Here is a 57,671-nt window from a genome sequence, read left to right as displayed (position 1 = left end):
AAGTAGCGAAATCTCGCTACTTTTTTTGTTGATTTTTGATAAATATTTTAAATTTTGGGAATGATGAAGGAGAATTTTTTACACGAAAGTATTTTACTTATGTAATTCACACATGTAAAATGATGTGTAAAGACACCTGTGTGAGGAGGACTTCTTGTGGGCAAGGTAAAAGAAATTTCGAAGCGAAAGCTACTTGGCATAGCGGGGCTTGGATGGCTATTTGATGCAATGGATGTTGGAATGCTTTCATTTGTAATGGTGGCACTCCAAAAAGATTGGGGATTAAGTACGCAAGAAATGGGATGGATAGGTAGTATTAATTCAATTGGTATGGCAGTAGGAGCGCTCCTTTTTGGGATACTATCGGATAAAATAGGCCGAAAATCAGTCTTTATTATTACATTATTACTATTTTCTATCGGTAGTGGTTTAACTGCTTTAACGACGACACTCGCGATGTTCCTCGTTTTAAGATTTTTAATTGGTATGGGGCTTGGCGGTGAGCTTCCGGTTGCCTCTACACTAGTATCAGAGAGTGTTGAAGCACATGAACGAGGTAAAATAGTTGTGCTATTAGAAAGTTTTTGGGCAGGTGGCTGGCTAATTGCAGCTCTTATCTCATATTTCGTTATTCCGAAATATGGTTGGGAAGTTGCGATGGTGTTGAGTGCGGTTCCGGCACTATATGCTTTATATTTAAGATGGAATTTACCAGATTCTCCGAGATTTGAAAAGGTCGAAAAAAGACCGTCTGTTATCGAAAATATAAAGTCAGTTTGGTCTGGAGAATATCGTAAAGCTACAATTATGTTATGGATTTTATGGTTTTGTGTTGTCTTTTCCTATTATGGAATGTTCCTTTGGTTACCTAGTGTAATGGTATTAAAAGGATTTAGTTTAATAAAAAGTTTCCAGTACGTACTTATTATGACATTAGCTCAACTTCCAGGGTATTTCACAGCCGCTTGGTTTATTGAACGTCTTGGGCGAAAGTTTGTTTTAGTTACGTATTTAATCGGTACAGCGTGCAGTGCCTACTTGTTTGGAGTTGCAGATTCATTAACAGTTTTAATCGTGGCAGGCATGTTACTATCCTTCTTTAATTTAGGTGCCTGGGGGGCATTATACGCTTATACACCTGAACAGTATCCGACAGCTATTCGTGGTACAGGTGCAGGAATGGCGGCCGCATTTGGCCGTATTGGTGGTATTATTGGCCCGTTATTAGTAGGCTATTTAGTTGCTGCACAAGCTTCACTTTCGCTAATATTTACGATCTTCTGTGGATCAATTTTAATTGGAGCACTTGCTGTAGTTATACTTGGGCAAGAAACAAAGCAAAGAGAATTAGCGTAAAAGGAAAGGGGGGACCGAGGTGGTTTCCTTTTTTCTGTTTTTTTAGATAAATAATGGTATAGTAAGAAAAAGGGATTGTTTCTTATTAAAGAGAATGTATACAACAGGACATACGGACAAAGGAATTAGGTGGTTGGATAAATGAAAATTTTACTTATCATGGAAGAGGCAGAAGAGCGAAGGAAATTAGTTGAGAACTTTACTGAGAATATTCGAAATATAGAATGTTTTGAAGCGAATACAGGAGCAGAATCTTTGTTAATAATGAAAAAACATACACCAGATTTTGTTTTTTTAAGTTCGCAATTAATAGATGGTACTGGTTTTGAATATGCGAGTTTATTACGAGAAGTAAATTGCTATACGAAATTTATTTTTATGGGTGAGGATATAGAAGAATCCATTACAGCATTTCGTTTTCAAGCATTTTATTATTTATTACGACCATTTCGTGAAGAAGATTTACAATTTCTTTTATATAGAATGGGTAAAGAGCAAGGAGAGAGAGCAAAGAGTTATTTGCGAAAACTACCGATAGAAGGTCAAGAGGGAATTAGATATGTTTTCCCAGAAGATATTGTATATGTGAGTAAAAATAAGGAGAATAAGACGGTTTCAATTTATACAACAAATAATCAGTATATTTCAACATATACACTTCAGGAATTGGAAAATAAACTAAATGTATATGATTTTTTACGTGTGCATAAAAGCTATTTAATTAATATGTCATATGTACAAGAACTGAAACCATATTATAACGGCACGTATAATTTATATTTAGACAGGTATGATGAGCAACCGATTCCAGTCAGCCGTAATTATGTAAAGCGCCTTCGAAATAAAATTGAATTATAGTAGGTAATGAGAGTATTTTAACATGATAAACTAAAAATCCTTCATGATAAGGAGGATTCAACTTAAATATTCAGAAAATTTAGTACAATCTCCACTAAGAAGTAGTATTGGGGGGATTGTATGTGAAGACGTTGAAGTCGATTTTACTTTGGGGGGTTATTACGGCAGTAGGAGCAGGTGCTTTTGGTGTAATAGCTTTATCACAAGGTGAAACTATTAATGCTGTGTGGCTCTTAGTAGCTGCAGTATGTGTGTATGCAGTTGCTTATCGATTTTATAGTAGATTTATAGCGAGAAAGGTTTTTGATTTAGATAATAATCGGCAAACGCCAGCCCATACATTGAATGATGGAAAAGATTATGTTCCGACAAATAAGTGGGTATTATTCGGGCATCACTTTGCAGCAATTGCTGGGGCAGGGCCTTTAGTAGGACCTATTTTGGCAGCACAGATGGGATATTTACCAGGGACAATTTGGATTATTGTCGGGGTAGTGGTCGCTGGAGCTGTACAAGATTTTGTAATTTTATTTGCTTCGATGAGACGTAATGGTAAATCGTTAGGTGAAATGATTAAAGATGAGATAGGCCCTGTGACTGGGCTCATTGCCATGATTGGTATTCTAGGCATTATGATTATTTTATTAGCAGTATTAGCATTAGTTGTAGTAAAGGCACTTATCGGAAGCCCTTGGGGAATGTTTACGATAGCGGCAACGATTCCTATCGCTATTTTAATGGGAGTATACATGCGCTACATTAGACCTGGCCGGGTTGGTGAAGGATCGGTAATTGGTATTATTCTACTTATTCTATCTCTTATTGGAGGTCAGTATGTAGCTGAAAACCCAACGCTTGCAAGTATGTTTACGTTTAGTGGTGAAACAATTGCTATTATGCTCATCGTATATGGATTTATTGCATCGGCATTACCAGTTTGGATGCTTTTGGCACCGCGTGATTATTTAAGTACATTTTTAAAAGTAGGGACAATTGTTGGATTGGCAATCGGTATTTTAATTGTAGCACCAGATTTACAAATGCCAGCAGTTTCAAAATTTATCGATGGAACAGGCCCTGTTTTCTCAGGTAACTTATTCCCGTTCTTATTTATTACGATTGCCTGTGGGGCGGTGTCTGGATTCCATGCGCTTGTTTCATCTGGTACGACGCCAAAAATGATTGAGCAAGAGGGGCATGCACAGCCAATCGGTTATGGAGCAATGTTGATGGAGTCGTTTGTAGCAGCAATGGCTATGATTGCGGCTTGTGTATTAACACCAGGAACTTATTTTGCAATTAACAGTCCGGCAGCACTTATCGGTACGGATGTATCTCAGGCGGCCCAAGTTATTTCTTCATGGGGATTTGCTATTACACCAAATGAATTAAAAGATCTTGCTGTAAACGTTGGAGAACAAACGATTTTATCACGTACAGGTGGCGCACCAACGTTAGCGATAGGTATGGCATATATTTTCTCACAAGTAATAGGTGGGACCGCAATGATGGCATTTTGGTATCATTTTGCCATTCTTTTTGAAGCACTATTTATTTTAACAACGATTGATGCAGGAACGCGTGTCGGTCGCTTTATGATTCAAGATATTTTAGGACATGTATATAAGCCGTTTGCGAAAACAGATTCTACATTAGCGAATGTAATAGCTACAACGTTATGTGTATTAGGCTGGGGATATTTCTTATACCAAGGAGTAATAGATCCACTTGGTGGAATTAATACATTATGGCCATTGTTCGGTATTGCAAACCAAATGTTAGCGGGTATTGCATTATTACTTGGGACGACAATTTTATTCAAAATGGGGAAAAAGGTGTATGTTTGGGTGACGCTTATCCCGACTGTCGGATTGTTAATTGTAACAATGACAGCTGGTTATCAAAAGCTATTTCATGAAAATCCCAAAATAGGATTTCTATCTCATGCAAAGGTGTTTCAGGGAGCATTAGATGAGGGGAAAGTGTTAGCTCCAGCTAAAAATGTCGCTCAAATGAAACAAATTATTTTCAATGATTATATCGATGCCGCACTTTGTGGGATTTTTATGATAGTTGTAATCGCCGTATTAATTTCTGCAATTCGAATTTGGATTCAAGTATTAAGAAATAAGCCGATGCCGTTAAAAGAGGCACCATATATTCCTAGGGATGAAAGTGAGTCGAGGAATTATGCTTAAAAAACTACGGCAAGTATGGGGTAAAAGGAAACAGTTTATTAGTTTACTTGTAGGGGTACCAAGTTATGAAGCATATGTGGAGCATATGAAAAAGCATCATCCAGAAGAAGAGATTGTATGTCAGAAGCAATTTTTCGCTGAGGCGCAAGAAGCTAGATTTAATGCGAAAGGCGGCAAGATATCACGTTGTTGTTAATAAAAAAGGGACGAATCTTCGTCCTTTTTTATTTTTTGCTGTTTCACGTGGAACAGCAAAAATAAATAAAAAGCTTTGGGAATTATAGGGAGTTCGTATACAATAAAGTAAGGAAAGGGATAGACGAAAAAGTAGGGAGATTATTTTATGTTAAGGGATTTATTTGTAAACACAACAATCATTCTTTCCTTTATCTTTATTGGAGGTCAGCTTTTAAGAGATAGTCCGTTAAAAGAAGGATTCTCTTTCTGGCAGAAATGTGTAGTAGGTATTTTTACTGGAATATTAGGTATATTACTAATGCATTTTGGTGTACATATTGAAGATATTATGTTGGATCTACGCTATCTAGCTGTTATTTTAGCAATTATAGTTGGAGGCCCGATAGCTAGTAGTATAACAGTTATTATGATTTTAATTACAAGGATAGTTTTTACCGAGTACTCTTTAGCCTCTGAATTGGCTTGCTATACAATTGTATTAAGTGGAATTGGTGTTATCTTTATTGCAAGAATGCAAATTTCCATTATGTTAAAGTTGATATGGTTACACGTATACTGCCTTTCTATTTTAGTAGTACCGATGTATATATTATTTAACGATATATCTGTAGTTGTACTGTATTTAATTTCAAGTATTACTACAGGCTACATAACATTCGTAAGTGCAAACTATGTTTTACAATCCAATGAGCTATTTCAAACGATGAAGCAATACGCAACGATAGACGCATTGACAGGTTTAGGAAACGTAAGGCAGTTTGATCTAGAGATGAATCATCATATTGGTAATAAACACATGGAAAATGATTCACTTTGTTTACTACTTATAGATATTGATCACTTTAAGTATGTAAATGATACGTATGGGCATCCTGCAGGAGACGAAGTGTTAAAACAAATAGGGTGTATTTTAAGAGGAATTTCAACATTTCCGGATTTGGTTTTTCGAAAGGGTGGAGAGGAATTTGCACTTTTGATACCGCAGAGGGGACTATCTTATGGTATTCATCTTGGGGAACAAATCCGTATAGCTGTTGAAAAACATTCATTTCAATTGTTAGATGGAACGAAAATAAAAATCACAGTGTCGGTAGGGATTTCAGAGTATAAAGGATCACAGGAACAGCTTATTCAAGCGGCTGATGACGCGTTATATTACTCAAAAAGAAATGGTAGAAATCAGGTCAATTCTGCATCTTAAAGGTAAGATGACCAGAAGATGTAAAGTTTATTAAAAAAAACACCCACAGAGGCAACGTATTAGCTCTGCGGGTGTTTTTATTTATACGCTAGACAAGCTCTTTCGGTGCAACGAATTTACGATATGCACCATGATGAGTTGGTCCTACGTATTCGTTAATCTTGAATGAGTAACGAATAGCAGCTGTGATAAATTCTTTAGCAGTTTTTACTGCTTCTTTCACAGATTTTCCTTTTGCAAGTTCTGCTGTAATTGCAGCAGAATATGTACAACCAGCGCCGTGTGTGTTTGTAGTATCAATTTTTTCTGATTCTAGAAGATCGAATGTTTCTCCGTCATATAGGACGTCGATTGCAGTTTCTGTACCTAGTTTACTACCGCCTTTAATTAGGACGTATTTAGCACCTAAAGCGTGGATTTTCTTCGCTGCTTCTTTCATGTCCTCAAGAGAATTAATTTTCACGCCGCTTAATTGGTAAGCCTCAAATAAGTTTGGTGTTACAACTAATGCTTTTGGAACTAAAACGTCACGTAAGCAATCATTCGTTTCAGGATGTAATGCTTCATCTGCGCCTTTACATACCATAACAGGATCAACTACTACGTTTTTGAAATTATGCTTTTCAATTGTTTCTGCAACCATTTCAATAATTTCTACTGATCCAAGCATACCCGTTTTTAAAGCATCTACGCCAACACCTTCAATTGTTGTTTCTAATTGTGGTTTTAATGTAGAAGCTGGGATTGGGAATACGTTATGTGCCCAACCGTTATGTGGATCCATCGTTACGATCGTCGTAAGAGATGTCATTCCATATACGCCAAGTTCTTGGAATGTTTTTAAATCTGCTTGTATACCAGCACCGCCACTTGTATCAGAACCAGCGATAGTAAGTGCTTTATTTAATGTCATTATGAAATCCCCCTCAAGTGATATAATGAAAACTATGTTTTCACCATTATATCAATGTTACGAATAAGTACAAAGTGAAAAGTAGATGATTTACTTTAGAGGCGATTTAAAATCTTGTATGTAGGAGATTGAGCATGTTTCGAGATAATCGTACAAATGAATTAGTTATATTAAAAGAAATTGCAGAAACACTAAATACATCAAATGATACATATCATGTATTGCAAGCGGTGCTAGAAAAATTGCTAAGTGTAACAGGTTTGACGACAGGATGGATCTTTCTTGCGGATGAAAATGGGAAGTATACGAAGTTGATCGATTACCAGTTACCAGAGGCACTGACATATGAAAACAAACGCCCGATGTGTGAAGGTGAATGTTGGTGTTTACGTGGATTTGTAGATGGGAAATTAGAACGAGCTGTTAACATTATTGAATGTAAAAGAATTAATAATGCAATTGAATACAATTGGGGAGATACAGAAGGAATTCTTCATCATGCTACAGTTCCTTTAAAAGCAGGAGGAGAAAAGTTTGGCTTATTAAATGTAGCGAGTCCAGGTAAAACACATTTTTCAGAAGAAGAATTAGTATTGCTCCAATCCGTTGCTTTCCAAATTGGGACGGCTTTAAAACGAACGAAATTATATGAAAATGAAAAACGAAGAGCACATTATTATGTGAAATTGGAACGTTTTATTCAAGATTTAAAAACAATTCATAGGTTTAATGTATTACCTGAAAAAGTTGTAAATCACGTAGGTGAAGTATTTCAATGGAATCAAGTGGCGTTTTTTATTAGAGAAGAAAAAGAATTATCTTTGCGAGCGTCTTTTAGTCAGGAAGAGTTACAAGAAGATGTAAAAGAAGCGGCAAAGAAGGCGCTAGTAAAAGGTGAATCGGTTCTTTTAAAACGTCAAATTGGTCATAATGTACATCTAAATGGAGCTGTTATTGCTACACCAATACATATTCAAAGCCATGTATTTGGTGTTTTATGTGTAAGTTTAAATAATGGAGAATTTGATGTGAATACAATAGATGTAATCCAAGCGCTATCGAATCATATTTCGTTAATAATAGAGAATTTAAGATTAAACGAGCAGCGTCGTGAACTTGTACGAATGGAAGAAAGAAATCGATTAGCAAGAGATTTACATGATTCTGTTTCACAGAAATTATTTTCATTAACCTTTATGACAAAAGGTGCTGAGGCAGTTTTAAAAGGTCAAAACGAAAAAGTGGATCGATCTTTGCATGACATGCGTGAACTAGCGCAAGGGGCATTAAAAGAAATGAGGACATTAATTTGGCAGCTTCGTCCGGCAGGATTAGAAAAAGGATTATTACCTGCTCTAAAGCAGTACGGTGAAAACTTAGGATTGAAAATTAGGGAGCAAGTTACCGGTGTTCGTGACTTACCTCGTGTGGTAGAAGAGGCATTATGGCGCATTGGACAAGAAGCGTTAAACAATGTAAGTAAGCATGCAGGTGTAAAAGAAGCGACGGTTTATTTTACAGTGACTGAGAAAAATGTATCATTAGAAATAGTTGATCAAGGAAATGGCTTTGTAGAAAAAGATATAAAAGAGAAAAAATCACTCGGTATGACTACGATGCGTGAAAGAGTAGAATTAGTTAGTGGAACAATTAAAGTTGTAAGTAGCAAGAGACGAACGAGCGTAAAAGTAAATGTACCATTATGATGTGAAAATGAGGGAAGTTTGTGAAAATAAAAGTATTGTTAGTTGATGATCATACAGTTGTTTTAAAAGGGTTAGCATTTTTCTTGAGTACACAGGAAGATTTAGAGTTAGTTGGAGAAGCAAATAATGGGAAAGAAGCATTAGTGAAAGTAGGAGAAACAAATCCTGATGTTGTACTAATGGATTTATATATGCCCGAAATGGACGGTGTTGAAGCGACAGCGTGTATTAAAAAAGAATATCCGGATGTGAAAGTAATTGTATTAACTAGCTTTTCTGATCAGGCGCATGTGTTACCAGCATTAAGGTCTGGAGCAAGTGGTTATATTTTAAAAGATGTAGAACCGGATCAACTTGTTGAAGCTATTAGAAGCGCATATAAAGGTAATATTCAATTACATCCCGATATTGCGAGCACCCTTATCTCTCAAACATTGCCTCAAGAAGAGAGGGCAGAGGAACATTTCGTTCATGTAGATGTATTGACAGCAAGAGAAAACGAAGTGTTACAACTATTAGCAAAAGGGATGAGCAATAAAGAAATTGCCTCTGTTTTAGTTATTACAGAAAAAACGGTTAAAGCACATGTAAGTAGTATTTTGAGTAAATTAAACTTATCTGATCGCACGCAGGCAGCATTATATGCAGTGAAAAATGGGATTGTATAAGACGAAAGTCGTAAGACCTAGTTCGCCTTTAGGAGGTGGACTTTTTTTATGGAAAAATACGTCTATGTGAGGACGAAATTGTCTTGATATAAAGATAAAATATGTTTGTAAGCAACAAAACAACAATTACAAGGGATACCTTTTTTAAAAACATATAACAACGTAAGAGTGAGTATTAGGAGGAAGAAATAATGGCAACAGTTTTATTCGTAAAAGCAAACAATCGTCCAGCGGAACAAGCAGTTAGTGTGAAATTATATGAGGCATTTTTAGCAAACTATAAAGAAGCACATCCAAATGATACAGTAGTAGAACTTGATTTATATAAAGAAGAATTACCATATGTAGGCGTAGACATGATTAATGGTACATTCAAAGCAGGTAAAGGATTTGATTTAACGGAAGAGGAAGCAAAGGCCGTAGCAGTTGCTGATAAGTACTTAAATCAATTTTTAGAAGCTGATAAAGTTGTTTTCGGTTTCCCATTATGGAACTTAACGATTCCAGCAGTATTGCACACGTATATTGATTATTTAAACCGTGCTGGTAAAACGTTTAAATATACACCAGAAGGTCCAGTTGGACTTATTGGAGATAAAAAAATCGCATTATTAAACGCACGCGGTGGTGTATATTCTGAAGGTCCAGCGGCTGAAGTAGAAATGGCCGTTAAATATGTAGCAAGTATGATGGGCTTCTTCGGTGCAACAAACATGGAAACAGTGGTTATTGAAGGACATAACCAATTCCCAGATAAAGCAGAAGAAATCATTACTGCGGGTCTTGAAGAAGCAGCTAAAGTAGCAAGCAAATTTTAATTGAAATTATAATCGCCACTCAAAGAAACAGCATTAACATAAACGTTAATGCTGTTTCTTTATATTTTTAACTCATCAGCAAGTTTTTCTAATTGACTTCGATCTTGTATATAATATGTTCGGCCTTCTTTTTTTAAATAATTTTGCTGGCAAAACTGGTTTAATACGTATAAAAGGTGACGATAACTGACGTTTAAGTATTCTGAGGCTTCGGTATGTTTTTCGGTATAGCAATTATTTTGTTCTGTTAATAGAATAAACGTCGCTAATCGATTTTCGAACGGATAACTATTGTTTTTTGCATAACTTTCTGTTCGGGCAATTGTTTTTTCGCCAATGAATTTGCATAGTTTCTGTAAAAAGGTAGCATCTTGCAATAAAAGATGCTGACAATCTTTAAGAGGAAGTGCTAAGCAAATACAATCATCGATTACCTCAACTGCTTTAGTAAAGGATTCTACACCAATTAATCCTAATTCTCCAATGAACGAAGGTGCTTGAATAAAGTTAATTAATGAAACCTTTCCGTTTTTGTGACTCATATATATTTTTGCTTTCCCAGAAATTAAATAATAAAGATAAGGGAAATCAACCCCTTCAGTACATATCTTTTCTTTCTTTTGAAAGGAATGTAGCTCAGCATACGGTAAGACATCAAAAGAAAAAAGAGTGTGGAGATTGTAAGTTTGCATGTAATGAGAAATTTCTTCATTGTTTTTGCTGACTTTCATATTTTCACCTCATATTTAGTATGAGATATCTCCTATTATTTTTACAAGAAAGAATGATACGGTTTACTTAAATTTGTTTTTGTAGAAAAGAGAGTGTGAGGGGTTTATGAAAAAATATAAAACATTGTTGTTTGATGTAGATGATACACTGTTAGATTTCCAGAAGACGGAGAAAGTGGCATTACGTATGCTTTTTGAGGAGAAAGGGATTCCTCTAACTAGTGAGGTTGAAGCGCGTTATAAAAAAGTTAATAAAGGTCTTTGGGATGTTTTTGAAAAAGGCGAAATCAACCGCGATGAAGTTGTAAATACACGTTTTTCCATTTTATTCAAAGAGTACGGGGAAGAAGTAGATGGGATATTATTCGAAAATAATTACCGTAGCTACTTAGAAGAAGGAAATCAACTCATACAAGGTGCATTTGAATTTATAAATCAAATTCAAAATGAGTATGATTTATATATAGTGACAAACGGCGTTTCTAAGACGCAAGATAAACGTTTACGTAATGCAGGGTTACATTCATTGTTTAAAGGTATTTTTGTTTCTGAAGATACAGGTTTTCAAAAGCCGATGAAAGAGTATTTTGATTATGTTTTTGAACGGATTCCTAACTTTGCTTCTGAAGAAGGGCTTATTATTGGGGATTCATTAAGCGCCGATATTAAAGGTGGATATGTAGCGGGAATTGATACTTGTTGGTTTAATCCAGAAAAGAAATTAAATGATAGCGAGATTGTGCCAACATATGAAGTGCATAGTTTTGAAGATTTATACGCCCGATTGGTGAAGGCTAATAATCAGTGGGGGATGAACAAAACCCCTACTGATTAAAGTTTCACTTTATTAATTTGTAGTTTCGTTCTGTTTAGGAAGCGGAAATGCATTACCAATCGCTGCTGCCCCGAGCATTGGTAATAGTAAATTAAGCGGGAAAAACATAAGTAATAGCAAAGTTATAGCTATTGGCTTTCGTAACGCATAGCTCGAAATCGCTGTCGTTACGATGGCCACAGATGCTACTGGATCTATAGGAAGAATAGAAGCTATAGCGTATCCAATACTTGACCCTGAAAATATAATTGGGAAAATATGTCCACCACGCCACCCCGTATTTAAACAAACGGCAGTAATGCATAGCTTTAAAACTCCTGAAAGAAGTAGTATCCAAAAGGATAAATGCCCCCATTCAACAACTAATTCTTTTAATTGATGTTCCCCTGAAAATAATGTGTACGGAAGAAAAGTGCCTACAATTCCTAATAAAATACCACCGATAATTCCAAGTGTAATTTTGTACTTTGTAAAAGGATGAATTAACTTCTCTAATATGAATTCTAATTTGAAATAAAAGAAACCAATTATAGCACCAATACTAGCAAGCGGGAGAAATGCGATCCATTCATTGAAAGAAAGTGAACCTTCTCCAAAATCAACAATAAAGGATCCTCGATTATCGAGTTTACTCAGTAGTAAATAAACAGAAAAACCTGCAAAAGTAGTAGTTAAGTATACTATTGCTTTTTTTCCTTTAGAAAATTCGTTAATTTGCTCACTCTCATTTTCATTTGGGGCCAAGTAACCGAATAATGGTGCATTAAAAATGACACTTAAAGTAGCACCAATTCCAACCTCTGTTAGTTCATTCATTCCCTTTAAAGCAAATTTAAAGCGATCACCAACCCATGTGCAAAGTCCGCCAATAATTCCAACAAGTGCGGCTTCTGGACCGAGACTAGCCCCAAATATTAAGACAATAATCGCAGTTAAAGTAGCTTGATGGACAAAACGGTATTCAATCCTACCTGTTTTTTTATATTCATCCATAACCTCTGGCATAAGACGTGGATATGTACCAAAGTATTTTTGTGATAAACCAACAAGAATCCCGCCGATTGTGGTTACGCAAAGGGTGTAATAAGGGGGGGAAGAGAAAACGCTAGGTAAATAACCCCAAATAAAATGGATCCCGATATTTATCGTAACTAAAAATAGCCAGACTGTAGCGCCTACTATGGATCCTAGAAGAATGCCATATAAGACGATTATATAATGCATGTCTTTTGTATTTGTCATGTTATACCTCCGTTATGCAAGTTTTAGTAGGAAAAGGTTGCAGATGTTAGTGTGAAATGGATTGAATATGTATAGTATCTTTTTGAGAGGATTGCTTATTCAACATGTAGGGCGATTTTTTGAATTTATAGTTTAAGTTACTTATTTAATTTTATAGATTGATTTGAGTTTTTTAAAGGTCTTTTTTGAAATAGAATGGAATATATTTCTTTTGTTGCTTTCTATAAAACTGTTAACGTTTATTTTAGAACATTCGGAAAAATCGATTGACATTAGGAAATTATTGCTATAAAATCAACGGTAATTGCATAGTCTTATCAAGAAAAGGTGGAGGGACAGGCCCGATGAAACCTTGGCAACAGCCGTATAACGGAATTGTGCCAAATCCTGCAGGTAATAATCCTGAGAGATAAGAAAGAGCCTTTAGAGCGTGTTTTCAAACTGCTCCTTTCTTATTTTCAGGAAAGGGGCAGTTTTTTATTTTGTATAAAAGAAAGGAGAATGAGAGATGGGAGAATCATGGGGAAAAGGAACGATTTGTGTGCAAGGTGGCTATACACCAAAGAATGGTGAACCACGTGTTTTGCCGCTTTATCAAAGTACAACGTATAAATACGATACGTCGGATGATTTAGCAGCACTATTTAATTTAGAGGCAGAAGGATATATATATACGCGTATTGGCAATCCTACTCTAGCTGCATTCGAGCAGAAGTTATCAGATTTAGAAGGCGGTGTAGGAGCGGTTGCAACAGCTTCTGGGCAGGCAGCCATTATGCTAGCAGTTTTAAATATTTGTAGTAGTGGAGATCATCTTCTTTGTTCTTCAACAGTTTACGGGGGGACGTTTAATTTATTTGGAGTAAGTTTACGTAAGCTTGGCATTGATGTTACGTTCTTTAATCCAAATTTAGCAGCAGATGAAATTGTGGCACTTGCTAATGATAAGACGAAACTCATCTATGCAGAATCGTTAGGAAATCCAGCAATGAACGTTTTAAATTTCAAAGAATTTTCAGATGCAGCCAAGGAGCTGGAAGTACCTTTTATCGTTGATAACACATTAGCGACTCCTTATTTATGCCAAGCGTTCGAACATGGAGCAAATATTATTGTTCATTCTACGACGAAATATATTGATGGGCATGCAAGCTCTTTAGGTGGCATTGTAATTGACGGAGGAAATTTTGATTGGACAAAAGGGAAATATCCTGAGCTTGTTGAACCAGATCCAAGTTATCACGGCGTAAGCTATGTTCAAAACTTCGGGGCAGCAGCTTATATTGTGAAAGCACGTGTTCAGCTGTTAAGAGACTATGGAAATTGTATGAGCCCATTCAATGCGTATATTAGCAATATTGGCTTAGAAACACTGCATTTACGAATGGAGCGTCATAGCGAAAATGCTCTCGCAGTTGCCAAGTGGCTTGCTAACCATGAACGTATTGAATGGGTGAATTATCCGGGGTTAGATAGTAATGAAAATTACTCGTTAGCACAAAAGTATTTGAAAAAAGGTGCTAGTGGAGTTTTAACTTTCGGTATTAAAGGTGGATTAGAAGCAGCAAAAGAATTTATCGCAAATGTAAAACTAGCGACTCTCGTAACGCATGTAGCTGATGCAAGAACTTGTGTTATACATCCTGCTAGTACGACGCATAGACAATTAAGTGCTGAAGATCAGCGTTTAGCTGGTGTTACATCTGATTTAATTCGTTTATCGGTTGGTATAGAAGATGTTTCTGATATTATTGCAGATTTAGAAGCGGCATTAGTCGGAGGCAAACAACATGCCGATCATAATTGATAAAGACTTACCAGCTCGTAAAGTATTGCAAAAAGAAAATATTTTTGTAATGACGAAGGAACGAGCAGAAACACAAGATATTCGGGCATTGAAAATTGCTATATTAAATTTAATGCCAACGAAGCAAGACACAGAGGCACAATTACTTCGATTAATTGGAAATACACCGTTGCAATTAGATGTTCATTTGCTTCATATGGAATCACATCTGTCTCGTAATGTAGCGCAGGACCATTTAACAAGCTTTTATAAAACGTTTCGTGATATTGAAAATGAAAAATTTGATGGGCTCATTATTACAGGAGCACCAGTTGAAACTCTTTCTTTTGAAGAAGTAGATTATTGGGAAGAGCTTAAACGTATTATGGAGTATTCAAAAACGAATGTAACATCCACGCTTCATATTTGCTGGGGGGCACAGGCTGGTTTGTATCATCATTACGGCGTTCCGAAGTATCCCCTTAAGGAAAAAATGTTCGGCGTATTTGAACATGAAGTCTGTGAGCAACATGTGAAACTGTTACAGGGGTTTGATGAGTTGTTTTTTGCCCCGCATTCCCGTCATACAGAAGTACGAGAGAGTGATATTAGAGGGGTGAAAGAATTAACGTTGTTAGCAAACTCTGAAGAAGCTGGTGTTCACCTTGTTATTGGGCAAGAAGGAAGGCAAGTTTTCGCCCTCGGACATAGTGAATATAGTTGTGAGACGTTAAAACAAGAATATGAACGAGATCGTGACAAAGGGTTAAATATTGACGTGCCAAAAAATTATTTTAAACATAATAATCCAGATGAAAAGCCGCTTGTTAGGTGGAGGAGTCATGGGAATTTATTATTCTCTAATTGGTTGAATTATTACGTGTATCAAGAAACCCCTTATGTATTGTAAAAAAAGATTGTGTAACACGTGGCAACGTTTTCTTTGTAAGGATTACTCTTTATTTTTCCGAATGTTCAAAATACATTGTTTTTCAGATTTTTCACTCATATAATTTCATCTAAACACAATTTTTGAGGGGTGGACAGTATTATGAAAGAAATTCAGGTTGGTCTATTAGGTCTTGGGACAGTTGGTAGCGGTGTAGTTCGTATTATTACAGATCATCAAGAGCGACTTATACACCAAGTAGGTTGTCCAGTGAAGGTAACGAAAGTATTGGTGCAAAACATTGAGAAAGAGAGAGAGGTAGAGGTACCTTCTACTCTATTAACACAAAATGCAAATGAAATTTTAGATAATCCAAATATTGATGTTGTCATCGAAGTGATGGGTGGCATTGATGATGCAAAGGCATATATTTTACAAGCTTTACAAAGTGGGAAGCACGTTGTGACTGCAAATAAAGATTTAATGGCGTTACACGGAGCGGAACTATTAGCAGTAGCAAAGGATAATAAGGCTGATTTGTTTTATGAAGCAAGTGTAGCTGGAGGAATCCCGATTTTGCGAAGCATCGTAGAAGGACTTTCTTCAGATCTTATTACGAAAGTAATGGGAATTGTAAATGGAACGACAAATTTTATTTTGACGAAAATGTCAGATGAAGGGAGAGCATATAACGACGTGTTAAAAGAAGCCCAACAACTTGGATTTGCAGAAGCAGATCCAACATCAGATGTAGAAGGTTTAGACGCGGCAAGAAAAATGACGATTTTAGCTACTCTCGGTTTCTCTACAAACGTAGAGCTTGGAGATGTGAAAGTAAAAGGAATTACTTCTATTACAGAAGAAGATATTGAATATAGTAAGAGCTTAGGCTATACAATTAAATTAATTGGTCTTGCAAAGAGAGATGGCGAAAAATTAGAGGTTACAGTTGAACCGACTTTACTTCCCAATACACATCCCCTTGCGGCAGTGCAAAATGAATATAATGCTGTGTATGTGTACGGTGAAGCGGTAGGAGAAACGATGTTTTATGGGCCGGGAGCAGGAAGCTTACCGACAGCAACAGCGGTTGTTTCGGATTTGGTTGCTGTGATGCAAAATATTAGACTAGGGGTAACAGGAAATAGTGCTGTAGTCCCGCAATATCAAAAAGTATTAAAAGAGCCAGACGAAATTGTCGTGAAAAAGTTTTTAAGACTGCATGTAAAAGATGAAATTGGTGTATTTGCAAAAATTACTTCATTGTTCTCTGAGCGCGGAGTTAGCTTTGAGAAAATTATTCAAATGCCGCTTGAAGAGAAAGGAAAGGCTGAAATTGTGATTGTAACGCATCGTGCGTCTCTTGCTGATTATGATTATATTCTACATACGTTGCAAGGGTATGAAGAAATAGATTGTTTGAAAGCGAACTATCGAATTGAAGGGGATGCTAAGTAGTATCTCTTACCATAAAACAGAAAGAGCCTATTAAGCGGCTTGCTTAATAGGCTCTTTTTTATTTAAAATCTGCGTACCAACTTGAATAAATGCTTGGATAATCCAGCCTGTTGTAAAGGATAAGATGATTGTTCCAAAATAGATAGGTCCATCTAATAAGAAGCTTAATGTTAAAAATAGAAAAGCCAATGAAATCTCTGTTTTTCTAAACGTCCATTTTCTCTTCTCAGCAACTGTTAAAACGAAAGCTTCTTGAGGTGCTGCGCAAAGGTTTGTTGAGACATAAAGGCCAATGCCAGCTCCGACAAATAGATTTCCACAAATAAGTGTTATATATTTTGGAAGAGAGAGGAGAGCGTCCATAATAATTGTAATGGAACCAATCCAGTCAACAAAAAGAGAAATAAGAATCATCGTTACAATTGTGCCAATTGTAATTTGTTTTTTATTCCAAAAGAGTACGATAAGTGTAAAAGCAAAGTTAATCATGAAAATCCAAAAACCAATACTTATCCCGAAATTTTGATATAGTGCAATAAAGAAGGAATCGTAAGGGCTAAGTCCAAAGGAAGTAATTGTCGTCATCATATTAATACCGATGGCGAGAATGAGTAAACCGCCAATGAAAAATATATATTCTAATTTAAATCGAAGCATAGTTGTATATCCTTTCTAAATGTATTTGCTAGGAAAGGATATATTGTGGAAAGCTTACCAGGTCAAGGGAGAATTTTTGTAAGAAGGGGAAAATGAGATGACAAATATAAGAAAGATTGCTGAACTTGCTGGAGTATCTGTTTCAACTGTTTCACGTGTACTAAATAATCATCCGTACGTAAATGAACAGAAACGAAAAGAAATTTTAGCGATTATAGAGGAATTGAATTATACGCAAAATGTGAACGCGATTCATTTAGTGAAAGGAAAAACGAATGTAATTGGCGTTTTATTGCCACACGTAAATGATCAATATTATAGTGCTATTATTGAGGGGATATCAAAAGAAACAGCAAAGAATAATTATAATATGATGCTTTGCCAGACAAATTACAGCGAAGAAAGAGAACTAGAAATTTTGCATATGTTAAAAATGAAAAAGCTTGATGGGGTTATTATATGTTCCCGTGCAAATAGTAAGGAGAAACTTGAAGAATATACGAAATTCGGCCCGATTGTTATGTGTGAAGAAATAGATTCGAAATGCATTTCAAGTGTGCATATTGATTACTACAAAGTATTTTCGCATGGGATGAAAAGCTTAATAGATGTCGGTCATACACGTATTGGATATTGCATTGGAAGGAGTAATAGCATTAATAGCCAAAGACGAAAAAAGGCGTATGCAGATTCGCTTCAACAGAGTACCGTAACACCGTTAGAGAGTTGGAAATTTGAAGGGTGTTTTACGGTGGAAGATGGACGTAACGTAATTAGAGAATGGGCTCGTATGTCTGTAAAACCAACGGCGTTTCTTGTATCTTGTAATCATATTGCAGCGGGAATGGTAACAGAAGCAAAAAAACAAGGAATTCGAATTCCAGAAGATATGACGATTATCGGATGTGACGATCAAGAGGTAGCAGATATATTAGGTATAACAACAATTTCCCATCCTAGTAAAAATGTCGGGATAAAAGCGTTTGAATTATTATATGAAAAGATTAATGCAGAGAAATTAGATGTGAAACATATAGAGTTATTACCAAAGTTAGTAAATAGAGAAACGACGTGATAGAGAAGGTGTGAAAATCGCTTTTCAAAATTTCGTTTGGTATAATTATGGACAATCTAAGAGGGCTAAAAGGGGTTTTGATATGAGATCAAAAGTAGTAAAAGTAATCCTACTCATTACAATTGCATCTTTTTGTTTATTTGCATATGGCTTTGTTTCAGGTGTAAATGATGTATTAAATCCGAAAGCTTCAAGTTTAATTAAGAAAACGGATGTAGTAGCAAAAGAGAAAAAGAAAAAGGGAACATTGCAAGTCGTTAGTTTAGGTGATTCGTTAACGCGCGGCGTTGGTGATAAAGAAGGAATTGGCTATATTGGACGAATGAAAGAAGATTTACAAAAAGATTATAAGCAAAAGGTTGCACTAACTAACTTGGCAGTGAGTGGTGCGAAAATGCCCGATTTATTAAAACAAATTGAAAGCAACGGTGCTCAATATTCAATTAAGCAAGCAGATGTGATCGTTTTAACGATTGGCGGAAATGATTTATTTCCAGGCTGGGAATCGCTTGGAAAGATAGATTTAGAAACATACCGTCCTGATACGGAAACGTTCCAAAATGAAGCTAAGAAAATTATAGACGAAATTCGTAAGTTAAATACAGATAGCCCTATTTTTTGGCTAGGTTTATATAATCCTTTTGAAGATGTAGAAGATTTAAAAGGGTCTTCAAACATTGTTGTGGATTGGAACGCTTCTTTAGAGAAGTTAGCTTTAAATGATAAAAATGTATATATTACACCGACATTTGATTTATTCCAAAACCGCGGAAAGGATTTATTATACTCAGATCATTTTCACCCGAATGAAGTAGGGTACACATATATGGCAGAACGATTAGTTCAAAATGTTGTGAGTAAGTTAAAACTAGAACAAGGAGGGGTAAAATGACGACGATACTTTCCGTACGAGACGTGAAGAAGGTTATTGGAAAGAAGGCAATTGTAGAGAATATTTCTTTCGATGTAAAACAAGGGGAAGTGTTCGGTTTCCTAGGACCGAATGGTGCCGGAAAAACGACTACCATTCGAATGTTAGTTGGATTGATTAAAGAAACAGAAGGTACGATTTCTATCGGTGGTTATTCTATTAAGGAAAATTTCAGAGAAGCGATGCGTCAAATTGGGAGTATCGTTGAAAACCCGGAACTGTATACATATTTAACAGGCTGGGAAAATTTAAAGCAATTTGCTCGTATGCTAGGTGGTATATCAGATGAACGTATTATTGAAATTGCTCAAATGGTTCATTTGGATGAAAGAATTCACGATAAGGTAAAAACGTACTCACTCGGCATGAAACAGCGCCTTGGAATTGCGCAGGCGCTTCTTGGAAATCCGAAATTGCTCATATTAGATGAGCCAACAAATGGTTTAGACCCAGCTGGCATTAGAGAACTTAGGGAATTTATACATAAGCTTGTGAAAGAAGAAAACATGAGTGTGTTTATTTCAAGTCATTTGCTAAGTGAAGTACAAATGATATGTGATCGAGTCGCTATTATTCATAAAGGAAAAATGATAACAGTTGCCAAGGTTGAAGAGTTAATTAAAACAGCAAGTGATCGTGTAGAGTGGATTGTTACACCAATTTCTAAGGCGAAAGGTATGTTAGAAGAGGATGAGGAAGTAAGAGAAGTGAGTATAGAAGGTGGGCGCTTACTATGCCGCATGGATATTGCATCTATAAGTAGATGGAATAAACGCTTTGTAGAAAATGGGATAGATGTGCACAGCGTTAAGGAGCTTGTATTTACGCTAGAAGATTTATTTATTGAACTCACAAGGGGTGAGCAGCATGCGTGAATTTGCGAATCTAGTTTTAAATGAATCGGAGAAAATTTATCGTAAGAAACGTATTTTTGTTGTCATGCTTATTTTAGCAATTTTAATTCCACTTTTCGTGTATGCGCAGTATCGTGAAATAGAAACGACACAAAAAAGGCTCGGTACAACGGATTGGAAAGTTTCATTACAACAACAAATTGTTGATTCTCAGAACCGTTTGAACAACTCTAGATTACCAGAAGAATGGCGTGATTGGTTAAAGGTAAGAGTGGAGCAACAACAATATTATTTAGATCATGATATTAACCCGATGGCGCCGGGCGCACCGACTTTTGTAAGAGCGTTTATTGAACAAGGAATTACATTGTTTATTCCACTTCTCGTAATGATTGTCGCTATTGATATTGTTTCAGGAGAACGAAGCGATGGGACGATGAAGATGTTACTTACGCGGCCGATTCGGCGCTGGAAAATACTCCTTAGTAAATACGTAACGATGTTATTTTTCATTTCGCTCATACTGCTTCTTGTAGGCTTGTTTGCTTACATATTATCAGGGCTTGTATTTGGGTACTCGGGATGGAATTTACCTGTTTTAACTGGATTTGTCATTGATAAGGAAACGTTAAATACGAACTTTGTGCACCTTATTCCGCAGTGGCAATACATCTTAATGGCGTATGGCCTGGCCTGGTTTGTTGCTATCGTTGTCGGAACTATATCGTTTATGGTTTCTGTTTTAATTCGCAATACACCAGCTGGTATGGGTGTTATGTTAGCTGCATTAATTGCAGGTGGTATTTTAAGTTCATTTGCAACGTCTTGGGAAGGCGCAAAATATATTTTTAGTGTGAACCTATCATTAACGGATTATTTATCAGGAAAATTACCTGCATTACAAGGTTTATCGATGGGATTTTCTTTGATGAATTTAACTGTTTGGGCAGTTGTTTCCCTTATTATTTCGTTCGTAGTATTTATAAAACAGGATATGTTGAATTAATTAGACAGGAAGTGACAGTATGGAAAATGTTTTAAAAAATGATTGGGGGCCGTTATTGGCACCAGAATTTGAGAAAGAATATTATCGCAAATTGGCTAATTTTTTGAAAGAAGAATACAGTACACATGTTGTTTATCCAAAGATAGAAGATATTTTTAACGCTCTAGAGTATACAAGTTATGAAAATACAAAGGTCGTTATTTTAGGACAAGATCCATACCATGGACCGGATCAAGCGCATGGTTTAAGCTTTTCTGTGCAACCCGGTATTAAAACGCCACCGTCGTTGTTAAATATGTATAAAGAACTTCGAGATGAATATGGGTATGGCATTCCAAATAACGGTTATTTAGTAAAGTGGGCAGAGCAAGGAGTTTTATTATTAAATACTGTATTAACAGTTCGGCAAGGTGAAGCAAATTCTCATAAAGGAAAAGGATGGGAGCATTTCACTGATCGTGTAATTGAGCTATTAAATGAACGTGAAAAACCAGTTATTTTCATATTGTGGGGACGCCATGCACAGGCGAAGAAGAAGTTAATTACGAATCCAAATCATCATATTATCGAATCTGTACATCCAAGCCCATTGTCAGCAAGACGTGGTTTCTTTGGAAGTAAGCCGTACTCTAAAGTAAATACGATTTTAGCTAATATGGATGAGAGAGAAATTGATTGGGAAATTCCAAATTTGTAAAGTGAAACTTTAATCAGTGGGGGTTTTGTTCACCCCCTACTGATTATCAGCCCTCACCAATCGGGGTAAATAGAAAAGGTAGTTAACAGTCGTTAACTACCTTTTTATTATCATTGTTGCTCGTTCTTTAATTTTGCATCTAGTACAAAAGTACCAAATGGGATAACTGATGAAACGAATGCCCCAAGTGCCCATAAAATTGATTTACGGTGTACGATTGTTACTTGAATGACTGCAAAGATGAATAGAATAAATAGAACACCATGAGCCATGCCTGTAATTTTAACAGCTGTTGCAAATCCTGCGAAGTATTTCAATGGCATTGCTACAAATAATAGTAATAGGAAAGAAATCCCCTCAACTAGTCCAATTGCTCTTAATCGTCCGATTGGTGTAGATAACATGTAAAGTAGCCTCCTTTAACGTATGCTTGTTTATAGTAAATTTGTATTCTTTTTCAAAATAAAATAGTCTATTTTGTTTCATTATATACAAAAAGAAAGTTTACACTACGAGAATAGTGCAAAGTTCAAAATATAGTCACAAAAGCACGAGAATTTAAATAAAAACCTATTTGAAGTGTTTGACTTCAAATAGGTTTTATGAATGAAAATATTAAACAAGTACTTCTGTTTTTAAAACGAATTTCTCTACAACTTTTGCAACGCCATCGTTCATATTTGTATCTGTTACATAGTTTGCAATTTCTTTAATATCATCTGGCGCATTACCCATTGCAACACCAAGACCTGCGAATTCAATCATCGCTTGGTCGTTATAGCTGTCGCCCATTGCGATAACTTCTTCGCGTTTAATACCAAGTTTTTGGATGAGTTGGTTTAGGCTTGTTCCTTTTGTAACCCCATATTCAGTAAATTCTAAGAAGAATGGTTTTGAACGCATCACGCTTAATTGGCCTTCTAGTTGTTTTTGTAGTTTCTTTTCTACTTCAACAAGGCGTTCAGCTTCTTTGTTCATTAATACTTTTACTACAGGCTCTGTTACAGCGGCTTTAAAATCATCTACTACAACGATTGGCATACCAGTAATGTCGCCCTCAATTTCAGTATACGGATTATTTTCTTCTGTTACGATATCATCGCCAATGTAAGTATGAATCCATACATCTTCAGTTTTACTAATTTCAAATAGGTTGTGAACGATTTCAGGAGATAGCGTGCTACTAAAGATTTCTTCATTTGTTTTACAGTTAATAATTTTTGCTCCGTTAAAGGATAGAATGAAGCTACCATATTCTTCTAATTGAAGTTCTTTTGCAACATTGCGCATACCAAACGTTGGGCGCCCAGAAGCAAGTACAACTTTAACGCCGCGCTCCTGTGCTGTCATTAAAGCTTCTTTCGTACGAGGTGAAATTGTATGGTCATCGCGTAATAAAGTATCATCTAAATCTAAAACAATCATTTTATAAGTCATATAGAAAATTCCTTTCTTTAATTGAAATCAAAATACATGTTCATGAAGATGTTGAGGAATAATAGTAAGACATCAAACCTCTTTGAAAAGAAGTAGATAAATTATTATGAGTGTGTTGCTCATAATATTGGTTAATAATCATTGGGGATGAATAAAACCCCAATGATTAAAGTTTGATTTTATCGTAACAACTCTAAAGGTAGAGTGCAATAATGGAAGTTTTCCAATTTACGATAGTTGTTTTGCTGTGGAACGAGAAAATAGTATTTCTAGCAAGATTGCCATTACAGATCCAAGAACGAGACCGTTACTTAAAAAAGATGCTAGAAATGGTGGAAGTGTGGAATATGCTCCTGCTGGAACAAACATAACCCCGACTCCTGTAAAGATGGAAAGACCGGCTACTTTAAATAATCGTTCTTTATCCTGGACAGTTTCGTATTCTCGAAAGGCGAGGCCAATCATGCTTGCGAATACAGGATAAATAGCGGCATAACCAACTGCAACTGGGATTGCTGCAAAGAATGAAGTGATTTTTGGGAATATACTAACGGCAATAATAAAGCTTGATCCTAATATAAATGGAAGGCGTTTATAAATATTAGTCGTTGCAATAAATCCTGCTGATCCAGAAATGGCAACAGGTCCAATAGCTGAAAATAGACCGCCTAGCAATTGATTTATTCCCGTTATAATGCCAGCTTGTTTAAATCGATCTGGAGCTGCATCTGTTTCGTACTTAGAAACAACCTTTTGTACAACACGAATACTTGCTAACATATTTGTTAGAAGTAATAGTGTAACGAAAATGACTGTGATTGCCATGTTCCATTCAACGCGAGGCATTCCGAAAACGAATAGAGATGGAAGACGGATTATGTCTGTTACAGGTGTTACAGGATTAGATAATCCGAAGCATGCAAATAAAATCCAGCCGCAGACAATACTGAAGAGAACGGAATATTGTCCAATAATAGGTAGCTTCATAATGAAAAAGGATAGTAAAATAACAATGAGTGAAAGAATAAATACTTTTGGTTGTACTTCTGTATGTTGTCCATCAAGACCAAACATTCCTTTTAAGAAGGAGCCACTGAGTTGCGTGACAAGAAGAAATAAATATGTTCCAATAACTGTCGGTGTAAAGTAGCGAACTAGTTTATCAATGAGTCCAAAAACGCTAAGAATAATGCAAATAATACCGCTTAATAAGAAAGCATATTGAAGAACTTTAAGTGTCTCATTGCTTGATCCAAATAATATGACGCCTAAACTTGCGTAAAGGGAGAAAATTCCCCACCAAAGGCCAGCAGGACCTTCTTGAATAGGAAGTTTATGCCCAAATATAGCTTGCAAGAGACCAGCAAAGCCTAGAACAAATAATGTTCTTTGTACGAATGCGATAGCTTCAGCGCCATCAAGACCATAACTAGTTGCGACACTAATTGGTACAATAAGGCTTCCCGCTAAAATAAATAGTGCCCATTGTAAGGCGGAAAGAAATGTCTTCATTATATCAACCTCTTTCATAGATTCCGTATCTAGTATATACGTATTTTATTTCCACTGGCAAAGATTGTAGATAGAGAAAAGAGTTGAAACACGATATGAATGCACGTAAGCAATTATGGATAGCTGTTGTATGTATGACCTTTGTTGTAATTTTAGGAACACTAGGATTTATGACAATTGAAGAGATTAGTTTGTTTCAAGCATTTTGGATGACGATGATTACTGTATTGACTGTTGGATACGGAGATGCCGTTCCTGTAACGCAAGCAGGGAAAGTATTTGCGCTCCTTATTATTCCTGTTGGTGTTGGTATTGTTACATATGCAATTGGAGTAGTGGCAGCTATAATTATTGAAGGGAATTTATTTCATGCAGTGCGGAGGAAGAAGATGGATAAACAAATAGCACAGTTACAAAATCACATTATAGTATGTGGTTGCGGTAGAGTGGGGCTTCAAGTTGTACATGAATTGCAAGAAAAGAAAATTCCATTTGTTGTTGTCGATAAAGATGAAAGCATATTAGAGAAGGAAAAGCTTTTGTATATACATGGAGATGCGACGGAGGATCAAGTTTTACATCATGCTGGAATTTCAAAAGCGGCTGGTTTAGTTGCTATTGTTGCAAATGATGCTGAAAATGTATTTATTACATTAACGGCAAGAGGATTAAACGATGCAATTAAAATTGTAGCAAGAGCGGAAAAGCAAGAAACCGAAGATAAATTAAGGCGTGCTGGTGCAAATAAGGTTATTAATCCATCTAGTATGGCAGGAATTCATATTGCAAAAGGTATTGCGAATCCGCTAACAGTTCATTATATTGATACAGTACTGTATGGAATAGAGCAATCATTTGTAATTGAAGAAATTTCAGTCGGAAACGATTCTATCTTAGTCAATAAATCGTTACTAGAGAGTGATGTGAGAAATCAATTTGATGTAACAATTTTAGCGATTTTGAGAAGTGGGGATATTATACATAATCCGACGGGGCAGGAAAAATTGCAAGAACATGATATGATAATAGTATTTGGTTCAGTAGAGAAGCTGGGGCAATTTGAGAAAGAACTACAAAGTACGAGGTGATAAGGAATGCAAATATCGAGCGATAAGATTTTAAATAAAATGGCGAATGAAATTGCAAAGGCAAAAAGTAGTGAAGGACAAAAATCAAAAGATCATTTATTAGTTGTGCGTGCTTTATGCGATTTACTATTAGATGAACAGGTTGAATCTTCTACGTATAGAGAGCCGCAAATTCAATCGCAAGTAATTGGATCGCAGCCTATAACAACAGTCCAACCAGTCCAACCAGTTATACCGGTTTCTGGAGAACCTGTGTATATAAAAGAAGAAGGTGCAAATGGTAATTCTTTATTTGATTTTTAAGGATTAAATCGTTTGGCTTATATGAAAAAATTGCTTATGATAAAAGTAAAAAAGGGGAATTAAGATGAAAATTTTCTTTTTACTAGGTTGTATTGCAGCGGGGCTATCTGTTGCGTTAGGAGCCTTTGGGGCACATGGTTTAGAAAATAAAATTTCTGCGAAAATGTTAGAAGTTTGGAAAACAGGCGTTACATATCAAATGTTTCATGCAGGTGGACTATTCGTAGTTGCTCTATTGATGGATAAGATTCAATCATCACTTTTAACTACTGCTGGTTGGCTTATGGTAGCTGGGATTATTATGTTCTCAGGTAGTCTTTACGCACTAAGTACGACAGGTATTAAGTTCTTTGGTCCAATTACACCTCTTGGTGGTGTAGCGTTTATTGTGGCGTGGATTTTAGTAGGAACTGCAGTAGTAAAAGGGTTATAAAAAAACAAAAGCTGGCATTTGCCAGCTTTTTTTTATGGTCTCGGAGCATAAGTTGCTTGTTGACTAGGTAAATACGTAATCTCTTCTGGGAATTCTACATAATCTAAGTAGATCATTAATAGTAAAAAACGTTTCCCTGATTGTGGTTCACTAATAACGATATGATCACGTCCGGCCGCTTCGATAATCCCTGTATAAGATTGTGTACCGAGCGAGCTACCACGCTCATAAGTCATTACAACTGTAGCTTGCTTTCCTTTATTTAAGCGAAGAATGTTTTCAATGTATGATTGCTCGAGCGGTAACATCCCTTGAGAAACTGCAAGTTGAGCCTGAGCAGCTTGTTGTTGCATTGCTTGCTGTTGTTGCTGTTGCTGCGCGGTCATTTGTTGCGGTTGTACGTAAGTGCCTGATGGTTGATAAAAACCTGTTCCATAGTACGGGTTTTGTTGCTGTGCCATTCAAAAATCCCTCCTCATTTTCATTCCCTAATATACGCTTGGACAGTCTCCGGCAGATGGCTGGAAGAAGCAGTGCTTTTTAAAGCGACCAGAATTTTGTTGGTCATACCAAGTTGGCGGACAAGGACCTTCAGGCCTAAAAAACCATAAGGCAAAGTTAGCGGGCCAAAAACGTTGTCCTTGAATGGTCCGTCTTGCTAATGCGATATCTTGCTCCCTCGCTCGCTGATAAAAATATCCTTTTTGAGTTGCCTCAAAACCACCAGGATTTTGATAAACCATTTGACGTAAATTACGTATCTTTTTAAAATCTAAACAATTTCCACGGACACGATTTACCCCAACGTTTCCGACCATTAGCATTCCTTGTTGCCCTTCTCCTTCGGCTTCAGCACGCATCAGTCTAGCTAATAACTTTACATCTTCTTCGTTATAAGCAATAACACCCATTATGTGTCACCTCTCTTTGTGGAATACCTTTTGGAAAGAGGTTTATCCCGCATTAATGGGCAGTAAGGCTCCCACCTTAAAATTTGGCTGGAGCAAAGAAGGTGGGTGGGAGATCAAACTGCCCCTAAACGCCCGATTGGTGAAGGCTAATAATCAGTGGGGGATGAACAAAACCCCCACTGATTAAAGTTTCACTTTATCTCTAGATGAAGTGTGGAACAATTACTAGTTCATACGTATGAGGAAAAGGACTCAGATATGACAACCAAACGAAGTTTTACATTGAGAGAGAAAAATAAAAAAGCTAGCGTGTGCTAGCTTTTTATCATTAAAATATTTTGGACCATAAGTTTGAGAAGAAATCACCAACGGAACGCATTGTTAATACGAACCAATTTGCTTTTTCTACTTCTTCTGTCGTTTTTGCAGCAATCTTCATGCTCTTATTTCCATCTAAGAAACCATATTTATCAGTTGATTCTAAAACGATGGAACCCACCTTTGTATCTTTCTTAATAGGAGCAATTAAATGTCCATCTTCAGCGAGTGACTTATCTGCTTCAGTAGAAATTTTGTAAGGTGATTTGTCACCCTTTTTCGCAATTACTGTTATTTCTTTTTCAGGTGCAACAGTTACTTGATCTGCTTTCCCTTTTACTACAGAGATTGTATTATTTTTATCAATTTTCAGCTTTTGTTTTTCGAAGCTATTAAATCCATATTCAATTAATGCACGAGATTCTGTGAAACGCTCGTCCATTGATTTTGTCTTAATAATAACGGAAATAAGACGTAAATCACCACGTTTTGCTGTAATAGTGAATCCATATCCAGCTGTATCAGAACTTCCTGTTTTCAAACCATCTGATCCTTCATAAGCGAAAGCAGCACCTGGTAGCATCCAGTTCCAGTTTTCCATACGAATTGGCTTCGGATGATTATCCGGGAAGTTTCTAAATCTTTGTTTTGTATCCTCTAGCATTTCTGGATACTTTGTAATTATTATTTTTGAAAGAATACCCATATCGCGAGCTGACATGGAGTTTTCTCCATTCGGATCAGTTCCTTCAGGGTGTTTTCCTTTTAAATCAGCGTTATTTAACCCAGTAGCGTTTACAAATTTATATTTCTTTAACCCTAGTTTTTTTGCATGGTCATTTGCAAGATTTAAGAAGTTTTTTTCGCTTCCTGCAAGAAGTTCTGCTAAAGCAATACTAGATCCATTCGCAGAGAAGATAACGATAGAATGATATAATTCTTTTACAGTATATTGACGTCCTTTTTCAAATGGTACGTTAGAGAATTCGTTATTACGAGAGACTTCATAAGCATAATCAGAAATATTTACTTTTGTATCCCAAGTAATTTTCCCTTCTTTAATTGCCTCTAAAACAGCATAAACAACAATTAATTTTGACATACTAGCGATAGCTAGTAATTCATCTGGATTTTGCTCATGCAGTATTTTTCCTGTATCTGCATCAAATAGAAGTGCAGCGGCTGCCTCAATATGTATTTTTTCTTCCGCATGGGATGTTGTTACTACTAAGGAAGAAATTGACAATAAAAGCAATAGTAAAATAGACAAGATTTTCTTCATATAGATTATCACCTTCGCATCGGTATTTAGCATATAGCTCGTATCATTTTAGCATAACTTTATATATAAAAAGGTTACAATTTTACAAGAAATTTGAAAAGAATTTGTCGATTTTTGTTCAAATTTGCGGAGAAAAGAAGTTTTTTGAGGAGAAATATAGAGGATAATAAAAAAAGGAACGAAATTCGTTCCTTTTTCACTATTTATATGTGTAAAAATTTCTCTACTTTTTCGTTCGGTAAAATGTTTCCTACGAAAAATGTTCCGAATTCACCGTAACGAGCACTTACTTCATCGAAGCGCATTTCATATATAAGTTTCTTAAATTGAAGAACATCATCAGCGAATAATGTTACGCCCCACTCGAAATCGTCGAATCCGACTGATCCTGAAATAACTTGGCGTACTTTACCTGCGTACTGTCGGCCAATTTTACTATGACTGTACATCATTTTTTTACGTTCTTCCATAGGAAGCATGTACCAGTTGTCATCACCTTGGCGACGCTTGTCCATTGGATAGAAGCAAATATGATTTGCTTTTGGTAATTCAGGATATAAGCGAGCTAAAATTTGTGGGTTTTGGTATGGATCTTCATCAGCTGGAAGATAGTTGCTTAGTTCAACAACAGATACGTAAGAATATGCAGGAACCATATATTCAGCTAATGTTGTTTTATTTAGTTCTGTTTCAATTTCATTTAATTCTTCCATTGTTGGACGTAAAATCATAAGCATAATATCAGCCTTTTGACCAACAACTGTATACATTGCGTGACTACCTTTTTTTGCAGTAGCTACTTCGTTCCATTTTTCAACGACATTTAAAAATTCAGACACAGCTTGTCCGCGTTCGTCGCTAGATAATGTTTTCCATGCAGCCCAATCAATAGAACGTAAATCATGTAGACAATACCAGCCATCTAACGTTGTTGTTGCTTCACTCATTCTATTCACCTCAGTTAATGATAGTTTTACACGTTAACTATAGCATATATAGTTTTAAAATCATCTATATAAAGTTTCGGCACATAAAATTGTCACATTTATATTTATTAGAAAACGGGAGAAAATAAGGCTTAAGTAGGACATAATTTTCGGCTGAATTTTATGAAAATATAATCATTTTCATTTTATCTATTTTTTGGGAGCTATAAGTTTAAAATATAGAGGAAAAGCAGTATTCTTAAAGATAGAGTTTTTTAACATATGTAGGAGGGTTTACTCGTGAGCAACTTATTTACAACAGTAAAAGAAAAAGTTCAAGGAAAAGGCATTTCTATCGTACTTCCTGAAGGAACTGATGAAAGAATTTTAGGCGCTGCAGAGCGTTTAGCAAAAGAAGAGTTAGTAAAACCAATTTTAGTTGGTAATAAAGAAGAAATTAGCGCAAAAGCTGCTAGCATGAATTTAACATTAGCAGGCGTTGATATTTATGACCCAGCTACATACGAAGAAATGGATGCAATGGTAGCATCTTTCGTTGAACGCCGTAAAGGTAAAGCAACTGAAGAAGACGCTCGTAAAATCCTTAAAGACGAAAACTACTTCGGTACAATGCTTGTATACATGGGCAAAGCACATGGTTTAGTAAGTGGTGCAGCTCACTCTACAGCTGATACAGTGCGTCCAGCACTTCAAATTATTAAAACAAAACCAGGCGTTACAAAAACTTCTGGCGTATTCATCATGGTACGTGAAGAAGAGAAATATGTATTCGCTGATTGCGCAATTAACATTGCACCAAACAGTCAAGATTTAGCTGAAATTGGTATTGAAAGTGCGAAAACTGCTGAACTATTCGGCATTGATCCACGCGTTGCTATGTTAAGCTTCTCTACAAAAGGTTCTGCGAAATCTCCAGAAACAGAAAAAGTTGTAGAAGCAACTCGCATTGCGAAAGAAATGGCTCCAGAATTAACTTTAGATGGAGAATTCCAATTCGATGCTGCATTCGTACCATCTGTAGCTGAGAAAAAAGCTCCAGGTTCTACAATTCAAGGTGATGCTAACGTATTCGTATTCCCAAGCTTAGAAGCTGGTAATATTGGCTACAAAATTGCTCAACGCTTAGGTAACTTCGAAGCAGTAGGACCAATCTTACAAGGTTTAAACATGCCTGTAAATGATCTATCTCGTGGATGTAACGAAGAAGAAGTGTACAAGTTAGCTTTAATTACAGCAGCTCAAGCACTTTAATTCTATAATGAATTGCTATGAAAAACGACCACCCTTAGGGTGGTCGTTTTTATTTTTCTAAGCCAAGTGCTTTATTATTACGATCAATAATACGCTGTAAATTCGTCTCATATAAAGGAACTTCATCTACTGTTAATTGAGATGGTGTTAACTTTGGAGCGAATTGCTGTAATGTTTTTAAAAGACGCATCATTAAATCTTGTACTGTAATTGTTTCACCAAGTAATTCTGAAAGTGAGGCCATCGTACTCGGTACAATTTCAGGATACGTGAAGCGTGTTTCTTCTCCTTGAATTGCTACATTGTAAAAGTCGCGAACAAGCGCAGCGCGTTCCGATCCGCTTCCTGTAGCACATAAGTAAATTTGTACGGCAACCCCACCGCGAATACGGCGCTGAGAAATACCTGCGAATTTTTGGTCGCGAATACTTAAATCATAGCTACCAGGACAATAAGAACCAACAATTTCTTTTGCCTCGATTGTAACGTCGTAATCTTTTAACATTTCTTTAATTAAATGCCACATTGTATCGTATCCAAGATCAATATCGATACCTTTTTCTGTTTCTTGGAATAAAAGTGATACGTTTAACACACCTTCATCAAGTACGACCGCAAGTCCACCGGAATTACGAACGATAACATTGAAGTTGTTTTCTTTTAAAAAGGAAATACCTTCTTCTAAGTGTGGTAGGCGTGAATCTTGAATGCCGAGAACGATTGTATTGTGATGAACCCAAGAACGCATTGTTGCAGCGGATGCACCATTCCCAATACTTGTGCATAATGTGTCATCCATTGCGAATGATTGCAAGGCATGGAATGTCGGTCCTAAACTAGACTGATCTACAATACGCCACTCTGGCTGAGATAAAATTGAACGGGAATTGCTCATATAACTAACCCCTTATCTTTAAAATGACAATCTCTATTATAGCAAAAAATGATGAAAGGAGTTTTCCCATATATAAAGAGAGATTTTAAAGTAAAAGAAACATGTGTGCTTGAAGTGAAAGAATAAAAAGGATGCATTGCATGCATCCTTTTTATTCTGCAATTTTTTCTAAATTACCGTTTCGATCCATTCGGAAAGAAGTTTGCGAACGTTCCTCATCATCCATTACTGCTAATTTACGAGCGCGGTTCATAATATTCATAAGTGTTTCGTAATCCTCTTGTACAGTATGAGATTGTTGTTCTAATTTTTCTAGTTTCTTTTCTAGTTCTTCATTTCGCAAGATTTGAGATTTAATTTCTTGTTTCAATCTCGTATTCTCGTTTTCAAGACCGGTTACTTTTATATTTGAAGATCCAACGGTTTGTAAAAAGTAAATAACATCTTGCATTGTGATAGAGCTTTTTACAGCAGGGATAGTAGGTTCTTGATATAGACTAGCTTCTTTATACTGTACAGTTGTTTCCTCTTGTACTAGTTCTTCATAATCAGTTATCGCTCCTGAAGCTGGTGGTGTATAAAGTAAACGTTTTTTCGCTTGTTCACCGCTCGCAGCACGCATTTTATCTTTACGATGTTTTTTTGCTAGTTGAAGAGCCTGCTCATAACTATAGCGAACAACGGCATTCCAGCGGAAACCACAAGCAGCGGATGTGCGATTTAACTGATCTCCTACCTCCTCAAATGCATTTAATTGCGTACTTCCTTCTCTAACATGGCGAAGTACCGTTTCAGCAAGTAATAAATCATCCTCGTCTGTCCAAGCATCTTGTCTTACTTTCATAGATTCAACTCCCTTTCTTTTTATGAACTTCCTATTTTTATAATGGGCAAAAAAATGTACTTTTATACAAAGCTTTTAAAAATATGGTAGATTTCGATGAAAGGAATAAAGTGAAACTTTAATCAGTGAAAGTTTTGTCCGTCTCCCGCGGATTATTAGGGGTTTTTACGGGCAGTGGATTTTCTACCTAACTCACTCATATTCGCCGAATTTTAAGGCGGAAGTCTTACTGCCCGCAAATAGCGGGATAAATTTTGCCAAGAATGATGGAAGCTTCTGTAGGAGAGCATATAAATATGTAGCTTTATATGAAGGAAAGAGCGTCGCAAGGAAACTTGCAACGAGCTTAAAAGAGCGGTAAAATACCATTTAGTGTTTATTTTTAAATGTACTTGAGAAAAGTTTAAAATAGAGGAAGTGTTATATAATGGGAAACGAATTTCGTGTGTGCGATGATTGTCAGGCAACGAACGTTAAAACGTTAATTCCGAAGTTAAAAAAAGTAGATTCATGTGCAACGATTGAAGTTGCATGCCAGTCTTACTGTGGTCCTGGTCGTAAAAAATCATTCGCATTTGTAAATAATCGTCCAGTTGCAGCTCCAACAGAAGATGAATTAATTGTAAAAATTGAAGCAAAGTTAAATAAGTAAGAAAAAGAAGAGTGAACAGATTACTCTTCTTTTTTTATACCCATAAGAGGAATGAGTTATTCTATGGAAGCTTAATTGGTTATTACTGATAGTCAGTGACAGATGGACATCAACTGTTCATTAAATTGTCGATTTATATGAATTTGTATTTCAAAATAATGGTTGACAGCCTTTTGAAGCGGTGGGTAGAATAGAAAGTGTCTGATTCTGATAATCATTATCAGGAATAAGCCAATTCACCTATTTTTTTTATTACTATTTGAGAATAAATTTCATTTTATTAAATATATGTTGTTGGTTAGGATGGTTGAGGGATGGAAGCGAGCGCAAGGAGTATAGAACAACAAGAAGAGAGTGTTAAAGAGATTAAGAGCAGGCCGCTCATCGCTTCTATTATTTTAGTAGCGGGTACAATTTTGTTAGGTTTAAGCATGGCAGTTTCTATTTCGTTTGGCGCGGCAGATATTAGTTTAAAGACTGTATGGCAAGCTGTGTTTCAGTTTGATGGTTCTATTACGCATCATAACGTAATTCAAGAACTTCGCATGCCTAGAGCAATAGGGGGCGTAGTTGCAGGTGCCTTTTTAGCGGTATCAGGAGCAATTATGCAAGGTATGACGCGAAATCCACTTGCATCACCATCGTTAATGGGGATTACAGATGGCGCTGTATTCGGGATTGCAATTATGTATGCATTTTTCCCTAATTCACCTTATTTAATGTTTGTTATTGCATCTTTTATTGGAGCTGCGTTTGGCGCAAGTATTGTATATGGAATTGGGTCTTCTTCACCAGGTGGATTAACACCTGTGAAATTAGCTTTAGCAGGTGCAGCAATTAGTGCTTTATTAGGGGCAATTTCATCTGGAATTGCGCTGTATTTCAATCTTGCCCAAGAGGTGAGTATGTGGAATGCAGGCGGAGTTGCTGGAGTGAAATGGCAAAGTATTAATATGTTAGTGCCAATTGGCCTAGTTTGTCTCTTTATTGCAATTATGATGTCGAGATATATTACAATTTTGAGCTTCGGTGAAGAAATTGCGATTGGACTTGGTCAAAATACGACATTAATTAAATTTATCGGAACAGTACTTGTTCTTGTGTTAACAGGTTCTGCAGTTTCTATGGCAGGATCAGTTGGGTTTGTTGGTCTTGTAATTCCACATATGACTCGTTTCCTAGTAGGCTCAGACTATAGATGGGTTATTCCATGTTCTGCAGTCTTAGGTGGATTGTTAATTGAGTGTGCAGATATGTTATCTCGCGTTATTAATCCACCATTTGAAACGCCAATTGGAGCAATTACAGCGCTAATTGGGGTTCCATTCTTCCTCTACTTAGCACGTAACGAAGGGAGAGGAAAAATGTGAGGACGAGCGTCTTAACAAAAAAGAACGTTTCTGTTTTGACAATTTTAGTAGGATTAATCATTTCTATATTTCTTATTAGTTTAAATACAGGAACTTTTAAAATACCACCAATGGATGTATTAAAGTCATTGGTTGGACTCGGGGCTGAAGATCAGTCAGTTATTTTATTTGAATTTCGTATGCCGCGTATGGTTATCGCTATATTAGTAGGATCTGCGTTAGCCATGTCAGGTGCAATTCTGCAAGGACTATCAAGAAATCCACTTGCTGATCCAGGTATTATAGGTATTAACGCTGGAGCGGGATTAACGGTTGTTATATTCGTCTACTTTTTCTTTGGAAAAGTTGGGACGGGTACATTTTTATCTGTATTTATCCTTCCATTTTTCGCCCTAGTTGGTGCGATATTAGCGGCAGTTATTATTTACTTATTAGCATGGAAAGACGGCGTTTCATCGACTCGATTAATACTTGTTGGTATTGCCGTTGCGGCTGGATTTGGTGCCGTTAGTTTAATTTTCTCTATGAAGATGACATCTAACGATTTTCGTTTTGCTACGATTTGGTTAGCAGGAAGTCTCTGGGGTACAGATTGGAAATTCGTATTAAGTGTACTTCCATGGATGGTTATTTTCTTACCGCTTGCTATTAGTAAAGCACACATATTAAATGTAATGAATTTAGGCGACTCTACAGCTGTTGGCCTTGGTGTAAACGTAGAAAAAGAAAGACGTAAATTATTATTTATTGCAGTTTGTTTAGCTGGTGCATCTGTTGCGGTGGCGGGCGGAATAGGTTTTATCGGTTTAATGGCTCCTCATTTAGCGAGACGCCTTGTTGGTGGTAAACATCAAATCATGTTACCAACTGCAGCATTAATAGGAACGTTCTTGCTTTTATTTGCAGATGTAATTTCAAGAAGTGTGTTGCCAACTTCAGAAATACCGGTCGGTCTTGTTATTTCTGTAATTGGTGCACCATATTTCATATATTTACTTATGAGGACAAAATAAAGGGAGGCTTTTTGTATGGCAACTTTAGCAGTTGATTCGGTATCTGTTGGCTATAATGAAGGATTAATTATTGATGGATTAACAGTTGAAATTCCGGAAGGAAAAATTACAACGATTATTGGACCAAATGGTTGTGGGAAATCCACATTATTAAAAACGGCTTCTCGTATTTTGAAGGCGAAAAAAGGTACTGTTTATCTTGATGGAAAAGCAATTGAGAAACAGCCAACGAAAGAAATCGCAAAGAAAATGGCGATCTTACCACAAACTGCAGAAGTGCCAACAGGCCTTACTGTGTTTGAACTTGTTTCATATGGACGTTTTCCTCATCAAAAAGGATTTGGAACATTGAAAGAAGAAGACTATCGCTACATTCATTGGGCACTTGAAGTGACGGGAATGACAGAGTTCGCAAATCGTTCAGCAGAAGCCTTATCAGGTGGTCAACGTCAACGGGTATGGATTGCGATGGCTCTTGCACAAGGAACAGATTTACTTGTGTTAGATGAACCAACGACATATTTAGATATGGCACATCAACTTGAAGTATTAAACTTACTGAAGAAATTGAACCAAGAAGAAGGTAGGACAATTGTGATGGTTATTCACGATTTAAATCATGCTTCTCGTTTCTCTGATCATATGATTGCATTAAAAGCAGGTAAGTTAATGAAACAAGGAACGCCAGATGAGGTTATGACAAGTGAAACACTTCGTAACGTGTTTGAGATTGAAGCGCAAATCGTTCCATGTCCAGTAAACTGTAAACCGATTTGTTTAACATATGATTTAGCGATGATTAGTAATCAATTGCGTAAAAAAGCATAAGTAGAATCCCCTCGTAAAGAGGGGGACTTCTAATGGACGTTGAGCTTCTTACTTATAAATGGGAAGTTGAACGCCCATTAGAATGGGTCATTAACAACGGTTAATAAATATATATTGATTAATTGTTATCTTTGTTTCTTATAGTTCATCCTAAATTATAAGATAAATACAGCCAGAAGGAGTGGGAACATGAAGAATTTTAAAATGGCACTATTAGCAATGGTACTAGTGGTTACTTCTGTACTATTTGCAGCTTGTTCTAACAAAGAAGAAGAAAAGAAAGCAGATGCGAAGACTGAAGAGCGCACTGTAAAACATGCAAAAGGGGAAATTAAAATCCCTGCAAATCCAAAGAAAATTGCTGACCTTAGTGGTTCAACAGAAGAATTATTAATCTTTGGTATGAAACCAATTATTACAGCTAATACATCTCAAGAAAAAATTGATGCACATATTGCAAATAAATTAAAAGACGTTAAACCAGTTGGTTCTGCTTGGGGCGATAAAATTAACATCGAAGCAGTAGCTGCTGCAAAACCAGACTTAATTCTTGTAAATAATCGTCAAGAAAAGATTTACGATCAATTATCTAAAATTGCACCAACAGTTATGTTAAACACTCCATTAGATCAATGGCGTCCAAAGTTTGAAGAAGTAGGCCAAATTCTTGGTAAAGAGAAAGAAACAAAAGAATGGTTTAAAAAGTATGATGAAAAAGCAAGCAAATTACATGATAAAATTATCGCTAAAACTGGTGATGCAACATTCATGAAAATGGCTGCATATCCAAATGCATTCCGTGTATATGGTGACTACGGTTACGGTAGCGTAATCTTTAATGATTTAAAATTACCAGCAGTTAAAGGTACACCAACTGATAAACCATTAGTACAAGTACAAAAAGAAGCTTTAATCGATTACAACCCAGATTACTTATTTGTATTTACAACGGGTGACGGTTCTCAGCGTCTAAAAGAATTCCAAGAAGAATCAATTTGGAAAAACATGAATGCTGTTAAAAATAACCACGTATTTACAATTAAAAATGAAGATCTAAACAAAGGTTACTTCCCACTAGGAAAAGAAATGATCTTAGATGAAGTTGCTGAGTTCGTTTTAGGAAAATAATGTATAAAAAGAAATCGCTTTTACTTCGGTAAAGGTGATTTTTTCTTTATATAAGGGCAATTAATACAGTCTTTCATTTCTTTCTGTTTCCTATTTCGTTTATAATATATAGTAAGAATGCAGTAAAGAAAGGGGGATGTCGAAAAATGGTATATTTAAACGACAAACTCAGCGAAACAAAAGTGTTTAAAGACCCAGTACATAAATATGTGCACGTGCGTGATCGTGTTATTTGGGATTTAATCGGAACGAAAGAATTTCAACGCTTGCGCCGTATTAAGCAGCTTGGAACAACATTTTTTACATTTCACGGTGCAGAGCATAGTCGCTTTACTCATTCGTTAGGTGTATATGAAATTATTCGTCGTATGATTGATGATGTGTTTGATGGCAGACCGAACTGGAATGCTGAAGATAGATTGTTATGTTTATGTGCGGCATTACTTCATGATGTCGGTCACGGCCCATTTTCTCATTCGTTTGAAAAAGTATTTTCATTAGATCATGAGAAATTTACGCAAAAGATTATTGTAGGAAATACGGAAATTAATCGTGTATTAAGTCGTGTGGATAAGGACTTCCCGCAAAAAGTGGCAGATGTAATTGCGAAAACATCTACTAATAAATTAGCGATTAGTATGATTTCAAGTCAAATTGATGCAGATCGTATGGATTATTTATTAAGAGATGCTTATTTCACAGGCGTAAAGTATGGGAACTTTGATATGGAACGTATATTGCGTGTCATGCGTCCGTATGGGAATCAAGTAGTTATTAAAAATAGTGGTATGCATGCTGTTGAGCATTATATTATGAGCCGTTATCAAATGTATTGGCAAGTATATTTCCATCCGGTAACGCGCAGTGCAGAAGTTATTTTAACGAAGATTTTACACCGTGCTAAATCATTGCATGAGAAGTATTATGCTTTTAAAAATCATCCTGTTCATTTCTATTCTTTGTTTGAAGAAGAAGTGACAGTAGAGGATTATTTAAAGCTAGACGAGAACGTAATGTATTATTACTTCCAAGTATGGCAAGATGAAGAAGATCCAATTTTAAGTGACTTATGCCGTCGTTTTATGAATCGAAATCTATTTAAATATGTAGAGTTTACAGATAAGCACGGTTTAGATAATTGGATGGAGCTAAGCAGCTTATTTAAAAAGATTGGACTAGATCCAGAGTATTATTTAGTTGTTGATTCAACATCGGATTTACCATATGACTTTTATCGCGCAGGAGAAGAGGAAGAGCGTCTGCCAATCTTACTCCTTATGCCGAACGGGGAACTTAGAGAGCTTTCACGTGAATCGGATATTGTTGAGGCGATTACGGGGAAGAAGAGAACGGACCAAAAGTTATTCTATCCGCATGATTTAATCTATGAAGATGGAAGAAAAGGAAAATATAAAGAGAGAATTATCGAGTTGTTAGAAGGAAAGAAATAAGAAGCAGCTAATGGCTGCTTCTTATGAAAGAACTTGAAATTATTTGTCGCTTAAGCGTTTTCCGCCAACTGCATAATGGTTTTTAGACATTTCTTCGATGAAAACAACGATGTTTTCTTCAGGAGCACCAGTTGTTTCGCTTACTGCTGCTGTTACTTTCTCAGCAAGAGCTTTCTTTTGTTCCTCTGTGCGTCCTTCTAGCATTTTCACTGTTACGTATGGCATGTACAATCGCTCCTTTTATGTAAGTTACACTCTTATTATAGCGGATTATGGGGAAGAACAATCGAAAAAACAAATAATTTCTTTTTTGACATATTGAAGAGGAGATGAAGTATGGATCAGTTATTTAGATATCCATTGCACGAAATTCCGTTAGTAGCAATGGCGATTATTATTGCACTATCCGTTCATGAATTTGCACATGCATATGTGGCATATAAATTTGGGGACGATACAGCGAAAAAACAAGGGCGTTTAACGTTATCACCGATGGCCCATTTAGATCCTATCGGGATGATTGCAGTATTAATTCTTGGATTCGGTTGGGCAAGACCGGTGCCTGTTAACCCGTATAACTTTAAAAGACCACGTCTTGCAGGGATATTAGTTTCTATTGCAGGACCGATTAGTAACTTAATTTTAAGTGCGATTGGTTTAATTATTTGGTATAGCTTATTAACATTTGGCGTACTAGACTCAATTCCATTTGCAGTAGCAGATACATTAGGTCGATTCTTCCAAATTTTTATTATGCTTAATATCGTTTTACTTGTATTTAACTTATTACCGATTCCGCCACTTGATGGATATCGCGTTGTGGAAGATTTAGCACCAGCAAATATTCGTGCGAAAATGACACAGTATGAAAAATATGGAGCAATTGCGTTATTAATTCTTGTTATTACACCGCTTAGCAATTACACAATTCAACCTATTTTCAATGTTGTCATTCCGTATGTATTCGTATTTTTACAAAGTATCATTGCGCCTATTTTTGGGCTTTTATAATTTTTAAGTGAGGAGGAAGTTACATATGACAGAGAAAAAGAAGAAAATCGGTTTTAATATCGTGAAAAATGATTCAACAGATGGACATGGTGGATTTGGTGTTGGTGCATTAAGCTTAGAAAACATTTCACCTGTATTTGTTGATGTACTAGAGAAAACTGCATTCGTTGATATCGGTGCGATGCATGCGCGTAGTACAGTAGAAAAAGGAATTAAGTTTTTAACAAATAAAGATGACGTTCCAAACGGAAAACCATTTTGGCTTGTTTGGGTAACAATTGAAAGAACACCGAACGGTGCTTATTACGCAGGGGTAACAGCTTGTGAAATGACAGTAGACCGTGAAATTCGCCGCGGATATAAATCACTTCCAGAGCATGTAAACAAAATGGATAAATCATTGAAGCGTCACATTATGGTTGAACATATGGATGAATCTTCTAAAAAAGTACTTGGTACGTTCTTGAAAGAACATAATGAAGCGATTTGGAACGAGTCTAGTGAAGAATTGCGTCATGCATTATTAAGTGAATAAAAAATAGCTGACGGATGTCCGTCAGCTATTTTTTTACCAAGGAAGATATTTTTTCCACCAACTTGTTTTTTTCTTTTCTTCACTTGTTTTTTCAAATTCCTCTTTATCATCGACATGATCCATACAATATTCAGTAGGCTCGGTGCCTTTGGCGAAATACATTTTAACTGAAATTGGACAGTTCTTTGTAGCGATCTTGCCGTTTTCTGGGTTAATATTAACGGCTACGACATCACTTGGTTGTTTAAAATCCTTTTTAGGCTGTCCATCTAAGCCTTTCTCCATCGTATCGGTCCATATTTTTTTCGCATATCCTTGTTCTGCTACGTTTGAAATAGATTTAGGTTGATCGTATCCAACCCATACACCAGTTACAATTTGCGGAGTGAATCCAATCATCCAACTATCGGTTTCAGTAGAACCAGACTTTCCGGCATATGTTCTTGATAGTTTTGATAACATAGATTGACCAGTTACAGCGGCATAACTGCTTAATTTTTTATTAAACATACCAGTCATCATTTCTTCCATCACAAACGCTTTGCTCTTATCGAGAACTTGTTTGCTCTCCAAATGAGCATCGTATAACATGTTCCCTTCATGATCCATAATACGGCGAATAAAGATAGGTTTTACTTCTTTTCCACCGTTTGCGAACATACTATAAGCATTCACCATTTCAATTGGTTTTACAGGAGACGTACCGAGAGCTAGGGAAGGCACATCTTTTAATGCACTCTTAATTCCGAATTGCTTCGCTGTTTTTGCGAGCGTGTCATCACCTAAAAATAAATTTGTTTTCACAGCGTATATGTTATCAGAGACTGCGAGAGCTTGTGCCATCGTTACGAAATCATCTGCGTAATAATCTTTATAGTTTTTCGGTTTATACTTTGAAACACCGTCACCTAAAGTGAATACAGTGTATTCGCTTTTTAAGCGCGTAGCAGGGGTGAATCCTCGTTCCAAAGCTGCGTAATATAGAAAGGGTTTAAATGTAGATCCAGGCTGACGGACGGCTTGTGTAGCCCTGTTAAATTGACTCGTATTATAATCAGTTCCTCCAACAAGAGCAGCCACTTCACCTGTTTTTGGATTCATAGAGACGAGGGCAGTTTGTATGTTTGCTGTTTCAGGTATATGATCTTTGACAGCTTGTTCTGCTACAGATTGTAACTTAGAATCTAACGTTGTATAAATACGTAAGCCACCTCGTTGTAAGGCTTGCTCATCCAGTCCGATATCCCGAAGAAGAGAAGCTTGTACAGCATCTTGGAAATAAGGCGCAACCTCTGCTACTTTTTTCGTATCAAGCGAGGCAAAAGTTAGTGGTTCCTTTTTTGCAGAAGCTGCTTGCTGCTTCGTAATATAACCTTGTTCTACCATTTCATCTAATATGAGAGATTGACGTCCTTTAGCACGTTCTTCTTTTAAAAAGGGAGAGTAGACACTAGGTCCTTTTGGGATTCCTGCAAGCATACTGGCTTCTGCTAATGTTAATTCTTTTGCTGTTTTATCGAAATATAGACGAGACGCAGCTTCGATGCCATAAGCACCATGTCCGTAATAAATTGTATTTAAATAACCTTCTAAAATATGATTTTTATTATAATTCACTTCAAGGCGGACAGTATACATTGCCTCTAATAGTTTCCGTTTCCACGTTTTATCATGATCTAAATATAGATTACGTGCGTATTGTTGTGTAATCGTACTAGCACCTTGTACTTTTGCCATCGCTTTTAAATCAGCAACAATTGCACCTGCAATACGTTTCATATCGAAGCCATGATGCTTATAAAATCTTTGGTCTTCAATAGAAAGTGTCGCTTCTTTTACATAGGGAGAAATTTCATTAAGAGAGACATTGTAACGCTTTTGTATTTCGTTACTTTGTCCAATAACTGTATCATCATTCGCGTAAAAGACGCTTGTTTGCGGGACTGCGACAGGAGGTGGTCCCATAATTTTTGCAACTATAATAATAACAAAAAAGGAAAAAACGAAAAAAAGAACACAAGAAAACATTACGGTGAAGAAAAGACGTTTATATTTTTTAAGTTTTGGATTCATAGTTTGATTCATCTTTTTCAGCCCCTCATTAATACAAACATTATTGTATTAGTATTGAGGATTTTCATTTATTTTAAACAATGAAATTTTGAAAACAAAAAAGCCCCTTCAATTAAGAAAGGAGCTCGAAGGCACGTGCTGGCCAATCGGTGATGATGACATCTACACCATAATCAATCATCGTTTGTAAATCTTTGTATTCGTTAATTGTATAAGGGCGGAAAACGTACCCTTGTTTTTGTGCTAACTGTACGAATTCTTTAGTTAGTAGCTGAAAGTTTGGATGTAAACCAGTTGCTTCTCTAATTTTTGCTTCAGCAATAGGATCAGCAAGTGGCGTATCATATAAAATTGCCCTTGGGATTTCAGGAGCTATTTCTGCTAATAATGAAACAGAGTCATGGTTAAATGATGAGAATACAATTTGATTAGAAAGATGATATTCACGAACAAGTGCAACAACTTTCTCTTCAATATTTGGGTAGTGAATCACATCTGTTTTTAATTCGATATTTAGTTGTAAGTTCGTTGTGGAAAGCCAGATGAAAACTTCGCGTAACGTTGGGATTTTTGCTTCATGGAAAGAAGGGTCTTTATGGCTACCAGCGTCCAATGATTGTAATTCCTCTACCGTTTTTTCAGAAACAATCCCTACGTCATTTGTTGTGCGATCCACTGTTTCATCGTGGATTACGACAAGTTCGCCATCTTTTGATAGATGAACATCAAGTTCAATCCCATGAGCGCCAATGCGTTCAGCTTCTTGGAAGGCGATCATCGTATTTTCTGGATGTGTTCCTTTCACCCCGCGGTGAGCGAAAATAAGTGGTTTATTCATGTGAAAATCTCCTTATCATCTCTTTTCCTTCATTATGAAACCGCTATGAGAAAAATACAATTTATATGAAAAAAATTTACAAAAGTCTAACAGTTGCACAAAAGTTAACGTTAACGTAAAATGTAATAATTGAGTGAAGGGAGGAATAAACATGTATAAAATTGATGAAGTAACAAAGCAAGTTGGTTTAACAAAGCGTACACTTCGTTATTATGAGGAAATTGGTTTAATTCATCCCCCGGGGCGTAGTGAGGGGAACATTCGGCTTTATACGGATGAGGATATTGCAAGAATTAAAAGGATCGTGGAAGCGAAAGAAGTATTAGGAATCACGCTTCAAGAAATGCAACATTTCTTATCGTTAAAAGAAAGAATGGAACAAAGAAGAAATAGCGAGAATCCTCGCGACCGCGAAGTGATTCAAGAAATTAAAGATATGCTCGAGAAACAAGTGCAAACGTTGGATGAAAAAATGGAGCAAATGCAGCGTGTAAAGGCAGAACTTGAAGATAGTTTACATCGTGCAGTGACATTTTTAGAGAGCACAAAAGGAGAATGATTGAAATGGAGAGCAAACAAAAACTAGGGAGATTGATTACAGTGGTGGCTACTTTCCTTGCCTTTTCTGGTATAGGGGTAGTCGATCCAATCTTGCCAATTATTGCTGAGAAAATTGGTGCAACGCATTGGCAAGTTGAAATGTTATTTACCGCATATATTTTAACGATGGCAATTATGATGTTACCAGCTGGTATATTCGCATCAAGATTTGGTGATAAGCGCATGATGACAATCGGTCTTGCAATTGTAACTGTATTTGCGTTTATATGCGGTATATCGCAAACGATTGCTCAATTATCTCTTTTCCGTGCTGGATGGGGATTAGGAAATGCGATGTTTTTTGCTACAGCAATGACACTTTTAATAGCATTAAGTAAGGAGGTTCATGAAGCAGTAGGATTATATGAAGCAGCTATCGGTTTAGGAATGGCAGGTGGCCCATTGTTAGGTGGTATATTAGGTGGACATTCTTGGCGTTACCCATTTTTCGCAACGAGTATTTTAATTTTCTTAGCATTTATTTTAGTATTCTTTTTTGTAAAAGAACCGGAGCGAAAAGTGAAGCGTAAAGCAGCGGGCGTAGGTGAATTACTTAACTTGGTGAAATATAAACCGTTTATGCAAGGTGCGATTTCAGGGATGTTATACTACTACGGATTTTTCGTTGTGCTAGCATATTCACCACTTATTATGCACTTATCTGCTATTCAATTAGGATTTGTATTTTGTGGATGGGGATTAGCGTTAGCTTACGGTTCAGCAATTTTAGCACATAAGCTAGAAGGTAAATATGAACCGAAAACATTGTTAAAAGGTAGTTTACTCGCATTTGCGATTTTCTTAATTGCATTATTCTTTGTGAAAATTATGTGGTTACAAATCGTATTAATCGTTCTATCAGGATTAGCATCTGGTTTAAATAATGCATTATATACAAGCTATGTAATGGATATTTCACCTTATGAAAGATCTGTTACGTCAGGTGTTTATAACTTCGTTCGTTGGTTAGGAGGAGCGATTGCTCCTATTTTATCAGGAGTTATCGGACACACTGTTTCACCACAAAGTCCATTTTTAGTTGGTGGAGTTGTGGTATTAGTTGGTTGCGTTATGATCTTAATTCCGATTCGTAAACCGGAAGAAATAGAGACAAAAGCCCTTTCTTAAGAAAGGGTTTTCTTTCCTATTACAAGGCAAACCCTTTCCACATATATGTTAGAACCCTCTGACTAAAATATATTTTCGGTATTTTTGTACTTTTAACTATACATTTTGGATGTTTTGTTTTATTTTTGTTAGGGGACATTAATGATGTCCCTATTATAAATTTGCATTGAAAGGCGTGATTGTACGATGGAACTATGGTTCACTGAAAAACAAACAAAACATTTTGGGATTACGGCACGTATTAACCGCACATTACATACGGAGCAAACAGAATTCCAAAAACTTGATATGGTTGAAACGGAAGAGTTCGGAAACATGCTTATTTTAGATGGCATGGTTATGACAACAGAAAAAGATGAGTTCGTTTATCATGAAATGGTAGCGCACGTACCTTTATTTACACATCCAAACCCTGAAAACGTATTAGTTGTCGGTGGTGGTGATGGCGGTGTTATTCGTGAAGTGTTAAAACACCCAAGCGTAAAAAAAGCAACTCTTGTTGAAATTGATGGAAAAGTAATTGAGTACTCTAAACAGTACTTACCATCAATTGCAGGCGCATTAGATGATGAGCGTGTAGAGGTGAAAGTAGGAGACGGTTTCCTACACATCGCAGAAAGCGAAAATGAATATGACGTAATTATGGTAGATTCTACTGAGCCGGTAGGACCAGCAGTAAACTTATTTACGAAAGGTTTCTACGCTGGAATCTCTAAAGCGTTAAAAGAAGATGGTATTTTCGTTGCACAAACGGACAACCCTTGGTTCACACCAGAACTAATTACAACTGTGTTTAAAGACGTAAAAGAGATCTTCCCAATTACTCGTTTATACACAGCAAACATTCCAACGTATCCAAGTGGACTTTGGACATTCACAATCGGATCTAAAAAACATGATCCACTAGAAGTAAGTGAAGAGCGTTTCCACGAAATCGAAACGAAATACTACACAAAAGAATTACACAATGCAGCATTCGCATTACCGAAATTTGTTGGCGATTTAATTAAGTAAGAGCGTTAAATTGAAATAAATAAAGTGTAAGTAACTCATTTAAGGTGTTTGTCTAGAAGGCTTGAACATGCTAGTTACTTACACTGCTACAAATGAAGTAGTCTTCTTGTGATAACAAGAAGGCCCAGGTAAATCGAGAAAGAGGAGCAGTACGCTCCAAATTTGAGAAATAATGAAAGGTTGGGATACCTTAAGTTCCACATAAGGAGGAAAAGAATATGCGTTTTGATGAAGCTTATTCAGGTAAAGTATTTATTAAAAGTCATCCAAGTTTTGAAGAGTCAAAGGCGGTTATTTATGGGATGCCTATGGATTGGACAGTAAGTTTCCGTCCAGGATCTCGCTTTGGCCCTGCACGTATTCGTGAAGTATCAATCGGTCTTGAAGAATATAGTCCGTATTTAGATCGTGAACTAGAAGAGGTAAAATATTTTGATGCGGGTGATATCCCATTACCATTCGGAAATGCACAACGCAGCTTAGACATGATTGAAGAGTATGTATCAAAACTTTTAGATGCCGGTAAGTTTCCACTAGGTCTCGGCGGTGAGCACTTAGTGTCTTGGCCAATTTTTAAGGCAATGGCAAAAAAATATCCGGATTTAGCAATCATCCACATGGATGCTCATACTGATTTACGTGAATCGTATGAAGGGGAGCCTTTATCCCACTCTACACCAATTCGTAAAGTGTGTGATTTAATTGGTCCGGAAAACGTATATTCTTTCGGAATTCGTTCTGGAATGAAGGAAGAATTTGAATGGGCGAAAGAAGTAGGTATGAACTTATACAAATTTGACGTATTAGAGCCGTTAAAAGAAGTATTACCGAAACTTGCAGGACGTCCAGTCTATGTCACAATCGACATTGACGTATTAGACCCAGCTCATGCTCCTGGAACAGGAACGTTAGAGGCTGGAGGTATCACATCTAAAGAACTATTAGATTCCATCATGGCAATTGCAAATTCAAATATAAATGTAGTTGGAGCAGACTTAGTAGAAGTAGCTCCTGTCTACGACCATAGTGATCAAACACCAGTCGCAGCAAGCAAATTCGTGCGGGAAATGCTGCTCGGTTGGGTGAAGTAAAAGTGAAGCCGACTGTTTAGACCTGGTGACTAAGGTTCTTAGACGCAAGGGTCTAGGAGGCGTAACTGGATAGAATAAAAGCGAAAGCGGCTCGCCCAGAATCGCGGGCTTTTATTTTATCCGTTATGTGTCGGTAAGTCGATATATTAAAAAAATCGTCGATATAATCCCATTTACCATAGCAAGACATGAAAAAAAGAGTTATTCTCAAAAGGTGAGAATAACTCTTTTTCTTATGCAACCTTCTCTTCTGAAGCAATGCCGCGAATTTCATCAGCAGAGCGGATCGGATATTTGCGGAACACAATAGAACCGATGTATCCGACAATAGTGGTAACGATTCCGCATAGTACAGCAGCGATCGTTACTTTTATAACGTCATTAAATCCAAACAAGACGAGAAGCCCTGGAATTGGTGATGCTGTTCCTGGCGCATTATTAACGAGCTGGAATAGCGATGTAATAATACCGGCGAGCGCGCCGCCAACGAAGTTTGTCATATAGATAGGAATTGGATTTGCTGAGACAACATCGGCTTGTGTTAAAGGCTCGATTGCTACAGCGATTGTATCTTTCTTTGAACAAATTTTTAATCGTTTAAAGAAAATAAAGTTCATCGGGGCTGAGGCCGCAACGGCAAGACTACCAATTGCCATTGGTAAACCTGTTAATCCAAGCATTGCAGTTAGTGCCATAGAACTTAATGGAGAGGTAGAAATAACTGTTATTAATCCACCAAGCATAATACCCATAATGATAGGACTTTCTGTAGTTGCAACTGAAATCATAGAACCGATTTTACCAAGTGTTGCGTTAACGAGTGGATCCATAAGCATGGCCATTCCACGTGAGATTGGTGCAGCAATAAATAGGATTGCTAAAAACTCTACACCAGCTGGTAATTTCTTTTCGAGAAATTTCACGACGAAGGCACAAACGTATCCAGCAAAAAATCCTGGTAAAATACCGAATCCACTAGTAGCGATACCGATTAAAACAGCGTATACGGGTGAAACGCCGATTGCTAATGCTACTAAAATTGCTGCTGCGACACCGCTCATACTACCAGAAGCTTCTCCTACTGATTGTAAAAAGTCATTATGAAACATTTCTCCACCTATATAACGGTGAAATGCTTCAATAAGAAAACTTGCGATTGCTGCATTAGCTAAAGCACCCATCGCCTTCATTCCGTAAGGCGCACGGTAACTGAAAAGTGTAAATAGACAAAGTACAACAAGTAATAGTGCTAAACCTTGCAAGATAGCCATTTGAAAACTGTCTCCTTTGATTTTTGTAATAAAAATTTGTATCATTCAATAATAATATAAAAGTTTGTGAAACGGAAAAATTTTTTATTGGGAAATTGCTGTAAGGTGAAAAACCCTTACAATAATGTAAGGAAAGTGTAAGGCATTTCGATAGAGTATAGTATGCTTTTTTTCGTATAATACAGGTATAGACATACGGTTAGTGAGAAAGTAGTGCAAACAGGAGGCGCATTTATGAAATTGGTAATTAAAGTTTTAGCTGTGTTCGCCATTATTTTAGGAGGAACAGCATATTATTTAAACACGAAAACAGAAGGTGTGCATGCTTTTGTAGACAACTTCTTTTCAAATAAAGAAATACAAGATTATTATGCTGTTATAGATAAAAGCGAGAAAAAAGACGATGAATATTTGTATACATTTAAAGGATATACAGAAGATGGAAATTTACAAGTTATTAAAAGAATGGTGAACCGTGAATTGCATACGGGTGCTTTTATAAAAATTTATGCAAAAGGTATGCAGGGAAAAGGATGGGCTGAAATCCCGAAAGAATCAATCCCACAAAAAGCGTTGCAAAAAATAGAAAAACCATAAAAGGAGCGAATCGTTCGCTCCTTTTTTAGTGCGTTAAAATGGTGATAGCTGAACTTTCTTTATTAGAAATGATTTTTGCACGTCCGCCAATTGGGAAAGTAAAGATCGGAGTTGTATGTCCGAAACTTGCATTCGCAATAATAGGGATATGTACAAGTTCAGGCTTTGAAGTAATCATTTCTTGAATGTCCTCTATCATACATTCTGCTCCTTTTTGCATTCTTCCTATAACGATACCTTTTACGTATTCAAAATCAGTTTGCTGCATAAGAGAATGTAAGTATCGATCGAAAGTTTTAAGTGTAGCTTTTCCCGTTAAACTATCTTCTTCAAGAAATAAAATTTTATCTCGTAAGCTTGGCATATACGGAGTACCTTGTAGTAAATGTAAAGTGCTCATATTTCCGCCAATAATATCCCCTGTAGCTTCTCCTTCTTGAATCGAAATATATCCTTCATTTTTAATAAATTCTCGATTTTCCTGATCTATATACCAAGAATCATCACTCCACGTTTCGGATGGTAGGATTTCAATAGAATCATTAGAAGTTAAGCATTTAAAAAAGTAATCGGTTGTATACGCGAGCCCTTTCTCCATTCCAAATGAAGAGAAGTGAGGACCTGAATATGTAACAAGACCTGTTTTTGTATAAAGTGCGTTATGTAAAGCAGTAATGTCAGAATAGCCGCAGAAAAACTTTGGATTTTCGCGAATTAAATCGTAATCGAGATGTTTCAATAAGCCGTTAGAGTTATATCCGCCAAGTGTCGTCAAAATTGCTTTTACATTAGGGTCTCTAAATGCTTCGTGGAGGTCTTGAACACGTGAAGAAATAGAAGAGGAAGCGAATCGATCTATCTCATCAGCATATTTTGAGAATGTAACTTGAAAGCCCATGTCGGTTAATCTTTTTATAGCAAGGTTTCTGTTTTCATTTGAGACAATACTTAAACTACAAGATGGTGAAATAACTCTTATTTCATCCCCTTTTTTTAATTTTGTTGGTATCACAACATTCACCCCTTTAATTAAAAGAATATTTAGATTTAAAAAATATTTTATCATATGAAATAAAGTGAGGGTGAATTATTTTTTGAAAAGGAGTTTTCCTGATTTTTCAGCAGACAGACAGCATCTTTTTTTGATATGATAGGAAAAGTGATTTATTATAAGTAGTATTTAATATCTATAACATTTGAAAGGTGTGCAAGACGTGAAGAAACAACTTGCAGGCTTGCCGATACACGTTCATTTCGTAACAGAAATCCGTGAAGGGGCGAGGAAGGAAACCGTTGCTTTTGAAGCAAATGGTCAATACTATGTAAAAGGTCAAGGTACATACGTAACATTCCAAGAGCCGAACGAACAAGGCGAAGTGAAGACAATTATAAAAATTCAAGATGAACAAGTTCTCATTATGCGTTCAGGTGCTATTTCTATGCGTCAGACGCATGTGAAAGGTGAATGGACAACTGGTACGTACACGAGTGAACTTGGTACGTTTGCACTGCAAACGAAAACTGATAACGTTCTTTTTAAATGGTCGGATGAAAAGAAAAAAGGACAACTCTTCTTAACGTACGCATTGCTTCTAAGTGAACAAGAAGCTGGCAGATATACAATTACAATTAACTTGAAGGAGGCAAAATAATGAATTCTTTAGAACAGGTAAAAGGATTGATTAAAGAAGAAATTCAAGCTGCTGTATTAAAGGCAGAATTAGCAACAGAAGAACAAATTCCAAACGTTGTATTAGAATCTCCAAAAGATAAAACAAATGGTGATTTCTCTACAAATATGGCAATGCAACTTGCACGTGTTGCGAAAAAAGCACCTCGTATGATTGCAGAAGAATTAGTTGCAAACTTCGATAAAGCAAAAGCTTCTATTGAAAAAATTGAAATCGCTGGTCCTGGTTTTATTAACTTCTATATGGATAATAGTTACTTAACAGACTTAATCCCAACAATCGTTAATGCTGGTGAAGCTTACGGTGAAACGAACACTGGTAAAGGTGAAAAAGTACAAATTGAGTTCGTATCTGCAAATCCAACAGGTGACCTTCACTTAGGACATGCACGCGGTGCTGCGGTAGGTGACACTTTATGTAACGTATTAGCAAAAGCAGGATACGATGTATCTCGTGAGTACTACATTAATGACGCGGGTAACCAAATTCATAATTTAGCTCTTTCTGTTGAAGCTCGTTACATGCAAGCGTTAGGTTTAGATAAAGAAATGCCAGAAGACGGTTACCACGGTGCAGATATTATCGGTATCGGTAAACGTTTAGCTGAAGAGTTTGGCGATCGTTATGCGAAAGCTGATGCAGAAGAAAGCTATGAGTTCTATCGTTCATACGGTTTGAAATATGAGTTAGCAAAACTTCAAAAAGACTTAGAGAGCTTCCGTGTTAAATTCGATGTATGGTTCTCAGAAACATCATTATACAAAAACGGAAAGATTGATCAGGCTCTTGCTGTATTAAAAGAGCGTGACGAAATCTTTGAAGAAGGCGGCGCAACTTGGTTCCGTTCAATGACTTACGGTGACGACAAAAACCGTGTATTAATTAAAAACGACGGTTCTTACACATACTTAACGCCAGATATCGCTTACCATCGCGACAAATTAGAGCGTGGTTTCGATAAATTAATCAACATTTGGGGTGCTGACCACCACGGTTACATTCCTCGTATGAAAGCTGCGATTCAAGCACTTGGTTACGATAAAGACACATTAGAAGTAGAAATCATCCAAATGGTACAACTATACCAAAACGGTGAAAAAATGAAGATGAGTAAGCGTACGGGTAAAGCAGTTACACTTCGTGAGCTTATGGAAGAAGTAGGCGTGGACGCAATGCGTTACTTCTTTGCAATGCGTAGCGGTGATTCTCATTTAGACTTCGATATGGACTTAGCTGTATCAAAATCTAATGAAAATCCAGTATACTATGCGCAATATGCACATGCTCGTGTATGCAGTATCCTTCGTCAAGGTGAAGAGTTAGGATTAGCTACAGGCGGAGACGTGAACTATAAACTTGTTACTTCTGAGAAAGAAGTAGAATTACTGAAAAAACTTGGTGAATTCCCAGCTGTAGTTGCGGATGCAGCGCAAAAACGTCTGCCACACCGCATTACAAACTATGCATTTGAATTAGCTGCAGCACTACACAGCTTCTACAATGCAGAGAAAGTATTAAACCAAGATAACTTAGAGTTAAGTAAAGCTCGTTACGAATTAATGAAAGCAGTACGAACTACACTTCAAAACGCACTAGCAATCGTAGGAGTATCTGCACCAGAAAAAATGTAATAGACAAAAGAAAAGATGCTTATTTTTGTTTAGAAGTGATATACGAGTTGACATAAAAACATCTATTCAATGTATAGACTGATTAGATGTCAAAGAAAGAAGACCAATGAAAAGCTGTATGGCTTGATAAGGGGAAGTTGAAACAGAAAAAGAGATGGCAAAGCTATCTCTTTTTCTGTGCCCAATTTTCTAATCTAAATATATGTGATAGTGATGAAGTGAAAATAGAAAAATACCAATTAACTATTGATTTTTAGGAACGATTCTAGAATAATAGACTGTTGGGGGTAAGATTATCAAAATCCATATATGTATTATTAGTTGTTGGAATGTTACTAGGAAATGGTGTGATTGTTTTGAAAGATATTGTTACAGCTATGCCAAATACTAAAATAACAATGCATCTAACCAAGTATCTAAACAATTAGTAATCAATCATGAAAACTTCCAACTTAGTCAAGAAACTAGGGGTGGTATGTTTAAAATAGTACATATAGTACAATTAAAGTTTTCATGATTTGATAAAAAATAATGAAAGGATATAAATCTCTCGGTTTTGATAGTATCATCACATATAAGCTCATTTTAATTCTTCGACATAGCCATGGAACCCATTAGGCAAAGTGTTTTTTCTCGACACTCATTTATATACTCCAAAAATGAAAAGGCTGAATTTCGTATTTCTATACGATTTATATGAAATCAGTTGACAATCATACCCTTTTTTAGTTACCCCCAAATTCGTTCCACTGTATTCAAATTTGGAGAATATGACTTTCATCTTGCATAGGCAACCAATACTTCATCCAGAACGTTTTTAATTATATAATGCTTCTTGTTCTATTTGTTTCGGTGTGTAGGTTGGTTGTGTAACTAAACACAAAACGTTTTAACATATGCCCAATTTCACCTCAACTCATAATGACAGAAAACGCACCTTCAATGACATCTTTTAGAATACGAGTATCCTAGCATGTTTCACAGTCGTAACCTTCTTCGGCGGATATGCTAAATTCGATTATAGATTGTACTTCTTGGTATTCTTTAGGAGGATAAGTAAGGAAGTTGTCCAAATGCATATTTACTGTGAAATAGCTCTTCCATACTTGTCGGCAATGAATTTTTGTATTTATAGAGCAAGCGTTTGCGTTGGTGATGATAATAGCTATCAAACATATTTTAGTAGAGTGGCTTAATGACATTGATATAGTGGAATCTTTGTCATAGTATATTTGTTCTAGAATCTAGAAACATTTTATAGGGAGGATAACAGAAAGCATGTATTTAAAAAGGATAACTTCAATTTTTTCGATTATAATGATTTTCATGTTTACTATAGGTCAGAGTCTTTTACCTATAGTAGCAAACGCACAAGAATTAAATACATTAGGACTTGTGGATAGTTTTAAAATTGATAAAACAGATCTTTCTATCGGACAACGGACTAAAGTAACTATAAACTTCAGTGAAAAAGATAGTCTTAAGATGAAGCCTGGAGACACACTGACATTAACACTGCCTCCAGAATTAAAAGGATTAAATACAGAGTTTCTATTAGATGATTATGGTACTTGTAAAGTCACTGCAGGTACTGTGGTATGTACATTTAATGATAAAGTGAGTACACATCAAAATATTAAAGGGTATTTAAACTTTTTTGTGGAAGCTGCTAATGTAGGAACGGATGAAAAGAAAGAGATTGAAACCAATTTCGGTACAAATGTAGATAAGCAATCTGTAACAATTACCGGCCCAAGCAGTGGTGGGGGTACAGATCCTGGAAAGCCACCATTTTTTTATAAAACTGGTGATATGAACTCAGGTAAGAGCGATGAAGTACGTTGGTTCTTGAATATAAACTTGGCTAAAGAAGAGTTAAGTCGTGATATTGTTGTGACTGATAATTTACAGGAAGGTCAAACACTTAATAAGGATAGTTTCTATATAATTGTAGATGATTATATAGGTCGTCGATCTTTAACGCTACAAGAGCTTGAAAAGCAAGGTTACGGAACGATTACCTTTACTGGAGACAAATCATTTAAAGTTGTGCTTAATAAGGGTAAAGCGCGTCTTGCCTCCTTTTCGATTGGTTATACATCTACTATAACGGAAGCTGGGAAGAAGCAAGAGTTTTTTAAGAATGATTATACGATTGATTACCAAGTTCTAAACAAGGAACCAGTTACCGAATCGGGTACTCATCCAGTCGAAAATATGATAGCTGGCGGTGGTGCTGAAGGTAATGTGACTCCAAAAGGAACACTAAAAATTGTGAAGCATATTGAAGGGGATGAAGAAAAAGTAATCCCAAATGTTTCGTTTAAGTTGTATAAAGAGTCTGATGAACAAGTTGGAGATGTATATAAAACAGATGAAAAAGGGATAATTGAAATCCCTAATTTACAACCAGGTAAATATTATGTGAAAGAAGTTTCAGCTCCAGACTATGTTGATTTCGATCCTCAAGCAAAAGTAATTTTTGAAGTTAAATCAGATGCTGTAAATGGAGTTAAGTTGCCAATTCCGAATAAGGTGAAAACTACATCTATTGCAGGGACGAAGACGTGGAAAGGCGATAACGAGAAAGATCGTCCAAGTTCAATCAAAGTAGAATTACTACAAAATGAGGAAGTAGTAAACACGAAAGAAGTAACAGCGGCAGATGGTTGGAAATACAAATTTGACAACCTAGCAACGTATGATGCAAATGGAGTAGCGTACAAGTATGAAGTAAAAGAACAACCGATAGATGGATACACAACAGAAGTAAACGGTTATGATATTACAAATACAAAAGTGGTACAAAAAACCAAAGTAGAAGGAACGAAAACATGGAAGGACGGAAATGCGGAAGGTCGTCCAACGATGATTAAAGTAGACTTACTACAAAGCGGTACAGTGATTGCGACGCAAGAAGTAAGCGAAGCAACAGGCTGGAAATATGAATTTAAAGATTTGGCGATAAACGATGCAGACGGAAAAGCATATAAGTATGAAGTGAAAGAACAAGCAGTAGCCGGATACGAATCCAAAGTCAATGGTTATGACATCACGAATACAAAAGTAGGCAAGACATCAGTTGCAGGAACGAAGACGTGGAAAGGTGGCACAGAGGAAGAGCATAAAGCCATCAAAGTAGACTTACTACAAAATGATACAGTGATTGCGACACAAGAAGTAAGCAAAGAAACAGGTTGGAAGTATGAATTTAAAGATTTAGTAGCGTTCGATGCAAATGGAAAAGCATACAAGTATGAAGTGAAAGAACGGCCAGTAGCCGGATACCAATCTGACGTACACGGTTATGACATCACAAATACAAAAGTAGGCGAAACAAAAGTAGAAGGAACGAAAACATGGAACGATAACAATGCAACAGATCGTCCAAGCTCGATTAAGGTAGACTTACTACAAAACGGTAAAGTAGTAGACACAAAAGAAGTAACAGCGGAAACAAACTGGAAGTATACGTTTGAAAAACTGCAAGCATACGATGCAAACGGAGTAGCGTACAAGTATGAAGTGAAAGAACAGCAGGTAGCCGGATACAAGTCTGAATTAAAAGGTTATGACATCACAAATACAAAAGTAGGCGAAACAAAAGTAGAAGGAACGAAAACATGGAAAGACGATAACGCGAAAGATCGTCCGGAAATGATCAAAGTAGATCTTTTACAAAACGGTAAAGTAGTAGATACAAAAGAAGTAACAGCGGCAACAAATTGGAAGTACACATTTGAAAAACTTCAGGCATACGATGCAAACGGAGCAGCGTACAAGTATGAAGTGAAAGAACAAGCAGTACCAGGATATGAATCCAAAGTAAGTGGTACTGATATCACAAATACAAAAGTAGGCAAAACAAAAGTAGAAGGAACGAAGACATGGAACGATGGAAATGCAACAGACCGTCCGACAATGATCAAAGTAGACTTACTACAAAACGGGAATGTGATTCAAACACACGACGTACTAGCAGTATTGGGTTGGAAATATATATTCTCAGATCTAGAAGCATATGATGCGGAAGGAAAGGCTTACGAGTATACAGTGAAAGAACAGCCAGTACCAGGATATGAATCCAAAGTAAGTGGTACTGATATCACAAATACAAAAGTAGGTCAAACAAAAGTAGAAGGAACGAAGACATGGAACGACGATAACGCAACAAATCGTCCAGAAATGATTCAAGTAGACCTCTTACAAAATGGTACAGTGATTGCGACGCAAGAAGTAAGCAAAGTAACAGATTGGAAATATGAATTCAAAGATTTAGTAGCGTATGATGCAAATGGAGTAGCGTACAAGTATGAAGTGAAGGAACAACCGGTAGATGGATACGAATCCAAAGTCAATGGTTATGACATCACGAATACAAAAGTAGGCGAAACAAAAGTAGAAGGAACGAAAACATGGAAAGACGATAACGCGAAAGATCGTCCGGAAAT

General features: G+C 36.4%; 56 protein-coding genes and 1 riboswitch (1 of these 57 running past the window's edge). Of the genes, 38 read left to right on the top strand and 18 right to left on the bottom strand.

Features of this window, described 5'->3' with window-relative positions:
• The 6 genes from JDS95_RS19420 to JDS95_RS19395 all read left to right on the top strand — a co-directional run.
• Positions 1-6, top strand: the 3' portion of a protein-coding gene (locus JDS95_RS19420; RefSeq protein WP_000290755.1) for a WecB/TagA/CpsF family glycosyltransferase. It extends 735 nt beyond the left edge of the window; 6 of the gene's 741 nt are visible here — the last part of the coding sequence; its start codon lies beyond the left edge, outside the window; the stop codon is at positions 4-6.
• A gap of 150 nt (positions 7-156) precedes the next feature.
• Entirely contained in the window at positions 157-1,356 is a 1,200-nt protein-coding gene (locus tag JDS95_RS19415) for an MFS transporter (protein WP_000521085.1), read from the top strand.
• Between the two features lie 141 nt (positions 1,357-1,497).
• Complete coding sequence (locus JDS95_RS19410; RefSeq protein WP_085450926.1) at positions 1,498-2,214, top strand: LytR/AlgR family response regulator transcription factor; 717 nt, start codon at positions 1,498-1,500, stop codon at positions 2,212-2,214.
• A gap of 122 nt (positions 2,215-2,336) precedes the next feature.
• Entirely contained in the window at positions 2,337-4,412 is a 2,076-nt protein-coding gene (gene cstA / locus JDS95_RS19405) for a carbon starvation protein CstA (RefSeq protein ID WP_000854304.1), read from the top strand.
• Positions 4,405-4,608, top strand: a complete 204-nt coding sequence (locus JDS95_RS19400) for a YbdD/YjiX family protein (RefSeq protein ID WP_000914411.1) — start codon at positions 4,405-4,407, stop codon at positions 4,606-4,608. The genes cstA and JDS95_RS19400 overlap by 8 nt, the downstream gene beginning before the upstream one ends.
• Before the next feature lie 147 nt (positions 4,609-4,755).
• A complete protein-coding gene (locus tag JDS95_RS19395) occupies positions 4,756-5,811 on the top strand; it encodes a diguanylate cyclase (protein ID WP_000942910.1) in 1,056 nt (351 codons plus the stop codon).
• A gap of 88 nt (positions 5,812-5,899) precedes the next feature.
• On the opposite strand, the gene pdxK is transcribed toward JDS95_RS19395, so the two are convergent.
• On the bottom strand, positions 5,900-6,724 hold the full coding sequence (gene pdxK / locus JDS95_RS19390) for a pyridoxine/pyridoxal/pyridoxamine kinase (RefSeq protein WP_000174255.1): 825 nt from the start codon (positions 6,722-6,724) through the stop codon (positions 5,900-5,902).
• A gap of 134 nt (positions 6,725-6,858) precedes the next feature.
• Here pdxK and JDS95_RS19385 point away from each other — a divergent pair, with 134 nt between their 5' ends.
• The 3 genes from JDS95_RS19385 to JDS95_RS19375 all read left to right on the top strand — a co-directional run bounded on the left by JDS95_RS19385 (position 6,859) and on the right by JDS95_RS19375 (position 9,916).
• Positions 6,859-8,430, top strand: a complete 1,572-nt coding sequence (locus tag JDS95_RS19385; RefSeq protein WP_000488135.1) for a GAF domain-containing sensor histidine kinase — start codon at positions 6,859-6,861, stop codon at positions 8,428-8,430.
• Between the two features lie 20 nt (positions 8,431-8,450).
• Positions 8,451-9,098, top strand: coding sequence for a response regulator (locus JDS95_RS19380; protein WP_000695803.1), 648 nt, complete (start codon positions 8,451-8,453; stop codon positions 9,096-9,098).
• Positions 9,099-9,289: 191 nt separating this feature from the next.
• Positions 9,290-9,916 carry an FMN-dependent NADH-azoreductase gene (locus tag JDS95_RS19375; protein WP_000246726.1) on the top strand — a complete coding sequence of 209 codons (627 nt, stop codon included), beginning with the start codon at positions 9,290-9,292 and terminating at the stop codon, positions 9,914-9,916.
• Positions 9,917-9,975: 59 nt separating this feature from the next.
• Here JDS95_RS19375 and JDS95_RS19370 read toward each other — a convergent pair whose 3' ends face one another.
• Positions 9,976-10,647 carry a transcriptional regulator YeiL gene (locus JDS95_RS19370; protein ID WP_000868706.1) on the bottom strand — a complete coding sequence of 224 codons (672 nt, stop codon included), beginning with the start codon at positions 10,645-10,647 and terminating at the stop codon, positions 9,976-9,978.
• A 106-nt stretch (positions 10,648-10,753) separates the two neighbouring features.
• Here JDS95_RS19370 and JDS95_RS19365 point away from each other — a divergent pair, with 106 nt between their 5' ends.
• Complete coding sequence (locus tag JDS95_RS19365) at positions 10,754-11,482, top strand: YjjG family noncanonical pyrimidine nucleotidase (protein ID WP_000760210.1); 729 nt, start codon at positions 10,754-10,756, stop codon at positions 11,480-11,482.
• Between the two features lie 12 nt (positions 11,483-11,494).
• On the opposite strand, the gene JDS95_RS19360 is transcribed toward JDS95_RS19365, so the two are convergent.
• Positions 11,495-12,724 (bottom strand): chloride channel protein, encoded by a 1,230-nt coding sequence (locus JDS95_RS19360; RefSeq protein WP_000185591.1) that lies wholly within the window; start codon positions 12,722-12,724, stop codon positions 11,495-11,497.
• 311 nt (positions 12,725-13,035) lie between these two features.
• Positions 13,036-13,140, top strand: a riboswitch (SAM riboswitch).
• A 92-nt stretch (positions 13,141-13,232) separates the two neighbouring features.
• Between JDS95_RS19360 and JDS95_RS19355 the strand changes: the two genes are divergently transcribed.
• The 3 genes from JDS95_RS19355 (at position 13,233) to JDS95_RS19345 (ending at position 16,857) form a co-directional block, all read left to right on the top strand.
• A complete protein-coding gene (locus tag JDS95_RS19355; RefSeq protein WP_000504769.1) occupies positions 13,233-14,531 on the top strand; it encodes a bifunctional O-acetylhomoserine aminocarboxypropyltransferase/cysteine synthase in 1,299 nt (432 codons plus the stop codon).
• Entirely contained in the window at positions 14,515-15,420 is a 906-nt protein-coding gene (gene metA, locus JDS95_RS19350; protein ID WP_001121528.1) for a homoserine O-acetyltransferase MetA, read from the top strand. The genes JDS95_RS19355 and metA overlap by 17 nt, the downstream gene beginning before the upstream one ends.
• 141 nt (positions 15,421-15,561) lie before the next feature.
• Entirely contained in the window at positions 15,562-16,857 is a 1,296-nt protein-coding gene (locus JDS95_RS19345) for a homoserine dehydrogenase (protein WP_000659112.1), read from the top strand.
• A 30-nt stretch (positions 16,858-16,887) separates the two neighbouring features.
• Here the strand turns inward: JDS95_RS19345 and JDS95_RS19340 are convergent, their stop codons facing one another.
• Positions 16,888-17,514 (bottom strand): YczE/YyaS/YitT family protein, encoded by a 627-nt coding sequence (locus JDS95_RS19340; protein ID WP_199690723.1) that lies wholly within the window; start codon positions 17,512-17,514, stop codon positions 16,888-16,890.
• A 97-nt stretch (positions 17,515-17,611) separates the two neighbouring features.
• Here JDS95_RS19340 and JDS95_RS19335 point away from each other — a divergent pair, with 97 nt between their 5' ends.
• The 5 genes from JDS95_RS19335 to JDS95_RS19315 are packed head-to-tail and all read left to right on the top strand — an operon-like array spanning position 17,612 to position 22,077.
• A complete protein-coding gene (locus JDS95_RS19335) occupies positions 17,612-18,589 on the top strand; it encodes a LacI family DNA-binding transcriptional regulator (RefSeq protein ID WP_085450929.1) in 978 nt (325 codons plus the stop codon).
• A 10-nt stretch (positions 18,590-18,599) separates the two neighbouring features.
• Positions 18,600-19,481, top strand: a complete 882-nt coding sequence (locus JDS95_RS19330; protein WP_134853382.1) for an SGNH/GDSL hydrolase family protein — start codon at positions 18,600-18,602, stop codon at positions 19,479-19,481.
• Positions 19,478-20,395 (top strand): ABC transporter ATP-binding protein, encoded by a 918-nt coding sequence (locus JDS95_RS19325; RefSeq protein ID WP_085450930.1) that lies wholly within the window; start codon positions 19,478-19,480, stop codon positions 20,393-20,395. Before JDS95_RS19330 ends, JDS95_RS19325 begins: the two co-directional genes overlap by 4 nt.
• The gene (locus JDS95_RS19320) at positions 20,388-21,380 is read left to right on the top strand and encodes an ABC transporter permease subunit (RefSeq protein WP_144467585.1); all 993 of its coding nucleotides are present in this window, start codon (positions 20,388-20,390) and stop codon (positions 21,378-21,380) included. Before JDS95_RS19325 ends, JDS95_RS19320 begins: the two co-directional genes overlap by 8 nt.
• A 19-nt stretch (positions 21,381-21,399) precedes the next feature.
• On the top strand, positions 21,400-22,077 hold the full coding sequence (locus JDS95_RS19315) for a uracil-DNA glycosylase (RefSeq protein ID WP_000432539.1): 678 nt from the start codon (positions 21,400-21,402) through the stop codon (positions 22,075-22,077).
• A 110-nt stretch (positions 22,078-22,187) separates the two neighbouring features.
• Here JDS95_RS19315 and JDS95_RS19310 read toward each other — a convergent pair whose 3' ends face one another.
• From JDS95_RS19310 to JDS95_RS19300, 3 genes are all read right to left on the bottom strand, one after another.
• Complete coding sequence (locus JDS95_RS19310; protein WP_000953396.1) at positions 22,188-22,481, bottom strand: DUF3817 domain-containing protein; 294 nt, start codon at positions 22,479-22,481, stop codon at positions 22,188-22,190.
• Positions 22,482-22,692: 211 nt separating this feature from the next.
• Positions 22,693-23,514, bottom strand: coding sequence for a Cof-type HAD-IIB family hydrolase (locus tag JDS95_RS19305; RefSeq protein ID WP_085450931.1), 822 nt, complete (start codon positions 23,512-23,514; stop codon positions 22,693-22,695).
• 228 nt (positions 23,515-23,742) lie between these two features.
• Positions 23,743-25,026: a purine/pyrimidine permease gene (locus JDS95_RS19300; protein WP_070174007.1), complete on the bottom strand. Its 1,284-nt coding sequence runs from the start codon at positions 25,024-25,026 to the stop codon at positions 23,743-23,745.
• Between the two features lie 95 nt (positions 25,027-25,121).
• On the opposite strand from JDS95_RS19300, the gene JDS95_RS19295 reads away from it, so the two are divergent.
• The 3 genes from JDS95_RS19295 to JDS95_RS19285 all read left to right on the top strand — a co-directional run bounded on the left by JDS95_RS19295 (position 25,122) and on the right by JDS95_RS19285 (position 26,850).
• The gene (locus JDS95_RS19295) at positions 25,122-26,114 is read left to right on the top strand and encodes a potassium channel family protein (RefSeq protein WP_000994011.1); all 993 of its coding nucleotides are present in this window, start codon (positions 25,122-25,124) and stop codon (positions 26,112-26,114) included.
• Positions 26,115-26,120: 6 nt separating this feature from the next.
• Positions 26,121-26,417, top strand: a complete 297-nt coding sequence (locus tag JDS95_RS19290) for a YwdI family protein (protein ID WP_001167340.1) — start codon at positions 26,121-26,123, stop codon at positions 26,415-26,417.
• Positions 26,418-26,481: 64 nt separating this feature from the next.
• Positions 26,482-26,850, top strand: coding sequence for a DUF423 domain-containing protein (locus JDS95_RS19285; RefSeq protein ID WP_000688311.1), 369 nt, complete (start codon positions 26,482-26,484; stop codon positions 26,848-26,850).
• A gap of 32 nt (positions 26,851-26,882) precedes the next feature.
• Here the strand turns inward: JDS95_RS19285 and gerQ are convergent, their stop codons facing one another.
• From gerQ to hemQ, 4 genes are all read right to left on the bottom strand, one after another.
• On the bottom strand, positions 26,883-27,311 hold the full coding sequence (gerQ, locus tag JDS95_RS19280; RefSeq protein WP_000068641.1) for a spore coat protein GerQ: 429 nt from the start codon (positions 27,309-27,311) through the stop codon (positions 26,883-26,885).
• 27 nt (positions 27,312-27,338) lie between these two features.
• Entirely contained in the window at positions 27,339-27,761 is a 423-nt protein-coding gene (cwlJ, locus tag JDS95_RS19275; protein WP_000538157.1) for a cell wall hydrolase CwlJ, read from the bottom strand.
• A gap of 328 nt (positions 27,762-28,089) precedes the next feature.
• Positions 28,090-29,361 (bottom strand): serine hydrolase, encoded by a 1,272-nt coding sequence (locus JDS95_RS19270; RefSeq protein WP_085450934.1) that lies wholly within the window; start codon positions 29,359-29,361, stop codon positions 28,090-28,092.
• Between the two features lie 203 nt (positions 29,362-29,564).
• Positions 29,565-30,308, bottom strand: coding sequence for a hydrogen peroxide-dependent heme synthase (hemQ, locus tag JDS95_RS19265; RefSeq protein ID WP_001287596.1), 744 nt, complete (start codon positions 30,306-30,308; stop codon positions 29,565-29,567).
• Positions 30,309-30,587: 279 nt separating this feature from the next.
• Here hemQ and pta point away from each other — a divergent pair, with 279 nt between their 5' ends.
• Positions 30,588-31,559, top strand: coding sequence for a phosphate acetyltransferase (pta, locus tag JDS95_RS19260; RefSeq protein ID WP_000067216.1), 972 nt, complete (start codon positions 30,588-30,590; stop codon positions 31,557-31,559).
• A gap of 49 nt (positions 31,560-31,608) precedes the next feature.
• Here pta and lipL read toward each other — a convergent pair whose 3' ends face one another.
• Together lipL and JDS95_RS19250 are read right to left on the bottom strand one after the other, a co-directional pair.
• Positions 31,609-32,454 carry an octanoyl-[GcvH]:protein N-octanoyltransferase gene (gene lipL, locus JDS95_RS19255; protein ID WP_000071939.1) on the bottom strand — a complete coding sequence of 282 codons (846 nt, stop codon included), beginning with the start codon at positions 32,452-32,454 and terminating at the stop codon, positions 31,609-31,611.
• Positions 32,455-32,605: 151 nt separating this feature from the next.
• The gene (locus tag JDS95_RS19250; protein ID WP_000868366.1) at positions 32,606-33,298 is read right to left on the bottom strand and encodes an RsfA family transcriptional regulator; all 693 of its coding nucleotides are present in this window, start codon (positions 33,296-33,298) and stop codon (positions 32,606-32,608) included.
• A 427-nt stretch (positions 33,299-33,725) separates the two neighbouring features.
• Between JDS95_RS19250 and JDS95_RS19245 the strand changes: the two genes are divergently transcribed.
• The 6 genes from JDS95_RS19245 to JDS95_RS19220 all read left to right on the top strand — a co-directional run bounded on the left by JDS95_RS19245 (position 33,726) and on the right by JDS95_RS19220 (position 39,740).
• On the top strand, positions 33,726-33,950 hold the full coding sequence (locus JDS95_RS19245; RefSeq protein WP_000526075.1) for a YuzB family protein: 225 nt from the start codon (positions 33,726-33,728) through the stop codon (positions 33,948-33,950).
• Positions 33,951-34,264: 314 nt separating this feature from the next.
• Complete coding sequence (locus JDS95_RS19240; RefSeq protein WP_144467584.1) at positions 34,265-35,320, top strand: FecCD family ABC transporter permease; 1,056 nt, start codon at positions 34,265-34,267, stop codon at positions 35,318-35,320.
• On the top strand, positions 35,317-36,333 hold the full coding sequence (locus JDS95_RS19235) for a FecCD family ABC transporter permease (protein WP_001260765.1): 1,017 nt from the start codon (positions 35,317-35,319) through the stop codon (positions 36,331-36,333). Before JDS95_RS19240 ends, JDS95_RS19235 begins: the two co-directional genes overlap by 4 nt.
• Positions 36,334-36,348: 15 nt before the next feature.
• Positions 36,349-37,161, top strand: a complete 813-nt coding sequence (locus JDS95_RS19230; RefSeq protein ID WP_000212075.1) for an ABC transporter ATP-binding protein — start codon at positions 36,349-36,351, stop codon at positions 37,159-37,161.
• Positions 37,162-37,350: 189 nt separating this feature from the next.
• Positions 37,351-38,289, top strand: a complete 939-nt coding sequence (locus JDS95_RS19225; RefSeq protein ID WP_000787722.1) for an ABC transporter substrate-binding protein — start codon at positions 37,351-37,353, stop codon at positions 38,287-38,289.
• A 146-nt stretch (positions 38,290-38,435) separates the two neighbouring features.
• The gene (locus JDS95_RS19220) at positions 38,436-39,740 is read left to right on the top strand and encodes an HD domain-containing protein (RefSeq protein ID WP_000262744.1); all 1,305 of its coding nucleotides are present in this window, start codon (positions 38,436-38,438) and stop codon (positions 39,738-39,740) included.
• 39 nt (positions 39,741-39,779) lie between these two features.
• On the opposite strand, the gene JDS95_RS19215 is transcribed toward JDS95_RS19220, so the two are convergent.
• Positions 39,780-39,965: a 2-hydroxymuconate tautomerase gene (locus tag JDS95_RS19215; RefSeq protein ID WP_001147171.1), complete on the bottom strand. Its 186-nt coding sequence runs from the start codon at positions 39,963-39,965 to the stop codon at positions 39,780-39,782.
• Positions 39,966-40,076: 111 nt separating this feature from the next.
• On the opposite strand from JDS95_RS19215, the gene JDS95_RS19210 reads away from it, so the two are divergent.
• The gene (locus JDS95_RS19210) at positions 40,077-40,751 is read left to right on the top strand and encodes a site-2 protease family protein (RefSeq protein ID WP_000372440.1); all 675 of its coding nucleotides are present in this window, start codon (positions 40,077-40,079) and stop codon (positions 40,749-40,751) included.
• Between the two features lie 25 nt (positions 40,752-40,776).
• The gene (locus JDS95_RS19205) at positions 40,777-41,286 is read left to right on the top strand and encodes a YwhD family protein (RefSeq protein WP_000136676.1); all 510 of its coding nucleotides are present in this window, start codon (positions 40,777-40,779) and stop codon (positions 41,284-41,286) included.
• Between the two features lie 33 nt (positions 41,287-41,319).
• On the opposite strand, the gene JDS95_RS19200 is transcribed toward JDS95_RS19205, so the two are convergent.
• Positions 41,320-43,371, bottom strand: coding sequence for a transglycosylase domain-containing protein (locus JDS95_RS19200; protein WP_085450935.1), 2,052 nt, complete (start codon positions 43,369-43,371; stop codon positions 41,320-41,322).
• Positions 43,372-43,471: 100 nt separating this feature from the next.
• Positions 43,472-44,197 (bottom strand): glycerophosphodiester phosphodiesterase, encoded by a 726-nt coding sequence (locus JDS95_RS19195; RefSeq protein WP_199690722.1) that lies wholly within the window; start codon positions 44,195-44,197, stop codon positions 43,472-43,474.
• A gap of 151 nt (positions 44,198-44,348) precedes the next feature.
• On the opposite strand from JDS95_RS19195, the gene JDS95_RS19190 reads away from it, so the two are divergent.
• From JDS95_RS19190 to speB, 4 genes are all read left to right on the top strand, one after another.
• The gene (locus tag JDS95_RS19190; RefSeq protein WP_070174000.1) at positions 44,349-44,756 is read left to right on the top strand and encodes a MerR family transcriptional regulator; all 408 of its coding nucleotides are present in this window, start codon (positions 44,349-44,351) and stop codon (positions 44,754-44,756) included.
• A 5-nt stretch (positions 44,757-44,761) separates the two neighbouring features.
• A complete protein-coding gene (locus JDS95_RS19185; RefSeq protein ID WP_070173999.1) occupies positions 44,762-45,925 on the top strand; it encodes an MFS transporter in 1,164 nt (387 codons plus the stop codon).
• Positions 45,926-46,111: 186 nt separating this feature from the next.
• Entirely contained in the window at positions 46,112-46,939 is an 828-nt protein-coding gene (gene speE / locus JDS95_RS19180) for a polyamine aminopropyltransferase (protein ID WP_000424693.1), read from the top strand.
• A 218-nt stretch (positions 46,940-47,157) separates the two neighbouring features.
• Complete coding sequence (speB, locus tag JDS95_RS19175) at positions 47,158-48,030, top strand: agmatinase (RefSeq protein ID WP_001209829.1); 873 nt, start codon at positions 47,158-47,160, stop codon at positions 48,028-48,030.
• A 233-nt stretch (positions 48,031-48,263) separates the two neighbouring features.
• On the opposite strand, the gene JDS95_RS19170 is transcribed toward speB, so the two are convergent.
• A complete protein-coding gene (locus JDS95_RS19170) occupies positions 48,264-49,301 on the bottom strand; it encodes a PTS sugar transporter subunit IIC (RefSeq protein ID WP_000996326.1) in 1,038 nt (345 codons plus the stop codon).
• A gap of 234 nt (positions 49,302-49,535) precedes the next feature.
• Here JDS95_RS19170 and JDS95_RS19165 point away from each other — a divergent pair, with 234 nt between their 5' ends.
• Positions 49,536-49,898, top strand: a complete 363-nt coding sequence (locus tag JDS95_RS19165; RefSeq protein ID WP_000779927.1) for a YxeA family protein — start codon at positions 49,536-49,538, stop codon at positions 49,896-49,898.
• Between the two features lie 25 nt (positions 49,899-49,923).
• On the opposite strand, the gene JDS95_RS19160 is transcribed toward JDS95_RS19165, so the two are convergent.
• Entirely contained in the window at positions 49,924-50,964 is a 1,041-nt protein-coding gene (locus tag JDS95_RS19160) for a S66 family peptidase (protein ID WP_002046000.1), read from the bottom strand.
• A gap of 148 nt (positions 50,965-51,112) precedes the next feature.
• Between JDS95_RS19160 and JDS95_RS19155 the strand changes: the two genes are divergently transcribed.
• The 3 genes from JDS95_RS19155 to JDS95_RS19145 form a co-directional block, all read left to right on the top strand.
• Positions 51,113-51,550 (top strand): YwiB family protein, encoded by a 438-nt coding sequence (locus JDS95_RS19155; RefSeq protein WP_079246217.1) that lies wholly within the window; start codon positions 51,113-51,115, stop codon positions 51,548-51,550.
• Entirely contained in the window at positions 51,550-53,220 is a 1,671-nt protein-coding gene (argS, locus tag JDS95_RS19150; protein ID WP_001086439.1) for an arginine--tRNA ligase, read from the top strand. The genes JDS95_RS19155 and argS overlap by 1 nt, the downstream gene beginning before the upstream one ends.
• A 1,278-nt stretch (positions 53,221-54,498) precedes the next feature.
• Positions 54,499-57,671 (top strand): Cna B-type domain-containing protein (locus JDS95_RS19145; RefSeq protein WP_199690721.1); only part of this gene is annotated, 3,173 nt, incomplete at its 3' end.

The organism is Bacillus cereus group sp. N24 (assembly GCF_016483345.1).
GTDB lineage: Bacteria > Bacillota > Bacilli > Bacillales > Bacillaceae_G > Bacillus_A > Bacillus_A toyonensis.
The sequence above is the reverse complement of the archived record's forward strand: the minus strand, read 5'-3'. Positions and strand labels throughout refer to the sequence as shown.

Coding starts and splice junctions, on each gene's coding strand:
- JDS95_RS19205 (WP_000136676.1), top strand. CDS start 40,777: ATGACAGAGAAAAAGAAGAAAATCGGTTTTAATATCGTGAAAAATGAT.
- hemQ (WP_001287596.1), bottom strand. CDS start 30,308: ATGAGTGAAGCAACAACAACGTTAGATGGCTGGTATTGTCTACATGAT.
- JDS95_RS19310 (WP_000953396.1), bottom strand. CDS start 22,481: ATGTTATCTACACCAATCGGACGATTAAGAGCAATTGGACTAGTTGAG.
- JDS95_RS19385 (WP_000488135.1), top strand. CDS start 6,859: ATGTTTCGAGATAATCGTACAAATGAATTAGTTATATTAAAAGAAATT.
- JDS95_RS19240 (WP_144467584.1), top strand. CDS start 34,265: ATGGAAGCGAGCGCAAGGAGTATAGAACAACAAGAAGAGAGTGTTAAA.
- JDS95_RS19400 (WP_000914411.1), top strand. CDS start 4,405: ATGCTTAAAAAACTACGGCAAGTATGGGGTAAAAGGAAACAGTTTATT.
- JDS95_RS19230 (WP_000212075.1), top strand. CDS start 36,349: ATGGCAACTTTAGCAGTTGATTCGGTATCTGTTGGCTATAATGAAGGA.
- JDS95_RS19195 (WP_199690722.1), bottom strand. CDS start 44,197: ATGAATAAACCACTTATTTTCGCTCACCGCGGGGTGAAAGGAACACAT.
- JDS95_RS19190 (WP_070174000.1), top strand. CDS start 44,349: ATGTATAAAATTGATGAAGTAACAAAGCAAGTTGGTTTAACAAAGCGT.
- speB (WP_001209829.1), top strand. CDS start 47,158: ATGCGTTTTGATGAAGCTTATTCAGGTAAAGTATTTATTAAAAGTCAT.
- JDS95_RS19375 (WP_000246726.1), top strand. CDS start 9,290: ATGGCAACAGTTTTATTCGTAAAAGCAAACAATCGTCCAGCGGAACAA.
- gerQ (WP_000068641.1), bottom strand. CDS start 27,311: ATGGCACAGCAACAAAACCCGTACTATGGAACAGGTTTTTATCAACCA.
- JDS95_RS19245 (WP_000526075.1), top strand. CDS start 33,726: ATGGGAAACGAATTTCGTGTGTGCGATGATTGTCAGGCAACGAACGTT.
- JDS95_RS19170 (WP_000996326.1), bottom strand. CDS start 49,301: ATGGCTATCTTGCAAGGTTTAGCACTATTACTTGTTGTACTTTGTCTA.
- JDS95_RS19225 (WP_000787722.1), top strand. CDS start 37,351: ATGAAGAATTTTAAAATGGCACTATTAGCAATGGTACTAGTGGTTACT.
- JDS95_RS19220 (WP_000262744.1), top strand. CDS start 38,436: ATGGTATATTTAAACGACAAACTCAGCGAAACAAAAGTGTTTAAAGAC.
- JDS95_RS19165 (WP_000779927.1), top strand. CDS start 49,536: ATGAAATTGGTAATTAAAGTTTTAGCTGTGTTCGCCATTATTTTAGGA.
- JDS95_RS19370 (WP_000868706.1), bottom strand. CDS start 10,647: ATGAAAGTCAGCAAAAACAATGAAGAAATTTCTCATTACATGCAAACT.
- JDS95_RS19345 (WP_000659112.1), top strand. CDS start 15,562: ATGAAAGAAATTCAGGTTGGTCTATTAGGTCTTGGGACAGTTGGTAGC.
- JDS95_RS19295 (WP_000994011.1), top strand. CDS start 25,122: ATGAATGCACGTAAGCAATTATGGATAGCTGTTGTATGTATGACCTTT.
- JDS95_RS19200 (WP_085450935.1), bottom strand. CDS start 43,371: ATGAATCAAACTATGAATCCAAAACTTAAAAAATATAAACGTCTTTTC.
- JDS95_RS19160 (WP_002046000.1), bottom strand. CDS start 50,964: ATGATAAAATATTTTTTAAATCTAAATATTCTTTTAATTAAAGGGGTG.
- JDS95_RS19270 (WP_085450934.1), bottom strand. CDS start 29,361: ATGAAGAAAATCTTGTCTATTTTACTATTGCTTTTATTGTCAATTTCT.
- JDS95_RS19215 (WP_001147171.1), bottom strand. CDS start 39,965: ATGCCATACGTAACAGTGAAAATGCTAGAAGGACGCACAGAGGAACAA.
- JDS95_RS19185 (WP_070173999.1), top strand. CDS start 44,762: ATGGAGAGCAAACAAAAACTAGGGAGATTGATTACAGTGGTGGCTACT.
- JDS95_RS19250 (WP_000868366.1), bottom strand. CDS start 33,298: ATGAAAGTAAGACAAGATGCTTGGACAGACGAGGATGATTTATTACTT.
- pdxK (WP_000174255.1), bottom strand. CDS start 6,724: ATGACATTAAATAAAGCACTTACTATCGCTGGTTCTGATACAAGTGGC.
- JDS95_RS19410 (WP_085450926.1), top strand. CDS start 1,498: ATGAAAATTTTACTTATCATGGAAGAGGCAGAAGAGCGAAGGAAATTA.
- JDS95_RS19340 (WP_199690723.1), bottom strand. CDS start 17,514: ATGCTTCGATTTAAATTAGAATATATATTTTTCATTGGCGGTTTACTC.
- lipL (WP_000071939.1), bottom strand. CDS start 32,454: ATGAGCAATTCCCGTTCAATTTTATCTCAGCCAGAGTGGCGTATTGTA.
- cwlJ (WP_000538157.1), bottom strand. CDS start 27,761: ATGGGTGTTATTGCTTATAACGAAGAAGATGTAAAGTTATTAGCTAGA.
- JDS95_RS19335 (WP_085450929.1), top strand. CDS start 17,612: ATGACAAATATAAGAAAGATTGCTGAACTTGCTGGAGTATCTGTTTCA.
- JDS95_RS19300 (WP_070174007.1), bottom strand. CDS start 25,026: ATGAAGACATTTCTTTCCGCCTTACAATGGGCACTATTTATTTTAGCG.
- JDS95_RS19365 (WP_000760210.1), top strand. CDS start 10,754: ATGAAAAAATATAAAACATTGTTGTTTGATGTAGATGATACACTGTTA.
- JDS95_RS19290 (WP_001167340.1), top strand. CDS start 26,121: ATGCAAATATCGAGCGATAAGATTTTAAATAAAATGGCGAATGAAATT.
- JDS95_RS19285 (WP_000688311.1), top strand. CDS start 26,482: ATGAAAATTTTCTTTTTACTAGGTTGTATTGCAGCGGGGCTATCTGTT.
- JDS95_RS19210 (WP_000372440.1), top strand. CDS start 40,077: ATGGATCAGTTATTTAGATATCCATTGCACGAAATTCCGTTAGTAGCA.
- JDS95_RS19395 (WP_000942910.1), top strand. CDS start 4,756: ATGTTAAGGGATTTATTTGTAAACACAACAATCATTCTTTCCTTTATC.
- JDS95_RS19360 (WP_000185591.1), bottom strand. CDS start 12,724: ATGACAAATACAAAAGACATGCATTATATAATCGTCTTATATGGCATT.
- JDS95_RS19320 (WP_144467585.1), top strand. CDS start 20,388: ATGCGTGAATTTGCGAATCTAGTTTTAAATGAATCGGAGAAAATTTAT.
- metA (WP_001121528.1), top strand. CDS start 14,515: ATGCCGATCATAATTGATAAAGACTTACCAGCTCGTAAAGTATTGCAA.
- JDS95_RS19325 (WP_085450930.1), top strand. CDS start 19,478: ATGACGACGATACTTTCCGTACGAGACGTGAAGAAGGTTATTGGAAAG.
- JDS95_RS19355 (WP_000504769.1), top strand. CDS start 13,233: ATGGGAGAATCATGGGGAAAAGGAACGATTTGTGTGCAAGGTGGCTAT.
- JDS95_RS19315 (WP_000432539.1), top strand. CDS start 21,400: ATGGAAAATGTTTTAAAAAATGATTGGGGGCCGTTATTGGCACCAGAA.
- speE (WP_000424693.1), top strand. CDS start 46,112: ATGGAACTATGGTTCACTGAAAAACAAACAAAACATTTTGGGATTACG.
- JDS95_RS19305 (WP_085450931.1), bottom strand. CDS start 23,514: ATGACTTATAAAATGATTGTTTTAGATTTAGATGATACTTTATTACGC.
- argS (WP_001086439.1), top strand. CDS start 51,550: ATGAATTCTTTAGAACAGGTAAAAGGATTGATTAAAGAAGAAATTCAA.